Genomic DNA, 57671 nt, shown 5'->3' with positions numbered 1-57671 from the left:
AAAAGCCAACATAGAAAAACGCCTAAGATAATTTAAGTGTCATTTAAGATCAGAGAAGCATTTCTCTGATCTTTTTTTGTAGTGTTGATTGAAAGAAATTCAATGAGAGTGTTAATAGCAAATTTATCAAGAAATAAAGATTTTTTTATTTTTTGTTATTGAACACCATTGTTTCAGAAAAATGATATCAACTATTTGTGATTGATTTAATAAGATCTGCATTATTTTATAAACACTAGATTTTCAAAAATATATTTATTTAATACGGCTATTTTAGCTCTTTTCAACTTATTTTCTTTTTATATTTTGATTCTAATAAGTAAATAATAAAGAATCTGCCAGTGATGGAGATGAAAATTTTCATAAATCAATCAGTTATTTCAAGGTGGAACCGAATACATATTTTGCCGAAAACGCTTGATTTTTTATTTCTTAGAGCATATACTCACAAATGTAAAATATTTTATTTGGAAAACATAATTTCCAAATAGGAAACGAGGGATATGGATGTCAGATTTTTCAATGGATTCATTTAGCTTAAAAGGAAAAGTTGCACTTGTTACTGGCGCTTCTTACGGAATCGGTTTTAGTATTGCTTCTGCATTTGCTAAAGCAGGCGCTACAATCGTATTTAACGATATTAAACAAGAATTAGTAGATAAAGGTATCGCTGCATATAAAGAAGAAGGTATCGAAGCAAAAGGTTATGTCTGCGACGTGACAAACGAACAAGAAGTTAATGAATTTGTAGCAAAAGTAGAAAAAGAAGTAGGAACGATTGATGTTTTAGTTAATAACGCAGGGATTATTAAACGAATTCCAATGTTAGAAATGTCTGCTGAAGCATTCCGTCAAGTAGTTGATGTTGACTTGAACGCACCATTTATCGTATCAAAAGCGGTAATTCCAGGAATGATCAAAAAAGGACACGGAAAAATCATTAACATTTGTTCAATGATGAGTGAATTAGGAAGAGAAACAGTTTCTGCCTACGCAGCTGCAAAAGGCGGATTAAAAATGTTAACACGTAACATCTGTTCAGAATTCGGTGAAGCAAATATCCAATGTAATGGAATTGGACCTGGTTATATTGCTACTCCGCAAACTGCACCATTACGTGAAAAACAAGCAGATGGTTCACGTCATCCGTTTGATCAATTCATTATTGCTAAAACACCAGCTGCTCGCTGGGGTACAACAGCAGATCTACAAGGACCAGCAGTCTTTTTAGCATCTGATGCTTCTGATTTTGTAAATGGACATGTTTTGTATGTTGACGGTGGTATCTTAGCATACATCGGTAAACAACCATAATTTACTGATTGTTGTAGGGCTGGTGAAAGCCAGCCTTACTCTAATTCGTACATTGTGAATTTATGAATTAATAGATTGGGATGTATAAGGAGGAAAAAAACCATGGTAGTAATTAATTATGTCATGAGTTTGGGCGCTAGCGTGATGATGCCGATTATCTTTACAATTTTTGGAATTATTTTAGGATTAGGCGTTGCTAAATCTTTACGAGCAGGGATTTCTGTTGGTATTGGTTTTGTTGGTTTAAGTGTCATCACGAAATTATTAGCGGATAACTTAGGACCAGCAGTTAGCAAAATGGTAGAACTGTATGGACTAAATTTAAAAACATTAGATATTGGTTGGCCTGCAGCAGCAGCAGTTGCTTATGGTACAGAAGTTGGTGCAATCGTTATTCCGTTAGGTTTGTTGGTCAATATTATTATGCTGTTTACAAGAACAACGAATACTGTAAATATTGATTTGTGGAACTATTGGCATTTTGCATTTATTGGATCAATCGTTTCAATCGCAACAGATAGTTTCTTATGGGGACTTTTCGCAGTAGTTGTAACAGTAGCTATCACATTGATTGGTGCGGATCGTTCGCAGAAGAAAATGGAATCGTTTTATGGAAAAGACCTCGAGGGGATTTCCATTCCGCAAGCATTTTGTGTAGGCTTTATTCCTTTTGCAATCGTTACAGATTGGATTATTGAAAAAATCCCTGGATTGAATAAAGTCGATCTTGATGCTAAAAAAATGCAAGACAAATTTGGTATCTTTGGCGAACCGCTTTTCTTAGGGGTAATTGTCGGTATTTTATTAGGTTTGATTGCTCAATATTCAATTGCTCAAATGTTGACGCTAGGAATCACTATGGCTGCTGTAATGGTCTTGATCCCTAAGATCACTGGTCAATTTATTGAAGGTTTGAATCCTATTTCTCAACGTTCACAAGAATTGATTGGTTCTAAATTAAAAGGTGGTCGGAAACTAAATATTGGTATGACACCAGCCTTGGTAATCGGTCATCCAGTAACATTAGTTTGTTCGTTACTATTAGTTCCAATTATTTTATTCTTATCCGTAATCATTCCAGGAAATAAATTCTTACCATTAGCTTCATTATCTGGTTTGATTTACATTTTCCCATTGGTCTTGCCTTATACTAAAGGGAATGTCTTGCGTTCATTGATAACAGGAATCTTGACACTGGTTACAGGTGTTTTATTTGCAACATCATTATCTACAATCTTTACTAAAGCGGTTCGACTTGTTGATGGTTCATTGATTCCAAAAGGAACAGAATCTGTAGCATCAATTGACTTTGCAGCTAGTCCATTTTCATGGATTACTTATCAATTAACTGCTAATATCGGAGTAGTTGGAGCGATCATCTTAGGCGTATTAACGATTGCTTTTGCGCTATTCAATAGAAAGAAAATAACTACTGATTTAACAAATAGTTAATTTTGTAGTTGAAAGGAACCGATGAAATGAAAAAAATGAGTATTTTGAACAAACTAGAAAAAGCCGGCGTCATTGCTGTCGTACGAGGAAAAAATAAAGAGGAAGCCTCTAAGGCAACCGATGCCATCATCAAAGGCGGGATTACAGGGATTGAATTGACCTTTACCGTTCCAAATGCGGAAGAATTGATCGGCGAATTAGTCGAAAAATATTCTGACCGTGAGGATGTCGTGATTGGAGCAGGTACGGTTCTAGATGCTGTGACAGCCAGAATTGCTATTATGGCTGGGGCGGAATATGTTGTCAGCCCATGTTTTGATGCTGAAACAGCTGAAATTTGTAACTTGTATCAAATTCCTTACTTACCAGGATGCATGACGATCACTGAAATGAAGGATGCGTTGAAATCAGGCGTAGATATCGTCAAATTATTCCCAGGAAGTGCTTTTGGTCCAAGTATCATTAAAGCCTTTAAGGCACCATTGCCACAATTAAATATCATGCCAACAGGTGGTGTTGGTTTAGATAATCTAGCTGATTGGTTCAAAGCCGGCGTCACTTGTGTGGGTGTAGGCGGGAATTTATTAGCCCCAGCAGCTAAAGGAGATTTTGCAGCTGTGACTGAAGTGGCTAAAGAATATGTAGCGAAACTAGAGTTGATTAAAAGCGAGGTGTAAGTAATGAAAGTTTTATCTTTTGGTGAAATGATGCTGCGGTTGAAGACACCTGGGAATGAACGGATTTTACAAACACAATCTTATGAAGCGACCTATGGTGGGGCAGAGGCAAATGTCGCTGTTTCATTAGCTTTATTAGGTGATGAAGTCAGCTATTTAAGTAAGTTTCCCAACAATCCATTAGGACAAGCGGCTAAAAGCACTTTGCAAAAATATGGAGTGGACACATCAAAAATCTTGACTGGCGGAGATCGTTTAGGAATCTACTTTTTTGAAAAAGGTGCCAGTGTTCGTTCGACAAATGTCGTCTACGATCGTGCCTACAGTGCTTTTTCACAAGTAGCACAAACAGAATTTGATTGGCCGACTATTTTTAAAGATGTTGACTATTTCTATTTTTCCGGTATCACGCCAGCGATTTCGCCTGATTTAGAACAAGCGGCTTTAGCTGCTTGTGAGTATTGTAAACAACAAGGCATCCCCGTTGTTTGCGACTTGAATTATCGGGCAAAAATGTGGAGTCCCGAGCAAGCACAAAAAGTGATCTCTAAAATTATGGAGTATGTAACGATTTGTATCGCTCATGATGAAGATTTTGAGGCCACTTTGGGAATCCAAGCATTTGATGGTGACAGCTCACGTGGGATTGAACAAAAAGAATCGTTTAAAGCAGCAATGAAACAAGTTCAAGCTGATTATCCTAATTGTAAAATGGTAGCAAGTATTTTACGAAATATCTACTCTGTAGAAGCGAGTCAATGGACAGCCTTGTTACTGACAGATGAAACGTTTTATGAAACAGCTACTTATGACATGCATGTCATGGAAGGTGTTGCAGCCGGAGATGCGTTTGGTGCTGGTTTGTTGCATGGTTTGTTACATGATTACTCATCAGAAAAATTAGTGAAATTTGCATTAGCAGCTAGTGTCTTGAAATTGACAATCACAGGTGATTTGAATTTAGTTTCAGAAGCTGAGATTAATCAAGTAATGGAAAGTAATAGCGGCGCACGTTTAGCTCGTTAATAAAATAGTTAAATGGGAATCGTCCAGTCATCAAAAAGATGATTGGGCGATTTTGTGTTTGATTTTGTTGAAAAGTCTTTAATAGAGTAGGTATTGATTCTGAACGCAAAAAAAGCCAGGCTCTCGACTGCCTGGCTCTTAGAATATCGGAAGGATTAGTTCATTCGAATTTATATTACTTTATGATACATGCAAAGTATTACATGAATTTCTTGACTATAAACATAAATATTTGTTTTTACTACGTTTTCACTTCTATTCAGTTTTAAGAATCTTTTCTTATTTTACGTATCATTTTACTTGTGTGTTTGATGAACTACTCAATCTCGGATACGCATTCACTATTTTTAAAAGGAAATACTTCACACGTATTATTGACACTTTTCGGTGAACCTTGTATTACTAACAATTTTATTGTTTACTTTCTTCTACTTTCTTATCGAGAAATCCTTCGAATGATCTAAGTTCCTCCTTCCTTGTATCTATAATATAGCATAGTTTATCTAATTACGGAAGCGTTTTATATGTTTATTTTTAGCAGTTTATTTTGTTTCTTTTTGACTAAATATAGACTGTTTACTTTGAGTTCGTTATCTTTTCTATGTTATAGTAATAATATAAGTAGTTTTTTATAACATTAGGAGGAATAGGATGGATCCATATAAAGAAAAGATAGACAATGTAATTGATGAATATGATGCTGATTTAGATCATGGTTTAACTAGCAATCAAGTTGGTGATAAAATAAAAAATAACGGAAAAAATAAATTTGAAGAAGCTGCGAAAGAATCATTAGCAAAAAAGTTCTTTCATAGTTTGACGGATTTCACGACAATTATTTTATTGGTAGCAGCAGTAATCTCACTATATACTGCGATTGCCACAGATCATGGGGATTATTTTGAAAGTTTTTTGATTATCGCGATTGTTGTGATTAATTCTGTTTTAGCTATCGTACAAGAGGGGAATGCAGAAAAAGCATTATCTGCCTTACAAGATATGAACAAACAAACAGCTACAGTCATACGTGATGGAAAACAAGAAGAGATCGATGCGGAAGAATTAGTACCTGGAGATACACTATTGTTAGAAGCTGGTTCAATGATCACTGCAGATGCACGGATTGTCGAAGCCTCACAGTTGCGTGTAGAAGAATCGGCCTTGACGGGCGAGAGTGAACCCGCGATAAAAGATCCTGACTATTTAGGTGAGGAGGGGGCTGCTCTAGGAGATCGACTGAATATGCTTTACAAAGGATCGACGGTAGTGAATGGTCGTGGGAAAGCAATTGTTACAGCAACAGGTATGAAGACTGAGATGGGGAAAATCGCAGGGTTATTAAACAATGATGAAAACCAAAAAACACCTCTGCAAAAACGATTAAATCAATTAGGCAAACGAATTAGTTTGATCGCTTTGGCAGCTGCGGCTTTTGTATTTTTCATTGGGGAAATGCAAGGTGAACCAATATTAGATATGTTCATTACTTCGATTTCATTGGCAGTAGCGGCTGTACCAGAGACGTTGATGGTAATTGTAACGTTGACCTTGGCATTTGGCGTACAGAAAATGGCGAAAAAAAATGCGATCATACGAAAACTACCGGCTGTGGAAACATTGGGCTCAGCAAATGTTATTTGTTCGGATAAGACGGGGACACTGACACAAAACAAGATGCGCGTTCGCCGAGTCTGGACCCATGGAGATTCAGTGGTGGACACTGAAGAAGGTATGACAGATGAAGCCATGGAAGTTTTAAGTATCGCTGCTTTATGTACCGATGTAGTAGTAGAAAATGATGACAATGAATTGGAAATCAAAGGTAATCCAACCGAAGCCGCGATTGTTCGTGCAGTGGAGGAAAACTATCATACTAAAGCCGAGTTAGAAGAAAAATATCCTCGTATTGGAGAAATTCCTTTTGATTCTGAACGTAAGATGATGACGACAGTACATAAACGTGGCAAAAAGTTCATCTCGATTACTAAAGGTGCCTTTGATGTCTTGCTCCCTAAATTCTATTATGGAGATGTGGATCAAGCGGCAATCGTCAATGATCGTTTTGGTAAAAAAGCTCTCCGCGTGATTGCAGTAGGTTATGCAATTCATGAAGAAGAACCTACGGAATTTACTTCAGAAGCATTGGAGAAAAAGCTGCGTTTGATGGGATTGATCGGAATGATCGATCCTCCGCGTCCCGAGTCAAAAGGTGCGATTGCTCGTGCAAAAAAAGCAGGGATCAAAACAGTAATGATTACTGGCGACCATGTTGTGACTGCTGGAGCGATTGCAAAAGAATTGGGCATCATGAAATCGCGAAAAGAAGCTCTTTCAGGTACGGAATTACAAAAGATGAGTGACGATGAACTGGATGCTCGTGTCAAAGAATTATCGGTCTATGCTCGAGTGACACCGGAAGATAAAATCAGAATCGTTAAATCATGGCAGCGAACGGGTGCAGTTGTTGCTATGACAGGTGATGGGGTCAATGATGCGCCAGCTTTAAAAGCGAGTGACGTCGGTTGTGCAATGGGAATTACTGGAACAGATGTTGCTAAAGGCGCAGCTGATATGATTTTGACAGATGATAATTTTGCTACGATCGTTGATGCAGTAGCAAGAGGCCGTTCAGTTTATCAAGGGATCAGAAAAGCGATCAATTTTTTATTAAGTTGCAATATCTCTGAGATTTTTATTGTAGTGATTGCTATGCTATTAGGTTGGGGCGCACCATTCACTGCGGTTCAGTTGTTATTTGTCAATGTAGTAGCAGATGGATTGCCTGGTTTTGCATTAGGAAGAGAACCAGCAGAAGCAGGAATCATGGATGAAAAACCAATTCCGCGTGATGAAGGAATCTTTGCGCGGGGCCTATGGAAGAAAATAGGTCTAAATGCTGCTGTATTTACGGTTGTGACACTGATCGGTTTTTATGTTGGAGCGTTCGTTGAACATGTCAGCTATTTTACGCCACCAAGTTTAGAAGTAGGGCAAACAGTGGCTTTCTTAGTCTTAGCATATTCTTCGATCTTACATGTATTTAATGTACGAAGCAGTAAATCAATCTTTAAAGTAGACTTAGCCACAAATAAATCATTGGCACAAATGGCTTGGCTGGCACTGGGAATCACAACTGCGATTGCGTTGATTCCGCAAACGCAAAAATTATTCTACCTAGTACCGATCAGTATGAATCATTGGGTGATTGCAATCTTGCTGTCAATCGTTCCAATCATCGTCAATGAATTGATTAAATTCCACAAAACACCAGAAATAGATCCAGAAAATAATTGAATCAGAATACTAAGTTGTTCTTGAACAACTTAGTATTTTTTTTAGCAAACATATCGTTTTTCGATAAAAAAATATTGAATTTCAATCTTTATGGTGCTAGTATAACGTTACAAAAGAATTCGAGGTGTTTCCATGAATAAAAAAGTCAACTTCTTAAATGCTGCGTTAGTTTTGATTAGCCTATTGGTAGTATTTATAACAGTCATATTTTCCATTCAATTTTTTTCGGAAGAAATTCGGCCGTTTTTCGTCAGCTGTTTGTTTGTGTCTTTTATCGTATCAGTTCTTTTAGGATTTCGTGTCCTCTTTTTACTGGCTAAAATATTGAGATACATCAAAAAATCAGAAGCCTTTTCAATGAAGACATTAAAAGTAGTCTCAGCTATAAAGAAGACGATTCTATTGATCAGCATCGCATTTCTAGGAATTCTTCCCTTTTTCTACACTGTGGCAGATCGGCAAGATGCTCCTGGAATTCTTGTAATCGGGTTTGCATTGGTTTTATTGCCTTTTACCGCGTTTATATTTTCTCAAATCGTAGAAGAACTTTTTAAAAATGCTGCTGAGTTAAAAACAGACAACGAATTAACAATTTAGGAGTGACTACATGGCGATTATCATTGATTTAGATGTTATGTTAGCAAAAAGAAAAATGAGTGTCACCGAATTGTCAGAAAAAGTTGGAATCACTCAGGCAAATGTGTCGATTTTGAAAAACAATCGAGCCAAAGCGATACGTTTTTCCACCTTGGATAAAATTTGCAGCATATTAGAATGTCAACCAGGGGATATTTTAAAATATCAAAAAGAAAGTCACTAATAAAAGACCTTCAAGGATGTTATCCTCGAAGGTCTTTTGATTAGGCTTTATAATTATAAGCAGTTAGGATGATCTCTTTTAGTTCGCTGATCAATGGTTCTTTTGGATTAGCTGTCGTACATTGGTCCTCATAGGCCAATTCAGCCATTCGATCAACAGTGGAATCTAGTTTTTCTTGAGTGACGCCTTGTGCTTTCAAGTTCATCTCAATACCTACCGCCCCCCCTAGTTTGTAAACAGCAGTTACTAAAGCTTCGACTAATTCTTCGGTCGTATTACCTTGTAGTCCTAAAAATTTTGCTACGTCGGCATAGTCTGTATCAGCCCGGAAGTAATCATATTTAGGAAACATTGCATGTTTTTGCGGATCTTTAGCATTGTACCGAATGATATGAGGCAATAAGATTGCATTAGTCCGGCCGTGAGGGATTCCATATTCCCCACCAATCTTATGAGCGATTGAGTGAGAGATTCCTAAAAAGGCATTGGCAAACGCCATCCCAGCCATTGCGGAAGCATTATGCATCTTCTCACGAGCTTCTTCATCTCCAGTTTTGACAGATTTTTCCAAATAATCAAAGACAATCTTGATTGCTTGCAAACTCAAACCACGAGTATAATCTGAAGCCATCACAGAGACATAGGATTCAAGGGCATGTGTTAAAACGTCCATCCCAGTATCTGCAGCAATTGAAGCAGGTAATGTTAAAACAAATTGCGGATCGATAATCGCTACGTTTGGTGTCAATGCATAATCGGCTATCGGGTATTTCACATGGGTCTCGCTGTCGGTAATAACCGCAAATGGTGTTACTTCGGCACCAGTACCAGAAGTCGTTGGGATACAGATTAGCTGTGTATTTTCTGCTGGTTTAATCCCATAAGTCCGTTTCCGAATATCTAAGAATTTTTGCTTAGCGCCGAAGAAAGATGTATCAGGGTGTTCAAAGAACATCCACATGCCTTTAGCTGCATCCATTGCTGAACCGCCGCCAAGTGCGATGATGGTATCTGGTTTAAAGTTTACAATCATTTCTAAACCTTTATAGACTGTATTTGTAGTGGGATTTGGTTCAACTTCAGAGAAAACTTCGACTTTGACATCATTTTTGCGACGGCCTAACGCTTCTCGCACGATATCGGCATAACCAAATTGGACCATTCCCGGGTCACAGACCAGCATGACACGTTCCACATTTTCCATTTGAGTTAGGTACAGCAAAGAATTTTTTTCAAAGTAAATCTTTGGTGGAAGTTTAAACCATTGCATATTATTTCTCCGTTTCGCTACAGTTTTGATATTGATCAAATCAAGGGCAGACACGTTATGAGAAACTGAATTTTTCCCGTATGAACCACAACCAAGTGTCAATGATGGAATCAATTCATTGTAGATATCGCCGATTCCGCCTTCAGAAGAAGGAGAGTTGACTAAGATCCGGCAGGCTTTCATCCGCAAACTAAATTCCAGTTCAACCTCTGGATCTTCTGTATGGATAACTGCGGTGTGTCCGAGGCCGCCTAATTCAAGCATCTTTTCCGCTAATTCTAGTCCGTGTTGAGTATTTGTCGCTTTGATCATCGCTAAAACAGGAGAAAGTTTTTCACGAGACAAAGGATAATCGGCACCAACACCATCTAATTCAGCAATCAGCAGTTTGGTTCCATCTGGGACAGTGATTCCAGCTAGTTCAGCGATTGCTTTGGCAGAGAAACCAACGATTTTTGGATTGACCGCGTATTTTCCTTCATTCATTACGGCATCTTCTAATTTTTTCACTTCATTTTTCTTAACAAAGTAGACTTGATGCGCTTGGAATTCTTTTTTCACTTCATCGTAGATTTCTTTATCGACGATAATTGCTTGCTCAGAAGCGCAGATCATCCCATTATCAAAGGTTTTAGAGACAATTAAATCGTTGACGGCTCGTTTGATTCTCGCGGTCTTTTCGATATAAGAAGGGACATTTCCTGGGCCGACACCTAACGCTGGTTTTCCTGTTGAGTAAGCAGATTTCACCATAGCACTGCCGCCTGTCGCTAAAACAATCGCAATTCCAGGATGATTCATCAAGCCTTGAGTAGCTTCCAGTGAGGGGCTTTCGATCCATTGGATACAATTTTCTGGAGCGCCGGCAGCAACCGCCGCATCACGAATAATTCGTGCGGCTTCTGCCGAACTTTTTTGAGCACTCGGATGAAAAGCAAAAACAATCGGATTACGGGTCTTAATGGCAATGAGTGATTTAAATACAGTAGTTGAAGTTGGATTGGTGGTAGGTGTGACTCCACAAATAACGCCAACTGGTTCAGCGATTTGGACCAGGTGTTTCTGTTTATCTTCGTAGATGATGCCTGCAGTCTTATCATGTTTGATGCTGTTCCAAATATATTCTGAAGCATACATATTTTTGATAGCTTTATCTTCGACGATACCGCGGCCGGTTTCTTCTACCGCCATTTTTGCCAATAACATGTGTTTGTCCAATGCCGCCATCGCCATTTCATGGACGATATGATCGATCGTTGTTTGATCGAAGCGAGATAAAACGCTTAATGCCTCGTTGCCCTTTGTCGCTAGTTCATTGATCATCGCTTCAACATTGATTGCTTCCTTCTTTTTCTCAACTGTTTTAACCATGTCGTTCCTCCCAGTAATTTTTTTGCTAAACTCATCATAATCTGTCTATCATAGAATGTAAACGCTTTCTTAATTAAATATTCATTTCACAATAGGAGTTAGTGAACAAAACATAATGAGCGTTCTCTTATAGTTTTAGTAGTTCATTATTTTGAATCGTTAAAAGTGTGTCTTAACGAATGAAGTTACGTGGAGAATTTTTTTCTGATAAATAAAGTCCGTCATTTCTACTCATTCAAAAAAATAAAAAAAGAGAACTTTGTGTTCTTTTGATCAAATTGATTTTTTACTTCTTATAGGAAGTTTTAAGCTCTTTATAGAAAGTTGCAAAAGCCGATTAAAACCAGTATTATGGTACAAGTTGCAAACACATACATATAGAAGAAAGTAGGAAATTAAATGACTGAACCTGCCATTTCTTATCGTTTAATAAAGAAAGAAAAACATACAGGCGCACGCTTAGGAGAAATCATCACTCCTCACGGGACATTCCCGACACCTATGTTCATGCCAGTAGGAACTTTAGCTACTGTCAAAACCATGTCGCCAGAAGAATTGAAAACGATGGGTGCTGGAATTATTTTAAGCAATACCTATCATCTTTGGTTACGCCCAGGAGAAGATCTGGTCGCTGAAGCGGGTGGACTACATAAATTTATGAATTGGGATCAACCCATTTTGACAGATTCTGGTGGTTTCCAAGTTTTCTCCCTTGCAGATATGCGTAATATCGTCGAAGAAGGGGTCCATTTTAAAAATCATCTAAATGGTTCGAAAATGTTCTTATCTCCAGAAAAAGCTATTGATATTCAAAATAAATTAGGCTCAGATATTATGATGAGTTTTGACGAGTGCCCGCCTTTTGATGAAAGTTATGACTATGTGAAAAAATCCGTGGAACGTACGTCTCGTTGGGCTGAACGGGGATTGAAGGCCCATGCCAATCCGACAACCCAAGGATTGTTTGGGATTATTCAAGGAGCCGGTTTTGAAGATCTACGCCGTCAAAGCGCCAAAGACCTCGTCAGCATGGATTTCCCAGGCTATTCTATCGGCGGCCTTTCTGTTGGAGAGCCAAAAGAAGAGATGAATCGTGTCTTAGAATTTACTACACCATTGATACCAGAAAATAAACCCCGTTACTTAATGGGCGTGGGAGCAGCTGATTCTTTGATTGACGGTGTGATTCGTGGTGTGGATATGTTTGATTGCGTGTTGCCAACTCGAATCGCTCGTAATGGGACCTGCATGACTTCAAGTGGACGGCTAGTTGTTAAGAATGCAAAATACGCACACGATTTTCGTCCGTTAGATGAAAAATGTGATTGCTATACTTGCCGTAATTACACACGAGCATATATTCGTCATCTGATTCATTGTGATGAGACTTTCGGGATTCGTCTGACGTCATATCATAATTTATATTTCTTAATCAACTTGATGAAACAAGTTCGTCAAGCAATCATGGATGATAATCTATTAGAATTCCGCCAAGCTTTTTTTGAAGAGTATGGTTTTAACAAGCAAAACGCAAAAAGTTTCTAAAATCTAATCAAAAAAGCTAGTGAAACGTTAGAAACTTTGATACAGTTAAAAGTGGATTTACTAAGAATGCGAGGGGAATTTTAAAATGGGAAACTTTTCAATGATTATCTTACTTGTGTTGATGCTGGGAATGTTCTTTATGATGAACCGTTCTCAAAAGAAACAACAAAAAGAACGTCAAAGTTTATTAGATGCTATGAAAGTTGGAGATGGTGTCGTAACTATCGGCGGTCTACACGGTGTGATCTCTGAAATTAATACAAGCGATAAAACAGTTACTTTAGACTGTGAAGGTATTTATTTAGTATTTGACCGTTCTTCAATCAAAATAGTCAAATCAGGTGTTGGTCCAACCACAGCAGCTGAAACAAAAAACGTTGAACCAGAATCAACAGAATCAGTAATTGAAGAAAAATCAGAAGATAAAACTGACGATAAATAAACCATCGTTACGATTTGTTCAGTAAGCCCGTATTTATACGGGCTTTTTTTGTGTCTATTTTCAAAATATCAAAGAAGAAAAAATAAATAATCTTAAGCTAACAGCTAGAAAAATCCACTTGTTCAACTATAGAGATGAATATATTGTGAAAAAAGTTCTTTATATGTAATGATTTTGTTTTACAGGCGGAAAAAGGTATGTTTTTACAATCATTGAAACAATCGTGTTTAATGAGACTTTACTAGGTGTGAAAAAAATCACAAAAAACTATTTACAAACGTTTTCCGATATTGTATGATAATCATGTGAAAAGGAACACAAAAATTTCTAGGAGGATACACATGGCTAAAGCGATTGAAAAAGAAAAAGACGCAATCAGCGTAGAACAGATAATTGATGAACTAGCAGCAAAGGCAAATGTTGCTCTGAAAGAAATGGAAGATTTCGACCAAGAAAAAGTTGACCATATCGTTCATGAAATGGCGATGGCGGCATTAGACAAACACATGTTATTGGCAAAAATGGCGGTAGAAGAAACTGGTCGCGGTATCGTTGAAGATAAAGCTATCAAAAATATGTATGCATCAGAATATATTTGGAACAGCATTAAACACGATAAAACAGTTGGTATCATTGGTGAAGACAAACAAAAAGGATTGATCGAAGTTGCTGGACCTGTCGGCGTTGTTTGTGGGGTCACACCTACTACTAACCCGACATCTACAACGATTTTCAAATCAATGATCGCATTAAAAACAGGAAATCCGATTGTATTTGCCTTCCATCCAAGTGCTCAAAAGTGTTCCTCAGAAGCCGCACGAATCGTTCGTGATGCAGCGATTGCTGCCGGCGCTCCAGAAAACTGTATCCAATGGATCGAAAAACCATCGATCGATGCAACATCTATGTTGATGAATCATCCAGGCGTTGCGATTGTTTTAGCGACAGGTGGACCTGGCATGGTGAAATCTGCTTACTCAACAGGAAAACCAGCGTTAGGTGTCGGGGCAGGTAATGCACCTTCATACATTGAAAAAACAGCAAAAATCAAACGAGCTGTCAACGATTTAATCGTCTCTAAAACCTTTGATAATGGGATGATCTGTGCCTCTGAACAAGGGATCATCGTTGACAAAGAAATCTACGATGAAGTGAAGGCAGAATTCCAAGCACATCAAGTCTATGTAGTGAAAAAAGCTGAATTGAAAAAATTAGAAGATGCCGTAATGAATGAAGGAAAATACGCAGTCAATCCTGCAATCGTTGGTCATTCGGCAGAAGACATCGCACAACGTGCCGGGATTAAAGTTCCTGCAGGCACAAAAATGTTGATTGCAGAATTAGATGGTGTCGGTGCCGATTATCCGCTGTCTCGTGAAAAACTTTCTCCTGTTTTAGCGATGGTCAAAGCGAATGATCACGCACATGCATTTGAACTTTGCCAAGGAATGTTGGAATTAGGCGGACTTGGACATACTGCAGTCATCCATACAGAAGATGAAGACTTACAAGTGAAATTCGGTTTGCGGATGAAAGCCTGCCGAATCTTAGTCAATACCCCATCAGCTGAAGGCGGTATCGGCGATATCTACAATGAAATGATCCCATCATTGACACTTGGTTGTGGTTCATACGGGAAGAACTCAGTATCTAAAAACGTATCTGCTATTAACTTGATCAATGTTAAAACTATCGCGAAACGGAGAAATAATATGCAATGGTTTAAACTTCCACCAAAGATCTATTTTGAAAAGAACTCTTTATTGTATCTAACAAAAATGCCAAATGTGGAACGTGTTATGTTGGTCTGTGACCCAGGAATGGTTCAATTTGGTTATGCCGATATCGTAAGAGAAGTATTAGGTCGTCGTAAAAATGATGTTAAAGTTGAAGTTTTCTCTGAAGTTGAACCAAACCCATCAACTAACACCGTTTATAAAGGCCTAGAATTGATCAATGACTTTAAACCAGATACTATTATCGCACTTGGCGGCGGTTCAGCAATGGATGCAGCCAAAGGTATGTGGATGTTCTTTGAACACCCAGATACATCTTTCTTCGGCGCTAAGCAAAAATTCTTAGATATTCGGAAACGGACGTATAAAATTCCTGATGCGGAAAAAGTTCAGTTTGTCTGCATCCCGACAACTTCTGGTACTGGTTCTGAAGTAACTCCATTTGCGGTTATTACCGACAGTGAGACGCATGTGAAATACCCATTAGCCGATTATGCATTGACACCAGATGTGGCGATTATCGATCCGCAATTTGTGATGACTGTACCTGCATCTGTTACGGCAGACACTGGGATGGATGTTTTGACACATGCAATCGAATCCTATGTCTCTGTAATGGCTTCAGATTATACTCGCGGTTTGAGTTTGCAAGCAATCAAGATTGTCTTTGATTATTTGGAAAAATCAGTTAAAACAGCAGATCCAGAATCACGGGAAAAAATGCATAATGCTTCCGCAATGGCTGGGATGGCGTTTGCCAATGCCTTTTTAGGAATCTCTCATTCGATTGCTCATAAGATTGGTGGGGAATACGGAATCCCTCACGGCCGAACTAACGCGATCTTATTGCCGCACGTTATTCGATACAATGCCAAAGATCCGCAAAAACATGCGATGTTCCCTAAATATGATTACTTCCGAGCTGATACTGATTATGCAGATATTGCAAGATTCTTAGGCTTAAAAGGCAATACGACCGAAGAATTAGTCAGCGCATTGGTTGAAGCAGTCTACAACTTAGGTAAGGCAGTTGGGATTGAGATGAACTTGAAAGCACAAGGTGTTACGCAAGAAACATTGAATTCAACGGTGGATCGGATGGCTGAATTGGCCTATGAAGACCAATGTACGACAGCTAATCCAAAAGAACCATTGATCAGCGAGCTAAAAGAGATTATCGTAACAGCTTACGATTACAAAGGATAAAACGATTAAAAGGTTGTGACTATCGATGTCACAACCTTTTTTGTCGAGAATGATTTTTGGACCCTTCCTTAAGATATTGGGCAGAAAAAGAATGAATTGAGATACTTTTATTTTTATTTAAAAGAGTCAATTTTTTTGATAAAATGACGCGCTTTGATTGTTATAGTCTGTGAAAAACGATAGACTGGAGTCAGGATGAGAGGAAAGGTTCGAGAGCATGGAGAAATTGAAACGAGAGATCCAAGAATTAGCTGAATCGGCTGCTCGACTACGTGCGGTCATTGATTATTTGGCGAATGAAAAAAATCTGATGACAAGTAAGGTGAACCATATCTTTATATTAGATATGCAAGATTATGTCGCCGCGCTGAATCGATTCGCCCCCTCGGATTCAAAAATCTCTGCAACACCGGCTGAAATCAAGCAGATCAATCATCTTCTTACCCAGCAATATGAAATAATGAAAATCATTCAAAGAGATTACATCCGAGTCAAAGGATCTGAGCCTGCTGATCAAGAACTTTATGACAAGAAGATCCGCCAATTGAAACGTTTGAAGATTATCAATCAATTGCTGTTACAAGATAATATCTTCTTTCAATCGATGTTGGATGCTAAAAAAATCAGCGGGACTATTCGTATTGGTGAAAAGAAAAATTGGCTGCAACGCTTGTTTAGAAGATAGAATCCGTATTTTTGTAGGAATTAAATAAGGGACTGCGACAGTTGTCGCAGTCCCTTATTGTGTTAAATAGGAATAATTATTTCCGAGTAGCTAATTTTTTATAATCAATTCCACGAGTTTCACACCATTCTTTGGGAGCGCCAGTCAGGATTACTGGATTGTGGATCAGATCAGCAGTAGTTGTTTTATTCGTCATTAAATACAGTCGTTCAAGTTGTTTTTTCCAGTCCTCAATCATTTCGATTGTCGCTTCGATGCCATGACGCAGCAGTTGATCTAAAATTGTCCCAGAAACGCCCACAGCTTTTGCCCCTAAGCAGAGAGCTTTAAAAATATCAAAGGCGTTTCGAACACCGCCAGAAGCAAGTAAGGTCATTTCGGGAATGTTTTGTGCCTCTAATAAAGAAACCACTGTAGACTGGCCCCAATCATCTAAATAATGTAATTCTCTTTTTGGGCGTCGGGCATTTTCAATTTGTGAAAAACTAGTGCCTCCACGACCAGAAACATCTACAGCTTTCACACCGAGTGTTTGCAATTGAGAGATCGTTTCGTGAGTCATCCCAAAACCAACTTCTTTAACAATTACAGGAACGGTCAAAGATTGGACGGTCTTCTGGATATTTTCTGGCCATTCATGGAACTCCCGATCACCTTCAGGCATAACAAGTTCTTGCGGTACATTTAGATGGATCTGGAGTGCGTCTGCTTGAAGGATATCAACGATCTTTTTAGCATCGTCGCAGGTTCTGCCTGCTCCCATATTTCCTAAGATCAAACCAGTGGGATTTACTTGACGGACGATCGTATAAGAATCAATCACGCTAGGATCTTTAAGGGCAGCGCTGACCGATCCTGTAGCCAGCATCAAATCTGTCTCACGAGCGATGATGGCTAGATCGTGATTGATTTTTTGGGTTTTTTCACTACCGCCGGTCATCGCATTAATAAAAAATGGAGCACTTAGTTGCAATCCGAGAAATTCTGTCTGTAAATCGATTTCTTCTGATCGAGCAGTCACTAAAGAAGGGTGGAGCAAACGAACTGCATCGAAATCATTTTCTTTATTTTTTTGATGAAAAGCACGTGCCAAAGAGACGTGCTCGTCTTTACGATTCATGAGTGTCCTCCCTAAAATGAAAGACGTGTAATGGAAGCGGCGTGATACCGGCTTTTTCCCATGAACTCATTAATGGCAGGATACCGGCACGTTTATCAATGATGACAATTCCGCAATCACCGCCACCAGCGCCAGATGATTTTGCAGCTCCACCATATTTTTCTGCAAGATCATTTAATCGTTTTAATTCTTCTGTTTCAATCGATACATTGCTCAGACTAGTTAATTGATTCAATAACTGCCGATTTCTGCGGATCATTTTTTGGATCAAAGGAACATTGTTTTGTTTGAAACCTAGGATCATTTGATCAACACAATTTTTGCTGTCAGTCAAAAAGTTCTCATAAGAATTATCATAACGAGATTGATGAACTTGATCGACCAAATCAGAAGTAGAGGCAGGGCTGCCAGTCCAACCAATCAATAAGCGCAAATCTTCAGGTACTTGTAAAGGTTCAATCTGTAAATTAGGCCAAGTGCTTTCGATTAAAGTAGTCAGTTTTTCTGCTTCTAATCGTTTCAAGACCCAGTCATGATCAAACGTAGAAAAGGCTAACCAGCCGCCATAACAACTGGCAGCGATGTCTCCACAGGAACCATTGCCTTGTACATTTAAATGCGCGAGTGTTGCTAATTTGAACAACTCCAACTGCGAAAGTTGTAAATCATAAAAAACGTTCAGCGCTTTGACTGTAGCAACAGTCACTGCACCGCTAGAACCTAGGCCATATTTGCGGCCGTTGGAATTGTCTAACTCACTTGTTACTTTCAAATCAAAGAAAGCAAGTTTCTTTCCTTTTTCTTGAGCAAATTTCTCAGTGAAATGGATCGCAGCTAGTATGTAGTGGAATGGATTATCACGAATATCCAAGACCAATTCATTCTTGCGGCGTGTCCAACGGATGGGTAGATCACTATATTGAGCAGATTGAATGCTGCCGATTTTTTTAGCCGGTTCGATTGAGACCGAGATAAATTGATCAATCGCAACGATGATCGCAGGATGTCCTGGTTCGACTACGGCATATTCACCGGCGATGTATAATTTTCCTGGTGCAGATACTTCGATCATTTGGCTGACTCCTCTTTTAGGTAATAATGCTTTAAAATGTTGATGCTGTACCGTTCGCTTCGGTCAAAATTTTAATTGCCGGACCCGCATGAGCGACTACTAGTTGTTGTGTAGCGATATGACTGTTTAATGCTTGCAGCAAGGCTGTTTCATTTTTTCGCTCCACTAAAATTTTAACATTTGGTCCGGCATCCATTGTGAAATAGCAAGCCAAACCATTGTTTCTAATTTGGCGTACGAGGTTCATGACCTGCAAACTCTCAGCGGACCAATAGGTGAAGGGTGGATTTGCTGCTAATGTTGTTCCGTGCATTTTCAAAGCACTTGCTTCAGTTACTTCACCAAGTGCGACAAAATCTTTTTCAGCAATGGCTTTTTTGGCTTTAGCTAAATCTTGCGGGACACTTGTCAGCCAACCTGGATAAAATGCTGATGTTTCAACGGTTCGTTGCATGCCGTCACGACTAGAGATATCTTTTTTAGAATCGTTGACGACAACAAAGATCATACTCAAGTCATTTTCGAAACCAGCACTGGGAATTTTTACTGCATGAGAAGTTTTATCTGAATCGCCCTTTTGCCACTCCGCAAAGCCGCCGTAGATACTGCGACAAGCTGAACCGGACCCTCGGCGTGCTAAACGAGATAATTCTTCTGGCGCCAGGTCCAATTTCAATGCTGCACTGGCAGCACCTGCTAGTGCGGCCAATCCACTGGCGGAAGAAGCTAGACCAGCAGCAGTAGGGACGAAGTTTTGACTTTGAACGACTGCAGATAAGTTACAGTGCGCTTTTGAGCGTACTAAATCAAGAAAGCGACTCACTTTTACAGTCGCTTTCGAGTCTTGTAGTTGATTGTCTAAATAAAAACGATCTTCAGAGATTTCTTCTGAGAAGATGACTTGGGTCTCGGTATAAAAGGCATCCAATGTCAGCGATAAACTATTGTTCATTGGGATGATCAATTCTTGATCTTCTTTGCCCCAATATTTGATCAAGGCAATATTCGTATAAGCTCGGGCTTTACCGCTAAACATGTGCATAGACACCTAACCCTTCAATCCATGTATTCCGTGCGCCGGCATCTAATAAAATCTGTTGCAATCGACGTCCGCTAGTTTCATCTTCTGCTAAAGCGATCATACAACCACCGCGGCCGCCACCGGTCAATTTCGCTCCTAAAGCTTGGTTCTCTAACGCTGTTTCGATCAGGTGATCCAACTGTCGGTTACTTGTACCTAATAAGCGTAGTAATCCTTGGGCCTGATTCATACAGTCACCTAAGATATGCGGTTGGTTTTGTAAGACGGCTTGTTGTGCTTGGGTTGTTAGTTTGCCCAATGTTTGCATTTTTTTATTTGTTTCGTAAGGACGAAGCTCCATCAGCTGAGCAATGTCTCTGACTGCTTTACGAGTTTGACCTTTGATTCCTGTATCGGCAACCACTAAAAAAGCATCCATATTTAATTGGAAAGATTGGAAGCCGATCCCTTTTTGGTAAAGGATAGGTTCAGTACCGCTGATTGTCGTAGCATCGATTCCGCTAGGATTCCCATGAGCTACAGTTTCAGCTTGATTGACAAAATGTAATACTTTTTTTTGTGTCATCGGTTCTTCCATCCAATCAAAAACGGCTCGAGTGATAGCGACTGCAACGGCTGCACTAGAGCCCATCCCGCGTTCTGCAGGGATTGAGCTTTCGATTTTTAAATAAAATGGTTCTGGAATTTTAAAATATTTTACTAGCTGCCAAAGTAAGATCGTTACATTTCGCATCGTATTTGGTGCTTTTGAAAGTGGTCCATGAAAAAAACTAGACTCGATCCAAGACTCTAATTTATTTGCGCGAATGGTTGCTTGGATGCCTGTCCCAGAAAAAGGAAAGGCGATTGCTGGTTCTCCATAGACAACCGAATGTTCCCCCATTAATATGATTTTTCCGCTGGCATAACCGGTGCCAATCGACTTCATAAAAAAACCCCTATTTCGTTTTAGTGTAAGGATTTTTCCTAAAGAAAAATCCAACAAATCTCCTATTTAATACTAGTTACTAATGAGTTCAAACCATTAATAACTAGTGAAGGCGACGCATTTTTATATTTCCGCCTGAACAAACAGGGGATCATTTTTATCTAATAACAGTTATTCATTTCAATCTCCTTTACATTTTACTCAGAGAATGGCGACAAGTAAACGAAACTACTGAAAAGTTTTTGAAAAACAACGATTTTTTAAACATTCCTTAGAAGAAAAAAATATTTATTTTTCTGGATTTTTTGTTTGACGACACAAGATATTGGGGGTATATTGGATAAGTTGAAAAATACGCACTATATTTTGTATGAAATGAGTTGGGGGTTTATGAGCGTGATCGTATTAGCAGGAACCATTGGAGCAGGGAAGTCAAGTTTGACCGCAATGTTGTCAGAACATCTAGGAAGTCAAGCTTTTTATGAATCAATTGATGATAATGAAGTGTTGCCGCTGTTTTATGCCGATCCAGAACAGTATGCATTTTTACTACAAATTTATTTTCTAAATAAACGTTTTGATAGCATTAAAAAAGCGATGCAAGATGATAACAATGTCTTAGATCGTTCCATCTATGAAGACTCTTTGTTGTTCCATCTAAATGCCGATCTTGGTCGGGCTACGGAAACAGAAGTAAAGGTCTATGATGAATTGTTAGCTAACATGATGCAAGAATTGCCTTATGCAGCCCATAAAAAACATCCGGACTTATTAGTACATATCCGGGTTTCTTTTGAAACGATGATGGAACGTATCCAAAAACGTGGTCGCGAATACGAACAATTAGAATTCGATCCTACTTTATATGATTACTATAAAGAATTGAACAGCCGTTACGATCAATGGTATGAAGACTATAATGAAAGTCCTAAGATCCAAATCGACGGCGATCGTTTGAACTTTGTTGACGATGCTCAAGCACGAGATGAAGTTATTCGAATCATTGATGAAAAAATCTTAGAAGTCCAAGGTGTTCCTGCCGAATAATAAAAGCTTTGCCAATTCTCTTGGCAAAGCTTTTTTGTTTGCTTATTTTTGGCTGATGATGCGATTGTGTTTGTTCAGACCTAAAGCAATCCCTAATAATAATCCTAAACCAAGCATTAAGAAGAAGACGATCCCAATCAAGTCCCCACTATATAAAATCTGACCAAAAATCCCAATAATTGCACCGAGAACAATTCCGATGAATAGATTGCTGGCATAACCTAAACCGATTGATTCTTCAATTTGCGGATCGATGGATTGATAATAAGCTTGTCGTTCTTGTGCTTTACTTTCTTCATCAGATAGTGGGCGCTCTGCACGGAAAATAGCGATTGCTTTATTTAAAGCATCTTCTTCACTTAAATTTTCTTCAGTCATCAACTGAGTCATATAGTCTTTGAGATATCCTGCGATCTCATCTGTTTCTTCCTTGCGATCAGGCTTGAGGTTTTGTTTTGTTTTCTCATGGAGTTCTTGTAATTTCAATGACATCCGTTCCGGATAGCTCAGTTGGTCTTTACTCAAACTTTTTTTGACCATTTCGTCTGCAAATTTTTGGATTTTAGTATCTGTTGAAGTATTCATTTTCTTTCGTCTCCTTTATAAAAAGTATCCATTAGTTGTTTGATAAATTGCCATTCTTGTTTTTTGTGGTCTAAAAAGGCACGGCCTTTTTCCGTGATGTGATAATATTTTCGACGAGCCGCTTGACCTTCTTGCCAATAGCTGACTATATAACTATTTTTCTCTAAACGCTTGAATGCAACGTATAAAGTTCCTTCTTTTAATTCAAAAGTTCCGCAACTTAGCTCTTTGGCTTGACGAGCGAGGTCATAGCCATAGCTATCTGCTTTAGCTAAAATACTTAGAATGATGGGATCAATGTATCCACGTAAAACTTCTTTATCTATTTCCAAGTTTATACCTCCGTTTATTAAGTATATCGTGATATAAAGATAATAAAGCGATGTATTGAAAAAGTCAATCCTAAATTATTCAAAATGGTTAGAAGTGAGAAGGGAATACTGAAATGTTTGTTTTTGTTATACTGAAGGTAAGAGGATTTAGTCCAAGGAGGTTCCTGATGGATAGCAAAAAAACATTTAATCAAGAGATGTGTTCATGGATCAACGTAGACAGTACACAATCTCACGAAATAAAAAAATTACGTGCTAGTTATGAAATCAGTGATGAGATGCTGACCTATGCTTTAGATGACAATGAACGAGCGCGGGTAGAGTACGATCCGATGGAAAAAGCATTGCTGTTGATTTTTAATGTACCAAATCTTTTGAAAAAAGATAATCATTATGAGACCAGTCCGATGGCCTTTATTTTAAAAGATCAGTATTTTATTTCTTTTATAAATGAGCGGACGGCCTATGTTGAAAATGTCATTGAGAATTTACTTTTAAATGAACCCAATCAAAGTACGGCAAGTTTATTGTTCCATACGCTATTTTTGATTTCGGATTATTATTTTCCTTTGGTGGAGGAAGTAGACAGTCAGCGGATCCAGTTAAACAAGCGTTTGCGAGAAAAGACGACGAATAAAAATTTATTGGCTCTTTCCGATCTAGAGATCGGGCTAGTTTATTTAGTAACGGCGACAAAGCAAAATGCCGTGCTGTTAGAACAAGTAAAAGTACAGGCTATTTTTTCTAGTTTTACGGATAAAGAAAAAGAAGAGTTGGATGATGCGTTGATCGAAGCAAAACAAGCAGTGGAGATGACCAAACTTGCCAGCGAAATCTTGGATCAATTATCTGGCACGTATAATAATTTATTGAATAATAATTTGAATGATACGATGAAAGTTTTGACAATTTGGTCGTTATTATTGACGATTCCAACAATCGTAACAGGCTTTTTTGGCATGAATATGCCTTTGCCGTTTTCCCATTCTGAAGTTGGTTGGCTGATAACGCTGATCATCAGTTTGGGACTATCCATATGGTTGATTTTGATTTTATGGCGCCGAATACGCTAACAGAAGTTGTGGATTACATGAGTTGATTACATGAGTTGATTTAGTGAGACGACAAGTAAATATAAAAAAGAGTTGTGATTTATCACAACTCTTTTAAGATAAATGTTTCGATGACTTCAGCTACAGCACTTTGTTCATGTGTTGCAATAGTCGTATGCTGAGCGGCTGATTTGATAGAAGGCACAGCATTTGCCACAGCGACGCCTAATTTGGCAGCTTGGATCATAGTAAGATCGTTTATATTGTCTCCGATAGCAATTGTTTCATCCATGGAAATCTGTAAGTGTTCGGCTAATAGTTTCAGAGCCATTCCTTTATTGACCCCTTTTGGATTGAATTCGATGTAACGGTTGGAAGAATAACTTATTTCTAACTGTGCTCGCAGATCAGCAGGCAGTTCTTGTTCTAGTTTTTCTAAGTAATTGCGGTCCAAATTTTGGAACAACACTTTGTAACATGTTTGATTTTTGAGAAAGCTGAAATCATCATCCAGACGTTTTTCGTGAGGAATCGTGGACAGATACGCATCTTCATCAGGATTACTGTGATAAAGATAGGTTTGTTCAAATGTATAAAGATGGATTGCCACGTCATAGGCGGCACCGAATGCAAATAGACGGGTAAGAATCTCAAAGCTTAAAGGGAAATCGTTGATAATTGTCGGTCCCTGATTTTCAACGATTATCCCGCCGTTAAAACCAATCATGTAATGATTTGCTTGATTTTCAGCAGCTAATTCTTTCAATGTTTGTTTGATTGAGTAAAATCCGCGACCAGTCGCTGGTGTAAAGATCAATCCTTGAATTTCGGCTTTTTTTATGGTTTCTTGTGTCTTTTGAGAAACATGCCGGTTTTTATCTAACAATGTTTCATCCAAATCACAAGCAATCAATCGATACATATAAAAGAACCTCCTTCGTTTTTCTTGATCTCATTATAACAAAAACCGAGTGGAGCCACTCGGTTTTATTGTTTCGAATGAAACGTTCGATTATAAAAACTTAAGCTAGTGTTTATCAAATAGGCTGCAAGAAGTCCCAATAGACTGCCGATTACAATGCCAAGAAAGCGAAATTGGATCAAGGTATAAAGATATTGTTGCTTCGCCAGCATGGCTAGCATCAAGGACATCGGTGTGGTGAAAAATTGCGCGAGGGCATAATTACGTTTGATAAAGTATTCAACCGTAACAAATAACAGCGTGATCACGACCAATGTCTCAAAAATGGACAAAGACAAATTCAATAAAAATGCAGCAATCAATAGTCCGATAATTGTCCCGAAGATGCGTTGGACATTGCGATGAGCCATAGCACGGAGCGTATCTCCTTGTAAGATAGCCGCACAGGAGACCACTAGCCAGTAAGGATTTTCTAATTGTAATCCCATACTTAGATATACAGCGAAAAATAAAATACAACTATATAAAAGACTATCAATAATTACCGCTGGATCTGCGATGATCCGTGTTTTTAAGGATTTACTCGTTTTAGTTACAGGCAGAGGAGTCTTTTCCATAAAATGCAAAAGAAATGCAAAAATTAAGGCGAAAATTACACCGATAAAAAAATAGCTGCTCATGAACGGAATCTTCGTTAAAGTGATTTTTGTACTTGTCCCCATTGCAGTCACCATGACGACAAAAAAAGGTCCAGGTTTAGCAATCTCGTGTAGCCGAAAGAAAAAGCGTCCTAAAAAACCAATTAGTGCTACTACAATCGGAGCAGTCCAAGATGCGTGTGTGGAGAGCATTCCGAGAAAATTTCCTAAAGTTAAGAAACTGCCGATAATCAATAAGCGTAGGAGTAATTGTTTTAATGGGAGTCTTTGGTAGTAGAGAAAGGTGAAAATACCTAATGATCCAAAACTAGCGATCGCTAGTTGATGAGATAAGTAACCGGTGAGCAACACACTAATCATACAAAGGCCTGCGCCAATTAAGCGGAAAGGGGATTCCTTTGGTTTATTGTAATGAATCAATTCTTTCAAAAAAGATTGTTCCATTCTATCACTTCCTTCATTCTCTACGTTAGCATAATTCCAGAAGAAAACTCAACAGAAAGTTTCTGAAAACAAAAAGAAAGAAGAATAAAGTGATTGACATCTTACAAAAATACTTGTATACTGTTAAAGTTGAGAAATGAAAGCAGAAGCACCCGCTTCTCGCCTTATGCGAATATCTCGCTGGGCTAGATAGTTAATGACTGATCTTTTCGATGAGTCAAACTACGCGCGGGTTCGTAAAGAACTCGTTTTTTTATTCGCTTTTTTTCTCTCAAAAAATTTGGAGGTGAATGACCATAGCAAAGGATATGATGGTTAACGACGGCATTCGTGCGCGTGAAGTACGTTTGATCGGACAAGACGGCGAACAATTAGGTGTAAAATCGAAAGTAGAAGCCTTAAAAATTGCTGAACAAGCAAATCTTGATGTAGTCCTAGTAGCACCTGGTGCGAAACCACCGGTAGCACGTATTATGGATTACGGTAAATACCGATTCGAACAACAGAAAAAAGAACGTGAAGCTCGCAAGAAACAAAAAGTGATCAACGTTAAAGAAGTTCGTTTAAGTCCAACGATTGACGTAAACGACTTTAACACAAAACTTCGTAACGCACGCAAATTCTTGGAAAAAGGCGACAAAGTGAAAGCTTCGATCCGTTTCAAGGGCCGTGCCATTACCCACAAAGATATTGGTCAAAAAGTTCTTGATCGCTTAGCTGAAGAAACTGGCGATATCGCGACAGTGGAACAAAAAGCGAAGATGGATGGACGTAGCATGTTCTTAGTGCTTGCACCGAAAGAGAAGAAAGACTAGCAATAATTTTTGAGAATGCTTCTTTAACACTAGTTGAAGAGTATGCGAAATGAAAAGTAGGAGGAATTTTAGTCATGCCAAAACAAAAAACACATCGCGGTTTAGCAAAACGCGTAAAACGCACTGGTAACGGCGGTTTAAAACGTTTCCGCGCGTTCACAAGTCACCGTTTCCACGGGAAAACTAAAAAACAACGTCGTCAATTACGTAAAGCGTCGATGGTATCAAAAGGCGATTACAAACGTATCCGCCAACAATTGGCACGCATGAAATAATTGCGCAACCCGCTTTACAATTAAAAAAATTCAATGATTTATTTATTAGGAGGAATTAAACATGGCACGTGTTAAAGGTGGAACTGTAACTCGTAAACGTCGTAAAAAGACATTAAAACTAGCTAAAGGTTACTACGGTTCAAAACACACTCTATTTAAAACAGCTAAAGAACAAGTAATGAATTCATACAACTACGCATACCGCGATCGTCGTCAAAAGAAACGCGACTTCCGTAAATTGTGGATTGCTCGTATCAACGCAGCAGCTCGTATGAATGGCTTGAGCTACTCAAAATTAATGCACGGTCTTAAAGTTGCCGGTATCGAAATCAACCGCAAAATGTTAGCTGACTTAGCAGTTAACGATGCAGCTGCTTTCACTGCACTAGCTGACCAAGCCTCAAAAGCCCTAGAAAACAAATAATAGGCAACTTTTGAATACCCCAAACCCACTATAATCAGTGGGTTTTTTATTTTGCATTTTGTTATATTTCATTCATAAACTCAGCAAAACGATTAGCTGTTTTATCTCTTTGGTCTTTGGATAAGTGAGTGTAAATATTCAGTGTCGTTTTCACATTAGAATGTCCAAGTCTTTCTTGAGCTTCTTTAATTGGGATATTTGCTTTGTATAATAGACTTGCATGTGTATGCCTGAAACCGTGCATTGTGATTGTTTTGATTTCTTTACCAGTTTTTTTCCTATATAGTCTCTGAATTGTTAAAAACCACTCTTTAGTTATACCTGATTCGAGATAAGTATTTTTGTAATTAGAAAAAATAATCTGATTAGGGTTTAGCTTGGGTAAATCAAATTTTATTGCTTGTTTTTCCTGCCATGTTTTTAAAGCTACTAATGTGGTATCGTCCAAGCTTATTCTTCTAAAACCAGCCTTTGTTTTCGGTGGGTGAACTAGGGTTTTGTTTCTGTCTCCTTTAGCAACAGTTTTAGTTACTTCTAAATACTTCTCGTCAAAATTAATATCCTCCCAAGTTAAAGCAAATGCTTCTCCTTTGCGTAATCCAGTAAATGCCAATGTTCTAAAAAAGGCATATCTTTCAGAATCAAAATTTTCTTTTGTAAATCTCAGAAACTCGATTAATTCTTCTTTAGTAAAAAAATTTGAAAACTCTTCATACTGATTTAAATTAAGATTGGTTACTGGTTTTTTAATATTTGCCATTGGGTTTTGATAGATTAATTCTAAGAACATAGCATGTTCCATTACTCTATTAAAATAGTAAATAAACCTACTAGCTCTTTTTGGTTTATCTTTATACCATTCATTTACTATTTGCTGACAATAAATTGGAGTAATGTCTTGGATTCTCATTTCTTGAAATTTTGGTAATATAGCATACTTGAATTCACATTTAGCTGTAACTGCAGTACTTTCCTTTACTAAGTTGCAATACTGCTTATACCATAGTGTGAAAATTTCATTAAAGGTATGGTGTTTCTTAGGTACATACTGTTCAGTTGCAACCAAAAGACTTAATTCCGCTAATGCTAAACTAGCTTCTTCCTCTGTTTTAAACCCCCTTCTAGTTGTTTTCTGTTTCTTCCCATTCTTAGGATTAACACCTACATAGTAGTCAAACATGTAATTGATAGTGCCATCTTGCTTTTTGTATGGTTTGATTTGTGCCATAAAAATTCTCCTTTTTATGGCATAGGATAAAGTTAAGAACATTATATGATATCGAGTAATAGAATACGATGTTTTATTTGATGTAATAAATGGAATTAAATCATTTATTTTAGACTTCAAAACAACCTTATTTGAAATAATGCTATAATATAAAAAGAGTTTTAATATAAAAAAAGGAAATTTAAAGTATGAAAAATTTTAATGCTTCAGCATCAATTTTTGGATGGCATTTTCAAATCAACGTAGCTATATTTTTTATGTTAAATGAAATTCAAAATATTGACAGTGTAAGAGTAGAAGGAAAAGATGAAGATATTGAATTTAATCTAAAAACAGGTAATAAGATATTTATCCAAGCAAAATCAAAGTCTGATTTAGGAATAGATAAGAAAGCTTTGGAAAAATTTTCGGAAGGGTTAAAAACTCTGATTTATGCCTCGAATAATAAATCGTATGAGAGGCTTTACTTTGTTACTAACTATCCTAATCCTATTGGAGGACAGCAGTCTCATTACTATATGTTTATGGGTGGAAATTATATTGAAAGACAATTTTTAGAGCTTCCTGAGTCATCTATAAAGAGAGCTTTGAAAAAAATTAAGGAAATTGAGAAATCAGAAAATTTGAAATTTGATATTGATAATTTTCGTATTGTAGTCATGCCTTTTGATGGAAATATAAAGTCAACAAGAGAAAGAATAATAGAGTCGAAACTCAAAGACTTTTTAACCCGTATCTCTATGAAAGAGAGTTATGCTAGGGAAATACTTGAAATATGGCAAAGTGATTTATTCTTTAACGCAAGTGACAAAGATACTAATATAAATCTATCCAAAAGACAATTGATGTGGCCTGTCATATCAATTTGCTGTAATTTAAGGGAAAGTGATAAAGTTGTAATAGACTATGAAGAAGAACTGGGCTTAGATAAAGAAGAAGTTGAACTCATAATTTCTAGATATGAGGACTTTATTAATAGACAGACAGAACGTTTTGATTTTGCAACTAAAGTAATAGGTGATTTTTCTGTGCATAGAAAATCACATAATAGAAGAGAAAAAAATATTAATTATTTTGTGCTTAAAAACTGGAATAGTTATGTGGATGCTATATTCACTGATTCCATGGATGCAGAGCTTTTAGAGACTCTGATAAAAATAATTTTATTTAAAATATTGAACAATAAACAGGTGATTAATGAGATGATAACGGAGGTGAATCTTTAATGTATTTTAGAAGCCTAGAGCTATCATATGGAAATTCTGTGAAGACTTTTCTTTTTAGTGAGAATGTTAATTTAGTTGTGAGTAAGGAAAATAGTGTGGGGAAATCCACTTTACTAAGACTTCTATTTTATTCAATGGGATACTCTATACCAGGAACTAAAGGAATCAAGTTCAAAAATGTTAAAACTAAATTAACTATAGAGACTAACAAAGGATTAATTATTCTTGAAAGAGATGATAAATTTATAGATTTTAAACAAAATGGAAATACACATTTATTTTTTTTACCTAACGATTCTGAGTCGTTGCATAGCTTTATCTTCGAAACTGATAATGAGAAGGTTTTATCCAATATTTTAGGTGCGATTTATCTAGACCAAGAAAAGGGATGGACGTTATTAAATCGAGGAATTGTCATAGGTAAACAATACTTTAATCTAAAAGATTTGATTTCTGGATTAGCAGAACGTGAAAGTAGAACTCTTGAATTAGAGTTAGAATCAGTCGTTTCTGAACAAAAGAAATATAAGACAATGAAAAATTTATATGATTATAAAACTACTTTGCTGGATATTAAAGATAGTGATTTTTCAAGTGATTATATAGACGAGTTAGAACGAGATTTAAATATTCTGCTTATGGACAAAAATATATTAAAAAAACAGATTAAGGATATTGAGGTATCCTATAAAGACAATATTTCATTTGTTGAATATATTGAAAATATGCGTCTATATATAGAAAATAACGGAGAAAAAATACAAGTAACCAAAGAAAACTTAGTTGATTTTGAGGATAATCAAGAGTTGTTAAATACTAGAAAAAAAATATTAGAATTCAAAAAAAGAAAGTTAGAAGCAAAAATAATAGAAGTTCAAGATAAAATAGCAAAAGAGAGTAGTTTAATTTCATTACAAAGCGAGATTCAAAAATTTGATTCTCAAGTTGCTAATCTAATTATTAATCCGATATCTCTAGATAAAATCATCAAACAACTCAAACAGAGAGAAAAAGAATTGAAAAAGATGATATTTGATAAAATAACAATAAATAATAGTATAATTGATAATGTGTATCTATCTATACAGAGATATGCCAAAGAATTAGATATTTATCAATATATGGATGACAATAGGGATTATATATTTACAGATGATTTAAAAGGTTTTTCTGGGGCTGTATACCATAAAATGGTTTTTAGCTTCAAAATGGCTTATATTATTGAATTACAGAAATATTTAGGATACAAACTGCCTATAGTGCTGGATTCACCTAGTGGAAGAGAGGTTGACCAAAAAAATATTTCCGACATTATGAAGATATTATCTAGAGATTTTAAAGATAATCAAATCATTATTGCTTCCATATATGATGACTATGGATTTGAAAAAACTAATAGAATAGAGTTGGATAAGGGGATATTTATATAACAAGTATTTGAATAATGGTTTGACGTTGAGTGTATTATGCATCAACGTCTTTTATGTTCTACAAATTTGCAACCTCCAAATTATGATGCTATAAAGGTCCTTAGCAGGGATACTTTTATAATTAGTATCCATCACCAATCCTATTCTATCAATCTTTCATTTTTGATTTATAGGGAGATGGATACTTTTATATTTAAATACACTATAAGTATCCATAAATAGTGCATCTTAGGGAGGTAATTTATGGGACAAAAAATGATTAATGTCAAACCGATAAAAAATAAGGAAACGCTAATTCAATTTGGAAAAGAATTACAAAAGGGCAAACACGGAAAAAGAGATTATTTGATTATGGCAATTGGAATAAAGACAGGGTTACGGATTTCAGATATACTTAATTTAAAGGTTTCTGACGTGAAAAATAAAACACAAACAGAAATTATTGAACAAAAAACAGGAAAAAGAAGAACGTTGCATTTAAACAGATTGACCGTATCTATTATTGAATATTTAAATGAAGAACATGATTCTCAATCAGAATGGTTGTTTCCAAGTCCTTCAGATAGAAGTAAACCCTTGGCAAGTCATCAATATTACAAAATCATGCAAAAAGTAGCTGATAGTATGGGGTTAGATTATATTGGCACACATACACTAAGAAAGACTTTTTCTTATTTCTTTCTAAAGCATAATCGAGGAGATATTGTAACATTAATGAAAATTTTAAACCACAGTAGCCAAGCAGTAACTTTAAGATATGCTGGTATTGAAGAAGACGATATCAAAGCGAAATTAGAAGATTTTGACCCATTTAAGTAAATAAACCACAATCAATTAAGATTGTGGTTTTTGCTTGTCTTTTTTTAATTGAGCAGTATTGTACTTTTCCTTATTTAAATAACTTTGAAAATACAAGTTATCTGCATTATCATACTCAGTTTTATTATCAGAAATATAAATGGCATCTTTAGAATTTTTGTGTAAGGTTAAATAATAGAAGAAATCAACTATACAGGGAATTGCTTGTAACTTATATTGATTATTTTCTTTCGTAAAGTAACAAAGTTCATTAGAATCATTCAGATAAACTAAAATATCATTCCTAATAAGCGTGGTATTATTTTTCAAATTTCTAAACGAGACATCTGCTAAGTTAGATTGTATGGCAGGGATAAATTCTTTAGTTGGAATAGCTAATATATCAACAGTTTCTAAAGAGGTTGTATAATATTTTTCTTGTAGCATATCTGAAAAAGAAGCTACTCTAATTGGGAATTTAGTCAATTCGTTGATGATAAACTGACTAAAATACTTTCTATTTTCTTCAGAAGTTAATTGATTGTATCGTTTATTTGCAAGTTTTTTTATAGATTTATCATTTTTATAGTTATATTTACCTGAAGCAAATACTGAAAGATAGAGCTGTTTGTTCTTATAAGGTGAATCAATTACTTGAATTTTATTGGTATACAAGCCAATTGTAACCAAATATTGAACGACCATTGACTGCAAGTCTAAATCCTTCATATGTTTCAAGTCATAGTTACTAACATAATAGAAGTGTTTATTTAATTTTCCTCTAGATATTATTTTATTCTTTTTTAAGGTCTTCAGCCGTGCCTCTAGGCTGATACGATTGCATTGCAAGAGCTTAATTAAGGTGTTCTCATATATTCCGTTTGATTGGGTAATGATGTCTATTAATTCCTCAGAATCAATTGCCCGATTGTTTACAAAAAGTGTGGTCATATACACTCCCTCCTATAGTTTTATCTGTTTTATTTTTAAAAGTATCCATTCTCGTAACTATCCATAAGTAACCCTACACTCTCATAACTCTCCATTCTCATTTCTATCCATCATTTGGTGATGGTATTCAGATAGAAAATTTTTCCATTTTTTGCTTATGCAGCTGTTTTGGAAAATTCACGGAGGTTTCCATTGTAATTTCTCCGAATTCACCTCATAAATGACATAGTTTTCAAAATGTTATCACAAAAGTTATCATTTTGTTATCATTTGATTTTTTGAAAAAACCTCTTTTTTAGGGTTGATGTAGGGATTAAGTAGGGTATGAAAATCAATAGATGTAGGGATTATGAAGGGGTTCATAATTTAATAAAGTATCCCTGGTTTACGAAAATATCTATCTCATAAGTATCATTTAAAAATTATCCCACCCCTACATTACCCCTTCATTATACCATCCGTTTCTTAGTACTGGAAATTTGAGTGTTGTGTGTAAGTCTACTTGTCTATAAAAGTGATGTGTGATTATTAAATTAGTGTTATTTAGATTTTTGTGTATTCTAATTCTGTAACACTTATTATTTTCAGACACAAAAATAATTTATTTGGAAGTAGAAATTGTATAATCTTGGTATCAAAAAGAATCTAGGTGAAAGTATGAAAGAAATGGTCCTCAGGGATACACTTAATTAAAGATTTACAGCAATTGAGGTATTACGACCGATTAGTTACGATTACAACGACTACTGAAAGTCCAAAACTTGTTCCGTTTTTCATAAAACAGTCTCCTTTATTAGTTATTTTATTATTTTCCGAAATTATACCTATTTCAAACTGTTTTACAAATTCTAGCATCTCTTATTGGTTATTAAACATTATTATAACAGTGTTTTCTACTGACTTTAAAGGTAAATAATAGAAAAGTAAAGGCATAAGTTATTTGCTGGACAATTGTTATATTTGATGTGATAATTAAATTACCTTAAAGAGAAGTATTTTAAATCATCTCTGTGTATTGTTTATTTGTTGTTGTTCTTCATAGTTGAGCTTGAGAAGCGAATTAGTAAAGAAATTTTTCGGAAAAAGGAAAAAACGATCAGTCATTACCAAAAAGACTAATCGTTTTGCTTAAAGATACGAATGAGAGATGAGTTCAGTCAGTTGACTGAGCTCATTTTTGGTAGGGATAGTTGATAAATAGACTACGGGTATCGGGGCAAAATCTAGAGGAATATTCGAAACAATCAAATCTCCGGTTTGAACAAGGGACTCTTGCAGTTGAGAAACTTCGAGGGAAATCAAGTGGATACGTTTGCCTAAATAATCAGCTAATTCTTGCTGCAAAAAAGTTTTCCAGGCAGGTTCGCTTTGAAAAACAAAAAAGAGCGTCTTAGTGTGTGGACGGATTGTGAAAATCGCCTGTTGGCTCAAAAGAGAAAAAAGACTCACGAAATAGGTCGTATCATCAATCATAGAAAACTGTGGCAGGCGTTCAAACAACATCAGACTTTTTTCAGTTAAAATGGGGTAGATCTCATTTCTTTCTAGTAGTAATTCTTGGTATTCCAACTGAAATTGTTTTGATAATGCAGGTGATTCAGCATACTTTAATAGTAGTAACAATAAATTTGTTGGCAAATTTGCCTGCGGCAATGCTTGTAACTGAAGTTCATCAGCGATTTCTCGAATGATTTGCTGAATATTTTTTTTCAATAAGGGATATTCTTTTGCTAGTACCGCTGAAACACGTTTTCCTAAAGGACTATTGTAATTCCAACCTTCTAAGAAACAGAAAAAAGCAAAAAAGATTTCTTCATCTTGTAGGTAGACGCCTTCTTTTTTATATAAATCTTTCAAAAAAGGAGCATAGAGAAGAAATATCGGATCGTTTGCCTCAAAACTGAAACCGTTAATCGAACATCCAGCTTTGATTCGAATACTATTGATAAAAAACCAACAAATGCCAAAGATTTGTTCTGTATCTACAGCTAAATCTTTACTAAGTTCTTTAGTCAAAAAATGTAAATAGTGCTCCTCATGAATCGAGTAATCTTCAAAAAAATAATTGTTATGAGTAAAAGGCAGCAAGAGCCGATGATAAAAAATCCGGATAGCACTTTCTTCACCAACTAAAGTTGCTTGTGTGGAAGTCAAATGAATCTTGATATTAAAGGCGTGCAATTGCCGATTGATTTTGGTTCGTTGGCGCTTGAGTGTTTCGTAAGAGACACCAGTTTCATCAAGAAAATGCAGAATGTTTAGTTCTTTCGTAAAAAATAGTTCTTTGATCAACTGTAAGCTGACAGAGTGGGGCAGGAAAGCTTCCCAGAGATCATTGGTCAAGGCATGGTCTTGTGAGCTCAAACGAATACCTTGTTTAGTTGAATCCAATGTCCAATTTTCTGGTAGATAGCTGCGGATCAGCTGTAAATCAGAAAAAATGGTTCGTTCTGTTGTGCCAATTTTTTTTGCTAGTTCTTTGGCAGTTAATTGGGAATGATTAAGGAGCTGCTCTAAAAGTAGAATCTGACGATAAATATCTTTTTCAGTAATAATTTTTTTCAGCATTGAGTACATGTAGAAGCCCCCTTTAAAAACAAGCATACGCAAAAAAGAAATACTTGGTCAAGCAGCAACTACTCGTTCGTTTAAGTTCTAAGGATTTTTTTTACGGGGAAAGTAGTCTATACTTCTATAGGTAAGAAAAAATAGTTTTTCAGAGAGAATGGGTAGGATGTTACAACGAAAAATCGGCAATAGTTATTGGGAAGCTTCAGCAATTGCTTTAGGTATTATGCGTATGTCTGCGCTAACGCCAACAAAGGCGGCAAAAGTTTTAGAGACAGCGTTAGAAAGTGGCATCAATTTTATTGATTCGGCAGATATGTATGGCAACGGAAAATCAGAATTGATTTTTGGCGCTGCCTTGAAAGAAGCCAAAATCTCTCGTGACAAGTTTTTTATCCAGTCAAAAGGCGGGATTGTAACTGGCGAGGACAAGCGGTATGATTTTTCAAAACAACATTTATTGGATTCAGTCGATGGTATCTTGGAACGCATGGGTATCGATTATTTAGACAGTTATCTTTTGCATCGTCCAGATCCATTGATGGAGCCAGCAGAAATCGCAGAAGCTTTTGATCTTTTACAAGCTAGCGGAAAGGTTCGACACTTTGGGGTATCAAACTTTAATCCGGAACAATTCCAACTATTACAATCTCAAGTGGATCAAAAGTTGCTGATCAATCAATTACAATTTTCAATCATGCATACTGGTATGATTGATTATGGTATGCATACGAATATGACAGACACTCGTTCTTTTGATCATGACGGTGGTGTATTAGAATTTTCACGACGTAAAGGTGTGACGATCCAAGCGTGGTCACCATTCCAATATGGCTTTTTTGAAGGCGTGTTCGTCGACAATGAGAAATTCCCAGAATTAAATGAGTTGTTAGCTAAGCTCGCTAAAAAATATGATACGAACAAAAATGCGATTGCAACTGCTTGGATTCTGCGTCATCCTGCTAATATGCAAGTGATTTTAGGTACGATGAATCCGACGCGCATCAAAGAAAGTGCAGCTGGAGCAGCGGTAACTTTAACAAAACAAGAATGGTATGACGTGTACTTTGCTGCAGGAAATGATCTACCTTAATTAAGAAAAAAGATTTGGATGACGATCCAAGTCTTTTTTTTTTGAATTAAATAAAAGCAGTCTTCTTCTGAATATCTTTTGGAAATCTATTTAGAAAAAATATGGAAGCAGACTTTTTTCTTTATAAAATTGCGTGTTTTCTTAAAAAAATTAAGCATCATCGATTGAAAAATAGACAAAAAAAGAAGAAATCACAGATTGTATGAAAACTATCAGGCGTTTTATTTGAATATGATTAGAAAGAATCACTGTATTGCTAGGCGCTTTCTTTTTTTCTTGTGGGGAAAATACTTTTCGTTTTTGTGATAAAAATACGGTGAGGATTTTTAGCGATTTAAACGGTATACAAGCATTTTATTTGGATAAACGAGTATTTTAGAATAATAAAACAAGTGATTGTGAACAGAAACACGTTTCATTCAACTCTTTTTTTCGACTAAAAAAAAGATATTTTTTTAAAAGAAGAAGAACTTTCGTATCTATAAAATAAAACAAATTAGAAACTTTCTAACCATTATGATAATTCAAAGAATTGTAAAGACCAAAAGTTGTAAACGTTATCAAACGCCCGTAAACTAAGTATGTAATTTAAGAAAGCGCAAACAAATACTTAAGCTGTTTACTTTTTATAAGTTTATAAATAACAACTTTAATTGCGCAATAAATAGTATGGAGGAGAATAGTTATGAGTTCAAAAGTTCTTGACCAATTTCTAGAAACGAACTTGGAAGATCTAAAAGAAAAAGGATTGTTCAGCACTATCGATGTGTTAGAAGGAAGCAATGGTCCAATCATTACAGTTAATGGAATGAAAATGATCAACTTAGCTTCTAATAACTATCTAGGATTTGCTACTCGACCTGAATTGATCGAAGCAGACGTAGAAGCAACAAAACATTATGGTGCCGGAGCTGGAGCTGTTCGGACAATCAACGGAACTTTAGACATTCACCAAAAATTAGAAGAAAAAATTGCTGAATTTAAAGGAACAGAAGCAGCGATTGCTTTCCAATCAGGTTTTAACTGTAATATGGGTGCTATTTCAGCCGTGATGAAAAAAGGCGATGCAATCCTTTCAGATGCATTGAACCATGCATCAATTATTGATGGCTGCCGTTTATCAGGCGCTAAGATCATTCGCGTAAACCATCAAGACATGGAAGATTTGGAAGCAAAAGCAAAAGCTGCAACTGAAAGTGGCGAATACAACAAAGTAATGTACATTACAGACGGCGTCTTTTCAATGGACGGCGATGTTGCTAAAATCCCTGAAATCGTAGAGATTTGCGAAAAATACAATATCATCACTTATGTTGACGATGCTCATGGAACTGGCGTAATGGGCAAAGGTCGCGGAACAGTGAAACATTTTGGCATGCAAGATCATATTGATTTCCAAATGGGTACTTTATCAAAAGGTATCGGCGTTGTCGGCGGTTATGTTGCCGGAACGAAACAATTGATCACTTGGTTGAAATCTCAAGCACGTCCATTCTTATTCTCAACTTCATTAACACCAGGTGCTTCAGGTGCTTGTATCAAAGCAATCGAATTGATTGAAGAACATCCTGAATACGTAGAAACACTTTGGGAAAATGCAAATTACTTCAAATCAGAATTGAAACGCATCGGCTATGATATCGGTCAATCAGAAACACCAATCACACCAGTAATCGTTGGCGATGAAAAATTAGCACAAGAATTTTCTAAGAAATTATTAGAAAACGGCGTCTATGTAAAACCAATCGTCTTCCCAACAGTACCATTAGGCACCGGCCGTGTACGTAACATGCCAAATGCTGGTCATACTAAAGAAATGTTAGACGACGCAATCAAAGTTTACGAAAAAGTTGGTAAAGAATTAGGAATCATCAAATAAAAATTAAGTTAAATAGAGAGGAAGTCACATCCATGAAAAAAGTATTAATCACAGGTGCATTAGGACAAATCGGTTCAGAGTTAACTGAAAGATTACGTAAAGATCTAGGCGTTAAAAATGTTATCTCAACAGATATTCGTACAATCGAAGGTAGTCCAGTTGTCGAAGGCGGACAATTTGAAGAATTAGACGTAACAAACTACGACAGCTTCTTAGATGTAGCAAAACGTTATGAAGTAGATACAATCATCCACTTAGCAGCGTTACTTTCTGCAACTGCAGAAAAACGTCCAGCATTTGCTTGGAACTTGAACATGACTGGATTGATGAATGCATTAGAAGTTGCACGTGAAATCGGACCAGAAACAAAATTCTTCGCACCTTCTTCAATCGCAGCGTATGGACCAGATGCTGAATCAGACAATACACCACAAGATACTGTAATGCACCCAACAACAATGTATGGTGTGACAAAAGTTGCTGGTGAATTGTTAGAAAATTACTATCATACTAAATATGGCGTAGATACTCGTTCCGTTCGTTTCCCAGGATTGATCTCATACAAAGTAGAACCTGGTGGCGGTACGACTGACTATGCAGTAGATATTTATTATGAAGCATTGAAAAACAAATCATACACATCATTTATCGACAAAGGTACTTACATGGATATGATGTATATGGACGATGCAATCGAAGGAATCGTAAAATTAATGAACGCGGATGCAAGTCGTTTGGAACACCGTAATTCATTCAACATCACTGCAATGTCATTCGAACCAGAACAAATTGCAGCATCAATCCGTCGTCGCATCCCTGAATTTGAATTAAGCTACGATGTTGATCCAGTTCGTCAAGGAATCGCAAATTCTTGGCCAAATTCAATCGATGATAGTGACGCTCGTAAAGAGTGGGACTTCAGCCCAAGTTATGATCTAGATAAAATGACTGACGAAATGTTGGAAAGATTATCAGAAAAATTCAAAGCTGAAGGCGTTGAAACAAAAGTATCTTTTGACAGCGTGAATTCATAAAATAAGCAAGATTTCTTAATAGAACATGAGGGGAAAATAAGAAAAAAGGAAATGTTTAAAATAACGTTTCCCTTTTTCTTTCTCAATGTTAAAATAATGTTTGAACAAATAAGAAAAGTTATTAGTAGTTGGTATATCGCAATTTTTTTGTTTTATTTCTTTTATGTAATAACAATCTTTATTTGTTTTTTAAATCAAGTTAAGAAGTGAACAAACGGACACTTCAAAATTAAGGAGGAAAAATTATGGCAGTCGACCAACAAGATGTCATTGCTTCACATGAAGGTGAATTAAAACGAACAATGACATTCTTCCCAGCTCTTTCAACGGTAATGGGTACCGTAATTGGAGCGGGCGTATTCTTTAAAGCAGCCAGTGTTGCTACAGTAACTGGATCAACTAGCTTGCACATGTTATCTTGGTTCTTAGGCGGATTGATTAGTGTCTGTGCGGGACTAACTGGAGCGGAATTAGCCGCAGCTATTCCAGAAACTGGCGGGATGTTACGCTACATCGAACGTGCGTATGGTGAATTTTGGAGTTTCTTACTAGGATGGGCACAAGTTATCATTTACTTCCCAGCGAACGTAGCAGCTTTAGCAATTATTTTTGCTACTCAGTTCATCAATCTGTTTGATCTGAGTCTATCACTATTAGTACCAATCGCAATCATTGCAGCTACATCGATCATGTTGATTAACTTCTTAGGCTCAAAAGCTGGCGGAGTGTTCCAATCAATTACATTAGTTTGTAAATTAGTACCGTTGGCATTAATCGTTATCTTCGGATTGCTTCGCCAAGGTGATGTAACCGTTAGTCTTTTCCCAGTTCAAGCAGGACCTGCTGTTGGCGGATTTGCACCAGCATTAGGTGCCGGACTATTAGCTACAATGTTCGCTTATGATGGTTGGATTCACGTTGGGAATATCGCTGGAGAATTGAAAAAACCAGCACGTGACTTGCCTCGTGCCATCGCTGGTGGAATCTTAGGGATCATGCTCGTTTACTTACTTGTTCAATTTGCTTTCCTACGTACGATGAATATCTCTGACTTAGCAGGAAACGACAATGCCGCAATGCAAGTAGCCAATACAATTTTTGGCGGTATGGGCGGTAAGTTAGTAACAATCGGAATCTTAATCTCTGTATACGGAACAATCAACGGCTATACAATGACTGGTATGCGTCTTCCTTATACAATGGGTCTTGAAAAACAATTACCATTCTCTGATAAATTAGTAAAACTAAACAAAAATCAAGTTCCTTACGTTGCAGGTATCTTAGAATTAGTAATCGCGATCGGTATGATGATGATCGGCGGATTCGATATGTTAACAGATATGTTAGTTTTCGTTATCTGGATCTTCTACACATTAGTATTCATCGCAGTAATCAAATTAAGAAAAACAGAACCAGATTTGGTTCGTCCTTACAAAGTACCACTTTATCCAATCATTCCAATCATTGCCATCGTTGGCGGACTATTCATCTTATTTATGACATTAGTCAACCAATTCCAATTAGCAATGGTCGGAATCTTGATCACTGCATTAGGTATTCCGTTCTATCTTTACATGAAGAAAAAATACAAATAAAAAGTAAAACCAGCAACAGGTGTTGCTGGTTTTTTCTATAGGTGCAACAAAAAAAGTCGTGGACGATTGCCACGGCTTTAGTTGTCTTTATTCGTTGTTTCATAATAGGCTAAAAACAACTCATGGAGCTTGGGATGAGTTTTTCTTAATTGAATCAAGCGATTGGTCTCGTAAGACATGAAGCAGTGTTGGCTACTTCCAGTCGTAACGAGTTTTTCATCATGATAGACCGCATAATCAAAATCTAATCGCGTACCGGTATATTTAGTAACGATGGGTTTGATCAACACTTCATCACCAAAACGTACCATTTCTTTATAGTTGCAGCTGACTCCTAATACAGGAATCATAATGCCTTCTGCTTCGATTTTTTCAAAAGGATAGTCCATAAATGTCAGTGCATCGACACGTGCTTCTTCAAACCAGCGGATATAATTGGAATGATGGATGATGCCCATTTTGTCTGTCTCATAATAAAAAGGCTTGCGCAAATAGCCGGGATATTTTTCCATAATCATTTCCTTTCAAGAACGTATTTTTTCATATAATAGGGTAAAGCTTCACTGATTGATGTCGGCAGGACGACGTAATTATTCTTTGCCAATGTATCACCAATTAAGCTGTGGAGATAGACCGCTGCAGCGATTGTGTCCGTATTTTTTTCGAACTGTGCCAAAAAACCAGTGATTATTCCAGCCAACGTATCTCCCATACCGCCAGTAGCCATTCCTGGATTGCCCAGTGGATTTTGATAGCAGGTCGTTTTGTCATAAATAGTCGTACGATGACTCTTCAATACGAGAATCGCACCTAGATTTTCTTGTTGGATGCGATTGTTCTCAGCAGTTTGTTGATCAAAAGATAAACCGCTCAATCGAGCCCATTCTGCTTGATGCGGAGTGAAAACAGTCTGTGCCGGATAGGTCAAAGATAATTGATGTTTGCTAAAAAGCGAGATCGCTGAACCATCGATCACTAGCCATTGGGAGGCTTTTTGATTTGTCAGAACATGTTGTAATAATTTCAATGCAGAGGACTCTAAGCCAAGTCCAGGGCCAATCAAAATCACATCTGCCGTTTCTAATACTGAATGAATCAGTTCGGTATCTTCAAGCGATATGACCATAGCTTCTGGTAGGCGTGCATGAAGAGCACTATGATTTTTTGCTGCAGTAATAACGCTCGTTAGACCAGCACCACTTTTAACACAGGCTTCAGCACTCATGATGATTGCACCGCCGTATTGCTGATTGCCACCAATCAAAACAGCACGGCCAAAAGTTCCTTTATGAGAAATTGGCGGTCGCTTTTTGATCACTTGGTGTAAAATAGCTTCACTTAATTGGATCATTTCATCACTTGCTTTCATTGAGAGATATTTTTTATTATTTCGTGAAAAATAATGGGATAAAACTTGCTGTCATCTTATTATAAGCAAAAAAAGAAATCTGTCCTAGTGTTTCTTAAAGAGTTTTCATTGTTATTCTATTGAATAGAATGCTATCATTATAGTGGTTTTAATTAAAGGAGGAATCTTTCAATGACAATCGATTTTAAAAAAGAAGTCGAGGCACGTAAAGAGGATCTATTAGCAGATCTATTCACTTTATTACGTATCAAAAGTGAACGTGAAGACGACAAAGCAACTAAAGAAGCCCCATTCGGACCTGGACCAGTGGAAGCATTAGAGAAGATGCTTGAGATCGCAGAACGCGATGGCTTCAAAACAAAAAATGTCGACAACTATGCCGGCCATTTTGATTACGGTGATGGCGAAGAAACATTAGGAATCTTCGGTCACTTAGATGTGGTACCTGCTGGCGACGGTTGGGATTCAGACCCTTACGAACCAGAAATTCGCAATGGTAAATTATATGCTCGCGGATCAAGTGATGACAAAGGCCCTTCAGTTGCGGCTTATTATGCAGTGAAAATCATCAAAGAATTAGGTTTGCCAATCTCTAAAAAAATCCGTTTTGTCTTTGGAACTGATGAAGAAAGCGGCTGGGGAGATATGGACTACTACTTTGAACACGAAGAAAAACCTGATTTTGGTTTCTCACCAGATGCGTATTTCCCAATCATCAATGGTGAAAAAGGAAATGTGACCATGATCCCTCATTTTGACGGAACGAACGGCACTTCTTATGTTTTAGTAAGTTTTGAAGCTGGTCTGCGTGAAAATATGGTCCCTGGAAATGCTGTTGCCGAAGTAAAAGTGGCTGATGCTGAAACTGCTGAAAAAGTAGCTGCAGATTTTAAAAATTATGTAGAAAACAATCCAGTTAGCGGAAAAGCAGAAGTTGCTGGTACAACGGTTACTTTACATTTAGATGGAAAAGCAGCTCATGGTGCTAGTCCTCAATTAGGAACGAATGCCGGGACATTCTTAGCAGTCTTTTTAAACAATTATGACTTTGATAAAGGCGCAAGAGCCTTTATCGAAAACAGCGCAGCATACATCCACGAAGATGTATATGGAAAGAAATTAGGCGTTGAGTTTGACAATGAAAAAATGGGCGAATTGACAATGAATGCTGGAATCTTCAGCTTCAAAGCTGGTCAAGAAAACGATAACCGGATCACATTGAACTTCCGTTATCCTAAAGGCACTACTGCCGAAGAAATCAAAGCGAAATTAGAAGAATTATTCGGTTCAGAAGTGAAAGTGACTCAAGGGGGACATCATATGTTGCCTCATTACGTACCAGCAGATGATCCATTAGTTGCTACTTTGTTGGATACTTTTGAAGAACACACAGGTATCAAAGGAGAAGAAAAAGTTATCGGTGGCGGAACATTCGGTCGTTTGCTCGAACGTGGTGTTGCCTACGGTGCTCAATTCCCTGGATTTGAAGATACGATGCATCAAGCCAATGAATATATGTCAGTAGAAGATATTTTGAATTCTGCAGTCATCTATGCTGATGCAATCTATCGCTTGGTAAAATAATCAAATAGTTACATGTATGAGGGTGCGACTGCAATCGCACCCTTTTTTCATCAATTCTGAATATAAAAACAACGTATGCCTAAGTATTGGCATACGTTGTTTTTATTCAGTAATCATTCGTTCGATACTTAAAACAGCGCCGGTTTTCGCATCTGCTTTAAATTCATATGCGACCAAGTGCTCGTCTTCTGTGCGGGTGATTCCGCCAGAAAGAACATCCATCGTGATGGCAAATTTTTGCATGCGTTCGGTGTCAAAAGAAATCCAAGAACCTTCGATTGGACCTTCTTTTAAAAAGTCAGCTTTGATTTGATCCAAGACTTTATCGGGAGACATCTTTTGTTTTTTTCTATAATAATGATTGGCAGCAATACCAGCAGCTACCCCAATCGATGTGCCGATGGCGAGACCTTGAATAAATTTTTTAGCCTTCTCCATAGTACAAACCTCCTTGAGCTCATTAATAGATTTTACAGCGGATCCCACTAACCTGTTGATAAAGTGAAAACAAATGAAGAGAAATCATTTCAGTCTAATGGCATACCAGTTGAATAACTAGATCAAAGTACAAATCAGCGCTTCCACTATTTTATACTCATCTTATTTTAACATAAATAAAAGCAAGACTGATAAGAAAGACTGCGAGTGACCTTCTTTCTCAAAAAGAATGAAAAGTGTATAATCAAAGTAGTAAAAGAAAAGGGCGTGACGGAATGATTATTCCTAAAAATATTGAAGAATTAGCTAGTTATGCTGAAAAAGGAAAGAATGTTTTCTTCTTTACTGCGGGCTGGTGCGGTGACTGCAATTTTATCAAACCACAGATGCCAGATATCGAAGCAGAATTTCCGCAGTTTCAATTTATCCAAGTTGATCGAGATGACTACATTGATGTAGCAGCTGAATGGAATATCTTCGGGATTCCAAGCTTTGTCGTACTGAATGACGGGGAAGAATTGGGCCGGTTAGTGAATAAAAATCGTAAAACTAAAAATGAAATCGCTGAATTTTTACAACGAGTGGAAGGGTAGGAAAGTGTTATGTTCACACAATCATATCAAAACATCTTAGTCGGCATTGACGGCAGTGATCAAGCGATGGAAGCATTTAAAAAAGCTTTGGCAGTTGCTAAACGAAATCAAGGGACTGTATATGTAGCCAATGTAATCGATCATCAAATGTATACCTTCATGAGTTACTCGCCATTAAATCAAAACATTATGGATCAGCTAGCTGGAGATGCAAAAGATTTAATCAATGACTGTAAAGATTTTGGAAAAGAATTCGGTTATGATAAGGTCGAAGGCATCATCGCCTATGGTTCGGCAAAAGAGGCGATGGCAAAAACGTTGCCAGAAAAGTATGACATTGACTTAGTCATGGTTGGGCAATCGGGTCTAAATGCAGTAGAACGTTTCATGACTGGCAGTGTCGCTAGTTATGTCATCAAAGAAGCTTTGTGCGACGTGTTGATCGTTCATCCAAGTACAAAATAAAAAGCTGGCTTGTCCAGCTTTTTGTTTGGAAACAAATAACTAAGATTTTATGGTCGTTTTTGCTAGAAAACATAACGATTTTGATTACTAACTAGTTGTTGATTAAGTTAGAAATGAAAAAAATCTCATGCAAAATGCTTGATAGATTTGTTAAGATACGAGAGGACTATGACGGGAGGGAAAGACGTGATTTTTGCGTATAATAAACAAAATGTTGGCGATACATTGATGGTCATCGTCAAAAATGATGAAAACGAAGAAAATTCAATGGAAAGAAAGGGCGATGTTGCCCGTATCCAAGCGTTAGACGGAACCACCGTTGCTTGGAATTTTTTCAACGCATCAAATTATTTAACCATTCAAGGAAACGGCCAAGTTGAATTGCTAGAAAAAGATATTGAGACATTGAATGAACAATTGAAACTAGCAGGGTTTGAAGAACGCTTGGTGGCAGATCTTTCACCTAAATTTGTAGTAGGTTATGTGAAAACATGTATCCCACATCCTGATTCAGATCACCTACACATTACGGAAACAGAAATCGATGGCGGTAAGACGCTACAAATCGTGTGCGGTGCGCCTAATATTGAAGCTGGCCAAAAAGTCGTGGTAGCAAAACCCGGAGCAATGATGCCTGATGGTCAAATTATTTGGCCTGGAAACTTGCGCGGTGTTGATAGCTTTGGAATGATTTGTTCAGCCAAAGAACTTCATTTGCCAAATGCACCAGAAAAAAGAGGAATCTTAGTCTTAGCTGAAGATTCTAAAATTGGCGAAAAATTCGAAGTAGGTAAATAAAAAATCGTAACAGAAAGTAAAAAACTATCCAAACGATCTAGTGTAAAGCAACTGTTTATCGCAGAAGCCATACATTAATAGTTTGGATAGTTTTTTTGTCTAATTGTTTCCTTGTTGATCTGAGTTTGATTGCAATGAAGACGTATCTGTACTCAATTTGATTGAAACAGTTTCTTTCTTGTTTTGACGATAGTAAGTGATTTTTACAGTGTCACCAACTTTATATTTATATAAAGCAGATTGTAGTTCAACACCCGTTGCAACTTCGGTGTCACCGATTTTAGTGATTACGTCATATTTTTTCAAGCCAGCTTGATCAGCAGGTGTAGCAGATTGAACTTTTACAACTAAGACACCATTAGTAACAGAAGTTGGAACTTTGACGATCTCACTTAATTGTTCGGTGGACAAATCAGAGAGATTGACCATTGAGATACCTAGCGCTGGACGGATCACTTTACCGTCTTTTTCTAGTTGATTGATGACATTTACGACATCATTACTTGGGATGGCAAATCCAATCCCTTCAACACTGACATTTGATTCTGTTTGGACGATTTTGCTAGAGTTGATCCCAACAACTTGACCAGCCATATTGACTAGCGGACCACCGGAATTACCAGGATTGATAGCAGCGTCAGTTTGGATTGCATTGATATTAACCGTTTGTCCATCTTCAGTTTGATTGACTACTTGTCGATTCAAAGAAGAAATGATTCCTGAAGTCACAGAATTTGCATATTGTGAACCAAGGGGAGATCCTAAAGCAATCGCAGGTTCACCAACTTTTAGATTACTAGAATCCCCAAAAGTCGCCGGTTTGATAGAAGTTACTTTATCTGATTCGACTTTTAGAACGGCTAAATCAGTATAGGCATCTGTTCCAACTAACGTTGCTTTGACTTTTGAACCATCTTTTAATAAAACTTCAAGGCCATCTTGATTTTCCACCACATGATTGTTCGTTACGATATAGGCAGTCTTTCCTTCAACTTTATAGATGACCCCAGAACCTTCGGAAGCTTCTTCTAATTGTCCATTTTCACTTTGTGACTGTTGTTCTTCAGTGCTGCCAAAAATATCAGAAAAATCTCCGAGACCACTTTGTGACTGTTGTTTTTGTAAGTTGATGACTGAAACGACAGCTTCTTGCACCTTATTAGTAGCATCAGTGATGTCTGAATTTACACTAACTTTCATATTACTAACAGTTGTCTTACCAGCACTTGGGGAACCGCTAGTACTTTGGTTGTTAGGAGCAAGCAATGAGCCATTTGCTACATAAAAAATTCCAATTGTTAAAACAGCACCAAGAATACCGCCTAATAGACTAATCCCAAATCGTCTAAAGAAACCAGAAGACTTTTTGGGTGTTGGGGTAATATCTTTTCTTATCATATTTTCCTCCACCTCTACAATAATTTAAGTTATATTGAGTATAGTATTTTTCTATAAGTTAAGTCTACTACACTGATTTGACTTTTTTATGAAAAAGTTTTGGAGGAAAATATAGATATCGAAAGAAAAAAATGTTTTCCACAAAATCAGTGGAAAACTAAGGGAAAAAGTTGTTGATTAAACAAATTTAATTATCCACATAAATGTGGATAATAGGGATAACTTAGTGGAAAACATATGTTTGCAGGAAGAAATCGCTCAAAAAAAGGAGAATACACACAATTTCCTGGGGATAACTCTGTGATTAGTGTGTATAACTTAGTGGAAAAAAGGTGGAACAAGATGAATATAAAAATTATCTCTGTGGGAAAATTAAAAGAAAAATATCTTGTACAAGGAATTTCAGAGTATACAAAACGATTATCAAAATATTGTAAGGTCACCCTCATCGAAGTCGCCGATGAAAAGGCTCCAGAAAAACTCAGTGAGGCTGAGATGATCCAAGTTAAAGAAAAAGAAGGCGAACGCATCTTAGCTAAAATTAAAGAACAAGAATACGTCTTCGCTCTTGCAATCAATGGTAAAAATCCTAGCAGCGAAGAGTTTGCTGATGCACTAGATAACCTCCAAACTCGTGGAAAAAGTCAGTTTGTGTTCGTCATCGGCGGTTCTTTAGGACTAAGCACTCAAGTTCTTCAACGCAGTAACACACAAATCTCATTTGGCAAAATGACCTATCCACACCAATTGATGCGCCTCATATTAGTCGAACAAATCTATCGCGCATTTCGAATCAATACAGGAGAACCATATCATAAATGATGATATTTTTTTGAAAAAAACATTGATGTAGCAAGGTCTATATTGATGAATCGTAGGGAGATGATATGGGTAGAATTACCATGGAAGAATAAAGAAATTCACTGTTACTACAGATGAAATAAATCTCAATTGATGAAACTGTGAATATACACTCAAGTAGATCGTTTTTAAAAGTATCAATATTTAAAATTCATCTTTGTTGGAAAAGGCCCAAGAAAGAATGGTACGATTTTGAATTGCTGTTGAAAGGGCTGTTAGTTTTACTTATCATAAAAAAGATATAAAAACCTTTTAGCAGAATGGGAGGAGAAACTATTGGAAGAAATGACTTTTATGCAGATACAAATGATTTATCCCAAAGCAACCTTTTCGAAAAAAGAACCGCAGTTTAGTGATATTATATCTATTCCAATTATAGGTGGATATGCATGTTTCTCAAAGGAAGATTTAACTGAACGAGAAACTCTTTTATTCTCTTCTTTAAATCATGGTCGATCAATTAACAGGAGAAATCACCCGTGGTATGAAATTTTGTTTAGAAACAAAACAATCAAGAAAGATGGAGAATATCGGATAATACAGGTTCAGATGAAATATTTAGAAGAGTCTCAAAAGGAAAATATCTTAAAAGAAATATTAGAAATAATTCCAAACTGCGTAGATTCTTTTTTTTATCAACAATTTTTATTAATAATTGAAAAAAAAGATCTAGATAATCTATTAATTAATGATCTTGAAGGAATATTTCTTGCTTTAGATATGGACTTTGATTTATCCACAAGGCTTTTTTTAGGTCCGTTTCATACATGGAAACATGATTTTTGTCAATTATTTCATGAAGAGAAACAAATTTTTATTGATTCTTTGAAGAAAAATTTTAATGTGAAATGTTTAGAGCTTTCAAATTGTGCTGTTTCTTTTTTTTCCAACCAAATTGCTAGTGAGAGTAGCCTTTTGTCGTCATTACACCAAGACTGGTTTGGTGAGGAAGAAATGATTAGTTTAGTTAAAATATTATGGAAACAACAAGGTAATTTTAGTTCTGCAGCAAAAGAATTATTTATGCATAGAAACTCATTACTCTATAAAGTTGAAAAGTTTCAAGAACAGACTAGGTTGAATTTAAAAAATAACGATGATCTTTTTTTGTGTTATTTGCTCGTCACCATTTTTTCTTAAATATTTCTTGTATCAATTAATTGATATTTGGACAGGTTACCTAGTATTCATCTTTTATTTTAGGCAGTTTGACGATGAAAAGTACAGCGCTTTCATATAAGGTGTTTTTATACTAAATAGAAATGGGGAAGCATTGATGACAGAATTATCATTAAAACATATTTACAAAAAATACGAAAATAATGACAACTATTCTGTAACAGATTTTAATTTAGAAATTGCAGATAAAGAGTTTATTGTTTTTGTGGGACCATCCGGATGTGGAAAATCGACTACTTTAAGAATGGTTGCAGGGTTGGAAAGTATTTCAGAAGGTGAATTTCTCATTAACGGAGAAAAAATGAATGAAGTTGCACCAAAAGATCGAGATATAGCGATGGTATTCCAAAACTATGCACTATATCCACACATGACGGTATTTGATAATATGGCTTTTGGATTGAAACTACGCAAATTTGAGAAAGGTGAAATCAAAAGTAGAGTGGAGAATGCTGCAGAAATTTTAGGCCTGACAAGTTACTTGAATAAGAAACCTGCATCTTTATCTGGTGGTCAAAGACAGCGAGTAGCACTTGGTAGAGCTATTGTTCGTGATGCTAAAGTCTTTCTGATGGATGAACCTTTATCAAATTTAGATGCAAAATTGAGAGTCGCTATGCGTGCGGAAATTGCCAAGCTTCATCAGCGCTTAAATACGACAACTATTTATGTTACACATGATCAAACTGAAGCGATGACAATGGCCGATCGTATTGTAATTATGAAAGATGGTATCATTCAGCAAATAGGATCACCACAAGAAGTATATAATAAACCTACAAATGCATTTGTAGCTGGATTTATTGGATCACCAGCAATGAACTTCTTTAACGTCACTCTTACCAATGGATTTATCACTGATGGCAATGATTTACGCTTACGTGTTACAGAAGGGAAATACAAAGTTTTGAAGGAGAAGGGATACGAAGGTAAGAAGTTGATTTTTGGAATCCGTCCTGAAGATATTCATACAGAACCGATTGCAATAGAAGTAACTCCAGACTCAACGGTAATAGCAGAAATCGTTGTTTCTGAATTATTAGGTGCAGAAACAATGCTGTATTCAAGAGTTGGAACGACTGAATTCGTATCTAGAGTAGACGCTCGTGACTTTTTAGAACCTAAAGAAAAAATCGAATTAGCATTCAATACCAGTAAAGCTCATTTCTTTGATATAGAGACTGAGGAAACTATTTCTATTCCCTAATTAAGAATTTTTAATTGTTCATATGGGATAGAAGGTTATGGCTCTGTCATTGCACCTCATGGAGAATATTTTGTTTTGACAACATAAGTAAGGTGGTAAAACAAGAGTGAATATTAAGCAATTTACTAAATTTCATAAACTTTTTGAAGTAGTCTATCATTTAATTGTGTTGAATCTTCTTTTTATTGTTGGAATAATTTCTGGTGGAATAATTTTTGGTATCTTACCTAGTGCGTATAGTCTTGTTCAAGGAATAGAAAGACTCAACAATGGAGAAGAAACTAAGGTAAAATTTTTTTTTAAGGATTTCAAAGATTCTTTTTTTTCAATTAACACATCTTGCTTTAAACTTTTAATGTTAATTATTATTTGGTTTGTTCAGTTTATATTGTTTGATCGATTTTTTAATTCAATTTATTTTATTCTGACAGGCTCAATATTGCTGCTATTGGTGACATATGCAACAAATACACCTATCTATAGTGAAAAAAACAATATAAAAAGATTAGTCGGTACGTTTTTAATCAATCCTAAATTAAATTTCTATTTACTATTATTGAGTTGTATTTTTCTATATGTAAATGAACATATTTCTGGGTTATGGCTATTTTTGAGCTTCTCTGCATTCCAATATTTTTTTGAAAAAGCAAAAAAGACTTTACTAAGAGCATGAAACATAGTAGAATAAAACCAAAATAAAGAAAGCGCTAACTTTCTTTATTTTATATTTTTGGATATGTATTTAATCGATTAAATATATTTTTTTATTTTTTCATTTAATCGATTAAATGGAAATTAATAGTTGTTATATAAGTGCTTGTAAATATTATGATAGATATAATTTCATAATTAAACGATTAAATAGAGGTGAATAAAATTGAAAAAAGCAACTATTAAAGATGTTGCCCGACTAGCAAAAGTTTCAACTGCGACTGTCTCAAATGTCATGAATAATTCACGATTTGTGCAACAGGATACAAGAGAAAAAGTTCTGAAATCAATGGAAATATTAAAGTATAGACCAAGCAATCTAGCAAAATCTATGAAAGGCGTTGGTTCAAAGGTAATTGGATTAATTATCCCTTCGCAAGAGCAAGATTCATCTTCAGAGCTTTTTTCTATCTTAGCATCAGGAGTTGAAAGTGAACTAGGGAAAGCTGATTACCAACTGATAATAGCTAATTCTCATGAAAGAGTATCTGAAGAACAGAATCGTTTAGAGTTGTTCAATTCTAGTATGATTGAATATGTGGATGGAATAATCATCGCTCCCACTTCAGGCTTATTAAAAAATATTGATCAAATAGCATCAAATACGACGTTGCCAATTGTTTTTGTCGATAGGAAACCGAATGATTTAGAAAGATATGATGTTGTATACACAAATAACTACTCAGTAACAATGGATTTATTGGAAGATATTTTAGATCGTGGTTATGAGGATATCATTTTTATTTCAGGTCCGACTGATGTTTCATCCACAATTGAACGAAACACAGCGTATGAAAAGATATTTTATAAACTGAATGGAAATAGAACACCAAAAAGATTTGAAACAATTTCATCATTTGAAGCGGGCTATAAGTTAGGGGAGGCGGTAATAGATTCATTTGAAGATAAAAAGACAGCCATCTTATTTGGAAATAATACGATAGCGATGGGAACTATTAAGTATTTAATTGATCATGAGTTTTCAATTCCTGATGATGTGGGGATAGCAGTTTATGATGACTACTCCTGGATGGAAATAGCCAAAACACCATTAACAGCAATCAGGCAACCGGCATTTGAGATGGGAAAAGAATCGGCAAAGTTAATTTTGGATAGTATAAACAATCAGGAGCATATAACGAAAAGAGTAGAGATACCATCAAAAATTATTGAAAGAAGATCATTATGAGGTGATTAAAATGAAACGGAAATTGATTAGTATTGGTTTTGCATTAACGGCCCTATTAACTTTAACAGCATGTGGTGATAAGGAAAGCAGTTCAGCCAAAGAAAATGGTAAAACAACTATTGATTTTGCTATCCATGTTGCCAATCCAGCCGATCAAGAACCAGCCTTTAATGCAGTTGTAAAAGCATTTGAAAAGGAAAATCAGAACATTGATATTAATTTGGAAGGGAAGGAACAATCAGAGCATGTTAAGAACATGAAAATGCGATCTCAATCTGACAAACTTCCGGATATTTTTTGGATGCTACCCGCTTCGGCCAAAGAATTACAAGATGCAGGGGTATTAGCTGATTTATCCAGTTTTTTAAAAGATCATAAAGACATCAAGGATTCATTTGATGGACGTGAGAACATGATCGAACCTTTTAAGGATGGGAAGGTTCAATATGGGATGCCTTACCAACCATTAGTGACAGGTCTGTATTATAATAAAAAAATTTTATCTGACAACGGATTTGAAAAACCCGAGACTTTTGAAGACTTGATGAAAATAGCGAAAACACTCGATGAAAAAGATATTGTAACAATTTCTAAAGGTGCAAAAGATAGCTATTCAGTTTGGGCGTTTCTTATTATGCTATCACGTTACGGTTATTTGGATAAGGTAGATAATATTTTAGCTGGTAAAGAAAAGTACAATAACAAAGACTTTGTACATTACTATGAAAAAATTGCCGAGCTTCGTGATGCAGGAGCATTTCCCAAAAATGTGAGTACACAATCCTATTTTCAAGCAGTTGAACAATTTACCACTGGAAAATCAGCGATGTTAGATTCTGGATCTTGGGATGCACAAAAAATTGAGTCTAGTAAAGTTGGTAATGACGTAGGATTTTGGTGGGGACCAACTTTCAAAGATGGTGTGGGCAATCAATTTTTAAGCTCTGTTGTTCCCTCTGCACCGTTGGTGGTGAGTAAAGCTGCTTTTGAAGATAAAAACAAGAAAGCTGCTATAGAAAAATTCTTTGCATTTTACTACGGTCAAGAAGGTATTCAAATTATGGTTGATAATAAAATTCCTCCAATGACTAATATATCTGTAGAAGTTGATGAAAAAGAATCTCCTGTATTTACAGACATTATCAATAATATGGCAGATTCTAAATGGACTAGTCAAGAAAACCAACCTGATTTAGTTGTATCTGAATCAATTGGAAATGCAATGTATGACAGTATTTATGGTGTTATTGTTGGTAACTATAGCCCTGAAGAAGCAGCTAAGGTTGTACAGAATAGAATAGACGATACAAAATAAATTTTAGAGGTGATTTTTTATGAAGTGGTATAGTTCAACCCGTAATAAAGTCATTCTGATACTACCTACATTGCTACTTTATTTAGTTTATATTATTGCTCCGATATTTATTGCTGCCTACTATAGTTTTACAAAATTTTCAGGAATCGGTCAGCCTCAATTTATCGGTATATCAAACTACCTAAGATTATTTAGAGATCCAATTTTCATAATAGCATTAAAAAATACAATCATTGTATTGTTGGTCACTATTCTGATTCTAATCCCAGGAGCTTTTCTACTATCTCTTCTGATGAATCGGAATATGAAAGGGCTCACATTAGTTCGAGCAATCAACTATGCACCTTCAATTGTGGCACCTATTATGGTCGGATTGATCTGGGTCTTTATTTTAGATCCGAAAATTGGACTTATTAATGTTTTTTTAGAAAAAGTAGGTTTAACTAGGCTTGCTTTAGAGTGGATTGGAGGAGATAAATTAACACCGTTTTCTGTAGCTATTGTCCAAAGTTGGCAATCATTAGGTTATATAGCGACCATCTTTCTAGCTGGCCTGACTTTAATACCAGAGGAGCTATATGAAGCAGCCGATATTGATGGAGCAACTAGTTTTCAAAAGGTAGTAAATATCACGATTCCGATGTTAAATGAAACCTTTAAAATGAATCTGATTTTAGTCATTACTTTAGTATTCAAGATATTTGAGACTGTCTTACAGTTGACCAATGGTGGTCCTAACCATTTATCAGAAGTTCTTGTTACCTATATGTATGGGATGACGTTCACATCAGGTGAATACGGATATGGTATGTCTATTGCTGTTATGACCCTTATAGTCACCTTTGTATGTGCCGGAATAATATTCGGAGGCTTTACATTAGTAAAGAAACTTAGAGAGAAGGAGTTGGATAGTGACTAATGGATATCAAGAAAGATAGAAATATTTTTTTAAGCATTATTACTTATCTAATCACTTTAATTATTATGATTCCATTTCTTTGGATGATTCTGCTTTCGTTCAAGGACAGTTCAGCTATTTTAACAGACACTCTGTCGCTGCCTAAATCATTAGATTTATCAAATTTTAATCGGGCTTTTGCAACCTTAGATTTCAAATTGATTTACAAAAATACGTTTATTATTGCTATAGTAGCGATCTTTTTTGAAATGATTATCACATACATGAGCTCATTTGCTTTGAGTAGATTTATTTTTAGAAGAAAAAGAATTAGTCAGGGATTGTATCTTCTTTTCATAGCAGGACAAGCGATTCCACCATTCATTTTGCTATTTCCAATTTATCGACTTACGATTTCTGCTGGAATTGAGAATACTTATCTGTCGCTAATACTGCCTTATATAGCAACATCAATAGGATTTAATACGTTATTATTCACAGGTTTTTTGAAAGAATTTCCAAGCGAATTAGAAGAAGCGGCATTGTTGGATGGATGCAATTTATTTGAGTTATGTTGGAAAATTGTTTTTCCGGTAGTTAAACCGGTAGTTGTAACTATCTTTATCTTTAATATTTTATACATTTGGAATGAATACCCATTTGCAGCGACCTTGATTAGTGATAGTTCTAAAATGACCATTCCGTTGGCAATCTCAGAATTTAAAGGTAGATACAATATCGATTATGGTGGAATCGTTGCAGCAAGTATTTTATTAATCATTCCACAATTGACATTCTATGCAATTTTCCAAAAGAAAATTATCAAAGGAATGACTGCAGGTGCAGTTAAAGGATAAAAATTTAAATTAAGTGAGGAATTTATGATGAACAATTATTCAAATGGAAACATGCAGGCTTTAACCAAAATGACGAATGCACGCTCGGCAAGAGTATCTAGCTATGATCATAGTGGAAAGAATCAAGATTATTGGATGATTCCTCCAGGTGAATCTATTACACTAGGAGAAATCGATGGTCCGGGTTGTATTACTCATATATGGATGACCTCTTTCTGTCGAAAAATTATGGGTCCAAGCATCGTTGACCCTGTTTTAGGAAGTAATGTTGCTCCAGCCAATGAGATTCATAATGCTTTAGGAATTACATGGGAAGAACAGGATCCGTTTTATTACCGAAAAGCTTTGATTAAAATTACTTGGGATGACCAAGATACTCCTAGTGTTTTAGTACCATTGGGAGACTTTTTCTGCATTGGACACTCATTACCTGGGAATTTTGAATCTATGCCCTTTAACGTATCTGTAAAACCCGAAGAGGCTGGGAAGTTTGGAGCTCCTTGCGCTTTGAACTGTTTTTTCCCTATGCCATTTAATAAAAAGGCAAAAATCGAAATAATTAATGAAAATGAATTACCCTTTGCTTTGTATTTCTATGTTGATTATGAGTTATATAAAGAAGAACTTCCCGAAGATACAGTTTATTTCCATGCAAATTGGAAAAGAAATAATCCAAATAATGGCTGGGGGAATGATCTACAAACCAATAGTCCTGATGTTCAGGCTATTAGTAATTTATCAGGAAAAGATAATTATGTTTTATTGGAGACTGAAGGGAAAGGTCATTATGTAGGTTGCAATTTATCAGTGAATCATTTCCAAGGTAGTTGGTGGGGCGAAGGCGATGACATGATTTTTATTGATGGGGAAGAAATGCCAAGCATAAACGGAACAGGTACAGAAGATTATTTTAGTTTTGCTTGGGGAATGCAGAAGAATCACTTCTTATATAATGGAACAATTATTCATGAAGGAGATATGCCTGGCTATACTGTTGCCTATAGATTCCATATTGCTGATCCAATTCATTTTTCAGAAAAAATAAAAGTAACTATTGAACACGGTCACGCGAATCATTTATCAGATGACTGGTCTTCTACAGCCTATTGGTACCAGACCATTCCATCCCCAACTTTAGATATCTTACCAGTAGAAGAACGACTTCCGATTGTTGCAACATTATCAAAACCAGTCCAAAAAGAGAAAGCAACATTAACTATTGAACAAGAACAAGCTTTTGCCGATGCTAAAGCGCGAGAAGAATATTATCGATCGGAAAAAGAAAAACAAATGAAGTTAAAATATGAAAAGACTCATCGAGCGATGGAGGAGAATTTAGAAGATATTCAACGAGTAAAAAAATCACTATAAATAATGAAAGACTAACTATATAGAGTCAAGTGAAAATTAGCTAAATCAAAAAAATATTTTATAACAGTTAATTCCAAAAAA

53 protein-coding genes and 1 other annotated feature (1 of these 54 running past the window's edge) are annotated in these 57671 nt (G+C 36.3%); of the genes, 37 read left to right on the top strand and 16 right to left on the bottom strand.

Going from position 1 to position 57671, the window contains the following annotated elements; genetic code table 11:
* The 8 genes from P7D84_RS10860 to P7D84_RS10825 form a co-directional block, all read left to right on the top strand.
* On the top strand, positions 1-31 hold the 3' end of the coding sequence (locus tag P7D84_RS10860; protein WP_137603716.1) for an IclR family transcriptional regulator. It extends 734 nt beyond the left edge of the window; the window shows 31 of its 765 coding nt (coding positions 735-765); its start codon lies beyond the left edge, outside the window; the stop codon is at positions 29-31.
* Between the two features lie 476 nt (positions 32-507).
* Entirely contained in the window at positions 508-1314 is an 807-nt protein-coding gene (locus P7D84_RS10855) for a gluconate 5-dehydrogenase (protein WP_170999778.1), read from the top strand.
* Positions 1315-1416: 102 nt separating this feature from the next.
* Positions 1417-2766 carry a PTS galactitol transporter subunit IIC gene (locus P7D84_RS10850; RefSeq protein WP_311806419.1) on the top strand — a complete coding sequence of 450 codons (1350 nt, stop codon included), beginning with the start codon at positions 1417-1419 and terminating at the stop codon, positions 2764-2766.
* Positions 2767-2792: 26 nt separating this feature from the next.
* A complete protein-coding gene (locus P7D84_RS10845; protein ID WP_137603714.1) occupies positions 2793-3443 on the top strand; it encodes a bifunctional 4-hydroxy-2-oxoglutarate aldolase/2-dehydro-3-deoxy-phosphogluconate aldolase in 651 nt (216 codons plus the stop codon).
* 3 nt (positions 3444-3446) lie between these two features.
* Complete coding sequence (locus P7D84_RS10840) at positions 3447-4469, top strand: PfkB family carbohydrate kinase (protein ID WP_311806418.1); 1023 nt, start codon at positions 3447-3449, stop codon at positions 4467-4469.
* Between the two features lie 651 nt (positions 4470-5120).
* Positions 5121-7763: a cation-translocating P-type ATPase gene (locus tag P7D84_RS10835; protein ID WP_311806417.1), complete on the top strand. Its 2643-nt coding sequence runs from the start codon at positions 5121-5123 to the stop codon at positions 7761-7763.
* A 132-nt stretch (positions 7764-7895) separates the two neighbouring features.
* Complete coding sequence (locus tag P7D84_RS10830) at positions 7896-8360, top strand: DUF2975 domain-containing protein (RefSeq protein WP_311806416.1); 465 nt, start codon at positions 7896-7898, stop codon at positions 8358-8360.
* Between the two features lie 10 nt (positions 8361-8370).
* Positions 8371-8583 carry a helix-turn-helix domain-containing protein gene (locus P7D84_RS10825; RefSeq protein ID WP_137603710.1) on the top strand — a complete coding sequence of 71 codons (213 nt, stop codon included), beginning with the start codon at positions 8371-8373 and terminating at the stop codon, positions 8581-8583.
* Positions 8584-8623: 40 nt separating this feature from the next.
* Here the strand turns inward: P7D84_RS10825 and adhE (P7D84_RS10820) are convergent, their stop codons facing one another.
* Positions 8624-11224, bottom strand: a complete 2601-nt coding sequence (gene adhE / locus P7D84_RS10820; protein ID WP_311806415.1) for a bifunctional acetaldehyde-CoA/alcohol dehydrogenase — start codon at positions 11222-11224, stop codon at positions 8624-8626.
* Positions 11225-11623: 399 nt separating this feature from the next.
* Between adhE (P7D84_RS10820) and tgt the strand changes: the two genes are divergently transcribed.
* The 4 genes from tgt (at position 11624) to P7D84_RS10800 (ending at position 16838) form a co-directional block, all read left to right on the top strand.
* A complete protein-coding gene (gene tgt, locus P7D84_RS10815) occupies positions 11624-12769 on the top strand; it encodes a tRNA guanosine(34) transglycosylase Tgt (protein ID WP_137603708.1) in 1146 nt (381 codons plus the stop codon).
* 85 nt (positions 12770-12854) lie between these two features.
* Positions 12855-13211: a preprotein translocase subunit YajC gene (yajC, locus tag P7D84_RS10810; protein ID WP_311806414.1), complete on the top strand. Its 357-nt coding sequence runs from the start codon at positions 12855-12857 to the stop codon at positions 13209-13211.
* Between the two features lie 341 nt (positions 13212-13552).
* Entirely contained in the window at positions 13553-16153 is a 2601-nt protein-coding gene (gene adhE / locus P7D84_RS10805) for a bifunctional acetaldehyde-CoA/alcohol dehydrogenase (RefSeq protein ID WP_311806413.1), read from the top strand.
* A gap of 217 nt (positions 16154-16370) precedes the next feature.
* The gene (locus tag P7D84_RS10800; protein ID WP_170999777.1) at positions 16371-16838 is read left to right on the top strand and encodes a hypothetical protein; all 468 of its coding nucleotides are present in this window, start codon (positions 16371-16373) and stop codon (positions 16836-16838) included.
* Positions 16839-16914: 76 nt separating this feature from the next.
* Here the strand turns inward: P7D84_RS10800 and fni are convergent, their stop codons facing one another.
* The 4 genes from fni to mvk are packed head-to-tail and all read right to left on the bottom strand — an operon-like array spanning position 16915 to position 21000.
* The gene (fni, locus tag P7D84_RS10795) at positions 16915-17958 is read right to left on the bottom strand and encodes a type 2 isopentenyl-diphosphate Delta-isomerase (RefSeq protein WP_311806412.1); all 1044 of its coding nucleotides are present in this window, start codon (positions 17956-17958) and stop codon (positions 16915-16917) included.
* Positions 17948-19030: a phosphomevalonate kinase gene (locus tag P7D84_RS10790; protein WP_137603705.1), complete on the bottom strand. Its 1083-nt coding sequence runs from the start codon at positions 19028-19030 to the stop codon at positions 17948-17950. The genes fni and P7D84_RS10790 overlap by 11 nt, the downstream gene beginning before the upstream one ends.
* 31 nt (positions 19031-19061) lie before the next feature.
* Positions 19062-20066: a diphosphomevalonate decarboxylase gene (gene mvaD / locus P7D84_RS10785; RefSeq protein WP_137603794.1), complete on the bottom strand. Its 1005-nt coding sequence runs from the start codon at positions 20064-20066 to the stop codon at positions 19062-19064.
* Positions 20059-21000, bottom strand: coding sequence for a mevalonate kinase (gene mvk, locus P7D84_RS10780; protein WP_311806411.1), 942 nt, complete (start codon positions 20998-21000; stop codon positions 20059-20061). Before mvk ends, mvaD begins: the two co-directional genes overlap by 8 nt.
* A 390-nt stretch (positions 21001-21390) precedes the next feature.
* Between mvk and P7D84_RS10775 the strand changes: the two genes are divergently transcribed.
* A complete protein-coding gene (locus P7D84_RS10775; protein ID WP_246022696.1) occupies positions 21391-22047 on the top strand; it encodes a deoxynucleoside kinase in 657 nt (218 codons plus the stop codon).
* A gap of 42 nt (positions 22048-22089) precedes the next feature.
* Here P7D84_RS10775 and P7D84_RS10770 read toward each other — a convergent pair whose 3' ends face one another.
* Positions 22090-22632: a hypothetical protein gene (locus P7D84_RS10770; RefSeq protein ID WP_311806410.1), complete on the bottom strand. Its 543-nt coding sequence runs from the start codon at positions 22630-22632 to the stop codon at positions 22090-22092.
* Positions 22629-22964 carry a PadR family transcriptional regulator gene (locus P7D84_RS10765; RefSeq protein ID WP_137604508.1) on the bottom strand — a complete coding sequence of 112 codons (336 nt, stop codon included), beginning with the start codon at positions 22962-22964 and terminating at the stop codon, positions 22629-22631. The genes P7D84_RS10770 and P7D84_RS10765 overlap by 4 nt, the downstream gene beginning before the upstream one ends.
* 167 nt (positions 22965-23131) lie before the next feature.
* Between P7D84_RS10765 and P7D84_RS10760 the strand changes: the two genes are divergently transcribed.
* Positions 23132-24037, top strand: coding sequence for a magnesium transporter CorA family protein (locus P7D84_RS10760; protein ID WP_311806409.1), 906 nt, complete (start codon positions 23132-23134; stop codon positions 24035-24037).
* Positions 24038-24119: 82 nt separating this feature from the next.
* On the opposite strand, the gene P7D84_RS10755 is transcribed toward P7D84_RS10760, so the two are convergent.
* Positions 24120-24938, bottom strand: coding sequence for a Cof-type HAD-IIB family hydrolase (locus tag P7D84_RS10755; RefSeq protein ID WP_137604510.1), 819 nt, complete (start codon positions 24936-24938; stop codon positions 24120-24122).
* 65 nt (positions 24939-25003) lie between these two features.
* Positions 25004-26041: an FUSC family protein gene (locus P7D84_RS10750; protein ID WP_311806408.1), complete on the bottom strand. Its 1038-nt coding sequence runs from the start codon at positions 26039-26041 to the stop codon at positions 25004-25006.
* A gap of 134 nt (positions 26042-26175) precedes the next feature.
* Positions 26176-26304, top strand: a sequence feature (ribosomal protein L20 leader region).
* Between the two features lie 27 nt (positions 26305-26331).
* On the opposite strand from P7D84_RS10750, the gene infC reads away from it, so the two are divergent.
* The 3 genes from infC (at position 26332) to rplT (ending at position 27555) form a co-directional block, all read left to right on the top strand.
* A complete protein-coding gene (gene infC, locus P7D84_RS10745; protein ID WP_137604512.1) occupies positions 26332-26856 on the top strand; it encodes a translation initiation factor IF-3 in 525 nt (174 codons plus the stop codon).
* Between the two features lie 74 nt (positions 26857-26930).
* Positions 26931-27131 (top strand): 50S ribosomal protein L35, encoded by a 201-nt coding sequence (gene rpmI, locus P7D84_RS10740; RefSeq protein WP_010742869.1) that lies wholly within the window; start codon positions 26931-26933, stop codon positions 27129-27131.
* Positions 27132-27192: 61 nt separating this feature from the next.
* On the top strand, positions 27193-27555 hold the full coding sequence (rplT, locus tag P7D84_RS10735) for a 50S ribosomal protein L20 (RefSeq protein WP_311802429.1): 363 nt from the start codon (positions 27193-27195) through the stop codon (positions 27553-27555).
* 61 nt (positions 27556-27616) lie between these two features.
* Here rplT and P7D84_RS10730 read toward each other — a convergent pair whose 3' ends face one another.
* A complete protein-coding gene (locus P7D84_RS10730; RefSeq protein WP_302009412.1) occupies positions 27617-28783 on the bottom strand; it encodes a tyrosine-type recombinase/integrase in 1167 nt (388 codons plus the stop codon).
* Positions 28784-28971: 188 nt separating this feature from the next.
* Between P7D84_RS10730 and P7D84_RS10725 the strand changes: the two genes are divergently transcribed.
* The 3 genes from P7D84_RS10725 (at position 28972) to P7D84_RS10715 (ending at position 32258) form a co-directional block, all read left to right on the top strand.
* Complete coding sequence (locus P7D84_RS10725; RefSeq protein WP_302009413.1) at positions 28972-30009, top strand: hypothetical protein; 1038 nt, start codon at positions 28972-28974, stop codon at positions 30007-30009.
* On the top strand, positions 30009-31439 hold the full coding sequence (locus P7D84_RS10720; protein WP_302009414.1) for a hypothetical protein: 1431 nt from the start codon (positions 30009-30011) through the stop codon (positions 31437-31439). The genes P7D84_RS10725 and P7D84_RS10720 overlap by 1 nt, the downstream gene beginning before the upstream one ends.
* Positions 31440-31682: 243 nt before the next feature.
* Positions 31683-32258, top strand: a complete 576-nt coding sequence (locus tag P7D84_RS10715; RefSeq protein ID WP_192423908.1) for a tyrosine-type recombinase/integrase — start codon at positions 31683-31685, stop codon at positions 32256-32258.
* Between the two features lie 15 nt (positions 32259-32273).
* Here the strand turns inward: P7D84_RS10715 and P7D84_RS10710 are convergent, their stop codons facing one another.
* The gene (locus P7D84_RS10710; protein ID WP_306690274.1) at positions 32274-33188 is read right to left on the bottom strand and encodes a hypothetical protein; all 915 of its coding nucleotides are present in this window, start codon (positions 33186-33188) and stop codon (positions 32274-32276) included.
* Positions 33189-34316: 1128 nt separating this feature from the next.
* The gene (gene mafR, locus P7D84_RS10705) at positions 34317-35765 is read right to left on the bottom strand and encodes a global transcriptional activator MafR (RefSeq protein WP_311806407.1); all 1449 of its coding nucleotides are present in this window, start codon (positions 35763-35765) and stop codon (positions 34317-34319) included.
* A gap of 157 nt (positions 35766-35922) precedes the next feature.
* On the opposite strand from mafR, the gene P7D84_RS10700 reads away from it, so the two are divergent.
* The 4 genes from P7D84_RS10700 to P7D84_RS10685 all read left to right on the top strand — a co-directional run bounded on the left by P7D84_RS10700 (position 35923) and on the right by P7D84_RS10685 (position 41357).
* Positions 35923-36849: an aldo/keto reductase gene (locus tag P7D84_RS10700; RefSeq protein WP_311806406.1), complete on the top strand. Its 927-nt coding sequence runs from the start codon at positions 35923-35925 to the stop codon at positions 36847-36849.
* A gap of 685 nt (positions 36850-37534) precedes the next feature.
* Positions 37535-38728 (top strand): glycine C-acetyltransferase, encoded by a 1194-nt coding sequence (locus tag P7D84_RS10695; RefSeq protein WP_311800902.1) that lies wholly within the window; start codon positions 37535-37537, stop codon positions 38726-38728.
* A 32-nt stretch (positions 38729-38760) separates the two neighbouring features.
* On the top strand, positions 38761-39762 hold the full coding sequence (locus tag P7D84_RS10690) for an NAD-dependent epimerase/dehydratase family protein (protein WP_311800903.1): 1002 nt from the start codon (positions 38761-38763) through the stop codon (positions 39760-39762).
* 245 nt (positions 39763-40007) lie between these two features.
* Positions 40008-41357, top strand: coding sequence for an APC family permease (locus P7D84_RS10685; protein WP_311800904.1), 1350 nt, complete (start codon positions 40008-40010; stop codon positions 41355-41357).
* 77 nt (positions 41358-41434) lie between these two features.
* Here the strand turns inward: P7D84_RS10685 and P7D84_RS10680 are convergent, their stop codons facing one another.
* Together P7D84_RS10680 and P7D84_RS10675 are read right to left on the bottom strand one after the other, a co-directional pair.
* A complete protein-coding gene (locus P7D84_RS10680; protein WP_311806405.1) occupies positions 41435-41869 on the bottom strand; it encodes an acyl-CoA thioesterase in 435 nt (144 codons plus the stop codon).
* A gap of 2 nt (positions 41870-41871) precedes the next feature.
* Positions 41872-42708, bottom strand: coding sequence for an NAD(P)H-hydrate dehydratase (locus P7D84_RS10675; protein WP_311806404.1), 837 nt, complete (start codon positions 42706-42708; stop codon positions 41872-41874).
* A 189-nt stretch (positions 42709-42897) separates the two neighbouring features.
* Between P7D84_RS10675 and pepV the strand changes: the two genes are divergently transcribed.
* Positions 42898-44310 carry a dipeptidase PepV gene (gene pepV, locus P7D84_RS10670; RefSeq protein WP_311800908.1) on the top strand — a complete coding sequence of 471 codons (1413 nt, stop codon included), beginning with the start codon at positions 42898-42900 and terminating at the stop codon, positions 44308-44310.
* 102 nt (positions 44311-44412) lie between these two features.
* Here the strand turns inward: pepV and P7D84_RS10665 are convergent, their stop codons facing one another.
* Positions 44413-44748, bottom strand: a complete 336-nt coding sequence (locus P7D84_RS10665) for a hypothetical protein (RefSeq protein ID WP_311800910.1) — start codon at positions 44746-44748, stop codon at positions 44413-44415.
* A 236-nt stretch (positions 44749-44984) separates the two neighbouring features.
* Here P7D84_RS10665 and P7D84_RS10660 point away from each other — a divergent pair, with 236 nt between their 5' ends.
* The 3 genes from P7D84_RS10660 (at position 44985) to ytpR (ending at position 46604) form a co-directional block, all read left to right on the top strand.
* On the top strand, positions 44985-45341 hold the full coding sequence (locus P7D84_RS10660; protein ID WP_311806403.1) for a thioredoxin family protein: 357 nt from the start codon (positions 44985-44987) through the stop codon (positions 45339-45341).
* 9 nt (positions 45342-45350) lie between these two features.
* Positions 45351-45806, top strand: a complete 456-nt coding sequence (locus P7D84_RS10655; protein WP_311806402.1) for a universal stress protein — start codon at positions 45351-45353, stop codon at positions 45804-45806.
* A gap of 186 nt (positions 45807-45992) precedes the next feature.
* Positions 45993-46604, top strand: a complete 612-nt coding sequence (gene ytpR, locus P7D84_RS10650; protein ID WP_311806401.1) for a YtpR family tRNA-binding protein — start codon at positions 45993-45995, stop codon at positions 46602-46604.
* A 99-nt stretch (positions 46605-46703) separates the two neighbouring features.
* On the opposite strand, the gene P7D84_RS10645 is transcribed toward ytpR, so the two are convergent.
* Complete coding sequence (locus P7D84_RS10645; protein ID WP_311806400.1) at positions 46704-48002, bottom strand: S1C family serine protease; 1299 nt, start codon at positions 48000-48002, stop codon at positions 46704-46706.
* A gap of 342 nt (positions 48003-48344) precedes the next feature.
* Here P7D84_RS10645 and rlmH point away from each other — a divergent pair, with 342 nt between their 5' ends.
* From rlmH to P7D84_RS10600, 9 genes are all read left to right on the top strand, one after another.
* The gene (gene rlmH / locus P7D84_RS10640; protein ID WP_311800915.1) at positions 48345-48824 is read left to right on the top strand and encodes a 23S rRNA (pseudouridine(1915)-N(3))-methyltransferase RlmH; all 480 of its coding nucleotides are present in this window, start codon (positions 48345-48347) and stop codon (positions 48822-48824) included.
* Positions 48825-49148: 324 nt separating this feature from the next.
* On the top strand, positions 49149-50003 hold the full coding sequence (locus tag P7D84_RS10635; RefSeq protein ID WP_311806428.1) for a helix-turn-helix domain-containing protein: 855 nt from the start codon (positions 49149-49151) through the stop codon (positions 50001-50003).
* 136 nt (positions 50004-50139) lie between these two features.
* Positions 50140-51249 (top strand): ABC transporter ATP-binding protein, encoded by a 1110-nt coding sequence (locus P7D84_RS10630; protein WP_311806399.1) that lies wholly within the window; start codon positions 50140-50142, stop codon positions 51247-51249.
* A gap of 106 nt (positions 51250-51355) precedes the next feature.
* Positions 51356-51922 (top strand): DUF624 domain-containing protein, encoded by a 567-nt coding sequence (locus tag P7D84_RS10625; RefSeq protein WP_311806398.1) that lies wholly within the window; start codon positions 51356-51358, stop codon positions 51920-51922.
* 204 nt (positions 51923-52126) lie between these two features.
* Positions 52127-53149 carry a LacI family DNA-binding transcriptional regulator gene (locus P7D84_RS10620; protein WP_311806397.1) on the top strand — a complete coding sequence of 341 codons (1023 nt, stop codon included), beginning with the start codon at positions 52127-52129 and terminating at the stop codon, positions 53147-53149.
* 10 nt (positions 53150-53159) lie between these two features.
* Complete coding sequence (locus tag P7D84_RS10615; RefSeq protein ID WP_311806396.1) at positions 53160-54464, top strand: ABC transporter substrate-binding protein; 1305 nt, start codon at positions 53160-53162, stop codon at positions 54462-54464.
* Between the two features lie 19 nt (positions 54465-54483).
* On the top strand, positions 54484-55383 hold the full coding sequence (locus P7D84_RS10610) for a carbohydrate ABC transporter permease (protein WP_311806395.1): 900 nt from the start codon (positions 54484-54486) through the stop codon (positions 55381-55383).
* Positions 55383-56219, top strand: a complete 837-nt coding sequence (locus P7D84_RS10605) for a carbohydrate ABC transporter permease (RefSeq protein ID WP_311806394.1) — start codon at positions 55383-55385, stop codon at positions 56217-56219. Before P7D84_RS10610 ends, P7D84_RS10605 begins: the two co-directional genes overlap by 1 nt.
* Positions 56220-56243: 24 nt before the next feature.
* Complete coding sequence (locus P7D84_RS10600) at positions 56244-57590, top strand: glycoside hydrolase family 172 protein (protein ID WP_311806393.1); 1347 nt, start codon at positions 56244-56246, stop codon at positions 57588-57590.
* The last annotated feature ends 81 nt before the right edge of the window (positions 57591-57671 follow it).

It is taken from the genome of Enterococcus dongliensis, assembly GCF_031927985.1.
Taxonomy (GTDB): Bacteria; Bacillota; Bacilli; order Lactobacillales; family Enterococcaceae; genus Enterococcus_A; species Enterococcus_A dongliensis.
Note: the sequence above shows the minus strand (reverse complement) of the source record. Positions and strands in the feature narration are given on the sequence as shown.

What these genes read in the sequence shown, in the direction of transcription:
- P7D84_RS10855 (WP_170999778.1), top strand. Translation starts at nt 508, where the DNA reads ATGTCAGATTTTTCAATGGATTCATTTAGCTTAAAAGGAAAAGTTGCA.
- P7D84_RS10850 (WP_311806419.1), top strand. Translation starts at nt 1,417, where the DNA reads ATGGTAGTAATTAATTATGTCATGAGTTTGGGCGCTAGCGTGATGATG.
- P7D84_RS10845 (WP_137603714.1), top strand. Translation starts at nt 2,793, where the DNA reads ATGAAAAAAATGAGTATTTTGAACAAACTAGAAAAAGCCGGCGTCATT.
- P7D84_RS10840 (WP_311806418.1), top strand. Translation starts at nt 3,447, where the DNA reads ATGAAAGTTTTATCTTTTGGTGAAATGATGCTGCGGTTGAAGACACCT.
- P7D84_RS10835 (WP_311806417.1), top strand. Translation starts at nt 5,121, where the DNA reads ATGGATCCATATAAAGAAAAGATAGACAATGTAATTGATGAATATGAT.
- P7D84_RS10830 (WP_311806416.1), top strand. Translation starts at nt 7,896, where the DNA reads ATGAATAAAAAAGTCAACTTCTTAAATGCTGCGTTAGTTTTGATTAGC.
- P7D84_RS10825 (WP_137603710.1), top strand. Translation starts at nt 8,371, where the DNA reads ATGGCGATTATCATTGATTTAGATGTTATGTTAGCAAAAAGAAAAATG.
- adhE (WP_311806415.1), bottom strand. Translation starts at nt 11,224, where the DNA reads ATGGTTAAAACAGTTGAGAAAAAGAAGGAAGCAATCAATGTTGAAGCG.
- tgt (WP_137603708.1), top strand. Translation starts at nt 11,624, where the DNA reads ATGACTGAACCTGCCATTTCTTATCGTTTAATAAAGAAAGAAAAACAT.
- yajC (WP_311806414.1), top strand. Translation starts at nt 12,855, where the DNA reads ATGGGAAACTTTTCAATGATTATCTTACTTGTGTTGATGCTGGGAATG.
- adhE (WP_311806413.1), top strand. Translation starts at nt 13,553, where the DNA reads ATGGCTAAAGCGATTGAAAAAGAAAAAGACGCAATCAGCGTAGAACAG.
- P7D84_RS10800 (WP_170999777.1), top strand. Translation starts at nt 16,371, where the DNA reads ATGGAGAAATTGAAACGAGAGATCCAAGAATTAGCTGAATCGGCTGCT.
- fni (WP_311806412.1), bottom strand. Translation starts at nt 17,958, where the DNA reads ATGAATCGTAAAGACGAGCACGTCTCTTTGGCACGTGCTTTTCATCAA.
- P7D84_RS10790 (WP_137603705.1), bottom strand. Translation starts at nt 19,030, where the DNA reads ATGATCGAAGTATCTGCACCAGGAAAATTATACATCGCCGGTGAATAT.
- mvaD (WP_137603794.1), bottom strand. Translation starts at nt 20,066, where the DNA reads ATGTTTAGCGGTAAAGCCCGAGCTTATACGAATATTGCCTTGATCAAA.
- mvk (WP_311806411.1), bottom strand. Translation starts at nt 21,000, where the DNA reads ATGAAGTCGATTGGCACCGGTTATGCCAGCGGAAAAATCATATTAATG.
- P7D84_RS10775 (WP_246022696.1), top strand. Translation starts at nt 21,391, where the DNA reads ATGAGCGTGATCGTATTAGCAGGAACCATTGGAGCAGGGAAGTCAAGT.
- P7D84_RS10770 (WP_311806410.1), bottom strand. Translation starts at nt 22,632, where the DNA reads ATGAATACTTCAACAGATACTAAAATCCAAAAATTTGCAGACGAAATG.
- P7D84_RS10760 (WP_311806409.1), top strand. Translation starts at nt 23,132, where the DNA reads ATGGATAGCAAAAAAACATTTAATCAAGAGATGTGTTCATGGATCAAC.
- P7D84_RS10755 (WP_137604510.1), bottom strand. Translation starts at nt 24,938, where the DNA reads ATGTATCGATTGATTGCTTGTGATTTGGATGAAACATTGTTAGATAAA.
- P7D84_RS10750 (WP_311806408.1), bottom strand. Translation starts at nt 26,041, where the DNA reads ATGGAACAATCTTTTTTGAAAGAATTGATTCATTACAATAAACCAAAG.
- infC (WP_137604512.1), top strand. Translation starts at nt 26,332, where the DNA reads ATGACCATAGCAAAGGATATGATGGTTAACGACGGCATTCGTGCGCGT.
- rpmI (WP_010742869.1), top strand. Translation starts at nt 26,931, where the DNA reads ATGCCAAAACAAAAAACACATCGCGGTTTAGCAAAACGCGTAAAACGC.
- rplT (WP_311802429.1), top strand. Translation starts at nt 27,193, where the DNA reads ATGGCACGTGTTAAAGGTGGAACTGTAACTCGTAAACGTCGTAAAAAG.
- P7D84_RS10730 (WP_302009412.1), bottom strand. Translation starts at nt 28,783, where the DNA reads ATGGCACAAATCAAACCATACAAAAAGCAAGATGGCACTATCAATTAC.
- P7D84_RS10725 (WP_302009413.1), top strand. Translation starts at nt 28,972, where the DNA reads ATGAAAAATTTTAATGCTTCAGCATCAATTTTTGGATGGCATTTTCAA.
- P7D84_RS10720 (WP_302009414.1), top strand. Translation starts at nt 30,009, where the DNA reads ATGTATTTTAGAAGCCTAGAGCTATCATATGGAAATTCTGTGAAGACT.
- P7D84_RS10715 (WP_192423908.1), top strand. Translation starts at nt 31,683, where the DNA reads ATGGGACAAAAAATGATTAATGTCAAACCGATAAAAAATAAGGAAACG.
- P7D84_RS10710 (WP_306690274.1), bottom strand. Translation starts at nt 33,188, where the DNA reads ATGACCACACTTTTTGTAAACAATCGGGCAATTGATTCTGAGGAATTA.
- mafR (WP_311806407.1), bottom strand. Translation starts at nt 35,765, where the DNA reads ATGTACTCAATGCTGAAAAAAATTATTACTGAAAAAGATATTTATCGT.
- P7D84_RS10700 (WP_311806406.1), top strand. Translation starts at nt 35,923, where the DNA reads ATGTTACAACGAAAAATCGGCAATAGTTATTGGGAAGCTTCAGCAATT.
- P7D84_RS10695 (WP_311800902.1), top strand. Translation starts at nt 37,535, where the DNA reads ATGAGTTCAAAAGTTCTTGACCAATTTCTAGAAACGAACTTGGAAGAT.
- P7D84_RS10690 (WP_311800903.1), top strand. Translation starts at nt 38,761, where the DNA reads ATGAAAAAAGTATTAATCACAGGTGCATTAGGACAAATCGGTTCAGAG.
- P7D84_RS10685 (WP_311800904.1), top strand. Translation starts at nt 40,008, where the DNA reads ATGGCAGTCGACCAACAAGATGTCATTGCTTCACATGAAGGTGAATTA.
- P7D84_RS10680 (WP_311806405.1), bottom strand. Translation starts at nt 41,869, where the DNA reads ATGGAAAAATATCCCGGCTATTTGCGCAAGCCTTTTTATTATGAGACA.
- P7D84_RS10675 (WP_311806404.1), bottom strand. Translation starts at nt 42,708, where the DNA reads ATGATCCAATTAAGTGAAGCTATTTTACACCAAGTGATCAAAAAGCGA.
- pepV (WP_311800908.1), top strand. Translation starts at nt 42,898, where the DNA reads ATGACAATCGATTTTAAAAAAGAAGTCGAGGCACGTAAAGAGGATCTA.
- P7D84_RS10665 (WP_311800910.1), bottom strand. Translation starts at nt 44,748, where the DNA reads ATGGAGAAGGCTAAAAAATTTATTCAAGGTCTCGCCATCGGCACATCG.
- P7D84_RS10655 (WP_311806402.1), top strand. Translation starts at nt 45,351, where the DNA reads ATGTTCACACAATCATATCAAAACATCTTAGTCGGCATTGACGGCAGT.
- P7D84_RS10645 (WP_311806400.1), bottom strand. Translation starts at nt 48,002, where the DNA reads ATGATAAGAAAAGATATTACCCCAACACCCAAAAAGTCTTCTGGTTTC.
- rlmH (WP_311800915.1), top strand. Translation starts at nt 48,345, where the DNA reads ATGAATATAAAAATTATCTCTGTGGGAAAATTAAAAGAAAAATATCTT.
- P7D84_RS10635 (WP_311806428.1), top strand. Translation starts at nt 49,149, where the DNA reads ATGACTTTTATGCAGATACAAATGATTTATCCCAAAGCAACCTTTTCG.
- P7D84_RS10630 (WP_311806399.1), top strand. Translation starts at nt 50,140, where the DNA reads ATGACAGAATTATCATTAAAACATATTTACAAAAAATACGAAAATAAT.
- P7D84_RS10615 (WP_311806396.1), top strand. Translation starts at nt 53,160, where the DNA reads ATGAAACGGAAATTGATTAGTATTGGTTTTGCATTAACGGCCCTATTA.
- P7D84_RS10610 (WP_311806395.1), top strand. Translation starts at nt 54,484, where the DNA reads ATGAAGTGGTATAGTTCAACCCGTAATAAAGTCATTCTGATACTACCT.
- P7D84_RS10605 (WP_311806394.1), top strand. Translation starts at nt 55,383, where the DNA reads ATGGATATCAAGAAAGATAGAAATATTTTTTTAAGCATTATTACTTAT.
- P7D84_RS10600 (WP_311806393.1), top strand. Translation starts at nt 56,244, where the DNA reads ATGATGAACAATTATTCAAATGGAAACATGCAGGCTTTAACCAAAATG.